Below are 57,671 nucleotides of genomic sequence, written 5' to 3' on the forward strand. Positions count from 1 at the left end.
GACTTCTCTTTATTTATCTTTAAAACAAAATATAAAGTTGATTCATATAATCCCATTAAATATGTATCTACTTTGCAATTGCTTTTACTAAATAAAAAAGCGAGCTGTATTCATATACAGCTCGCTTTTCGCATTATATTTATTTCACTATTCTCTAAATATAATTTCCATATAAAATTTATTTATTTTTAATAAAGTTATTATTTTACGTAATTAAATTAAATTCCTTCCATTTCCTCATGATAACCTACAACTAAATCATAGTTTTGAAAGTACCAAAGATCATCAACATCTACAAAAAATAGAATGCCTTCCTTCTCAACTGACACGATTTCCCCATCTGGTTGCTCTGCAACAATCTCTAAAGATATACGTAATTCTTCTTTAAACCATTGTAGAGCTTTATCATCAATTGAAATTTTCATCTTTGTTCCTCCAGTTTACGCAAATTCTTTTTTACTTAATCGTTGTTTTACAAGAACGACAAAAATAATTAAAGCAATTAACCCTGAAATTGCACTACCCGCAAATAAAATACGGTAACCAAACATTTGCGAAACAACTCCAAGTAAAATCGCACCCAATCCAATTCCTAAATCAAATGCAGTAAAAAATGAAGCGTTAGCAACTCCTCTTTTACTCGGGTCAACAATTGTAAGCATCGCCGCTTGCAAAGCTGGTTGTGCTGAGCCAAATCCAATACCGTATAATATTGCTGCAATCATTACACCCGTCAAACCATTTGAAAGAGTTAATACAACGATAGCTAAAATAGTAATGCATAATGCTGGGAGTATGATGAATACTTCTCCAAATTTATCTAATAGTTTCCCTGAAATTGGCCTTACAATTGTTAAAGCAATTGCATACACAAGAAAGAATGTCCCAGGATTCACATCAATTGACGATGCAAATAGCGGTAAAAACGTCGTAATCCCTCCATATGCAAATGATAAAAAAAATACAACTATCGTAATGGATAGTACGGATTTTTCAAACAGTTGCATTTTCCCTTTTTCTTTTTGTGGTGTGAATGGCATTTTCGTCATTAATGATAATAAGACTGCCATAATGGATAAAAGAGTTGCTAATAAGAAAAGGCCGTGAAATGAATAATTTTGTACAACCAATAATCCAATCATTGGGCCGATTGCCATTGCAATCGTCATAGCCATCCCATACCAACCCATACCTTCGCCACGGCGTGAATCTGGAATAATATCAGTTATCGCTGTTCCAATAGCTGTTGTAGAAACAGCCCATGTTACTCCGTGAATAACACGTAAAATAGCTAAAAGGATAATAGTCGTCGCTAAATTATAAGAGTACATCGTTAACCCAAAAAAGATGAGCCCGAAAATAGTAAAGGATCTTCTACCATATTGATCCAACATCCCTCCAATAATTGGTCGTATTACAACCGCCGCTATTGTAAACATTCCCATCATAAGTCCGACTTGTGATTCATTGCCACCTATCTCTTTAATAAAAAGTGGGAGCGTTGGAACAAGTAAATAAAATCCTGTAAATAAAAATAACATTGCGAAAGTCATTTGAATAAATGATTTCGTCCATAATCGTTCCATTCATATTCCTCCATAAACACGTAAGTTATTGCAATTAACACCTCCATTTTACAGTTTCTTCGTTCCTTTTCCGTCCGTAAATAGACGTATCTTTTTATAATAAATGGTCCAAAATCAATTTAAATTGGTCTTACAACTTTATACGTATGTTTTAGCCTAAAGTCCCATTTATTTGTACCTTTATATGTGTGAAAAGAATATACTACTTTATTATCGCAATTTAGGAGTGATTATGTTATGTGGATCTCTTCAAGAGTAACAGCCGTCGTTCCCTCGACTCCTGGGATACACGTTCCAGCCATTCATACAGCTAGTTCCGATGTAGGAATTGAACTTCCTGCAACTTGGCAACAATATCAAATTCCAGGTCAAATTACTCCCTCATTTTGGCATCATGGCGCACATCCAAGTAGTACCACCTTTCAAAGCCACGCTTATCCTCCGTTACCCCAGTCTCAAATTTTTTATCATTTTCCTTCAATTTATTTTCAAAACTTCTATGGTACTTTTAATATTTAAAATACATTGTCTCATAGCTACTGCATTTAAAAGAAAAAAGCACTTAAGATTGTAATTTTTACAAATCTTAAGTGCTTTTTAATATTTTTTATAAAATTTTCTTATTGTCCATTATTAGCAGGGGCCTCTCCTGCATTACCGCCAGTCTCTGGTTGTGTGGTCGCTGGTGGAGTCGTATTTCCTTGACCTCCTCCGTTATTTGCTGGAGGGGTCGTATTTCCTTGACCTCCCCCGTTATTTGCTGGAGGGGTCGTATTTCCTTGACCTCCCCCGTTATTTGCTGGAGGGGTTGTATTTCCTTGGCCTCCTCCGTTATTTGCTGGAGGGGTCGTATTTCCTTGACCTCCTCCGTTATTTGCTGGAGGGGTCGTTCCTTGACCATTACCATTATTTTGTTCATTTTGTTTCTTTTCTTCTTCTTGTTTCTTTTGCTCTTCTAGTTTCTTTTGTTCTTCTTGCTTCTTAAGTTCCTCTTGTTGCTTTTGTTCTTCTTGTTTTTTCAGTTCTTCCTGTTTCTTTAATTCTTCTTGCTTTTTCTCTTCTTCAGTCTTTTGCTGCTGATCTTGTTTTGGTTGTTCCGTTGTATCAGGTACGCTCGTATTTGGAGAAGAATCACGTTTTTCCCCTTTTATACGTAGCTCACTACCTTCTTGAATAACACTACTTGGCATTTTAAAGCTTGATTTGTCAGTAGCAAACTTACTCATCATTTCTTTAAAGATCAACTGTGCAATTTTCGTATTTTTACTACTAATATACTCGTCTTTACCATCTTTCATATATCCAGTCCATACCGCCATCGTATATTGCGGCGTATAACCTGCAAACCAACTATCCCGGGTTGCACTTTCTGGAATGTTATATTTCGCTAGTTGTTTTGAATCATAGTTTGTTGTACCTGTTTTACCAGCTACATCTAAAGAACTTATATTTGCCGCTGTACCAGTACCAGATGTTACTACTGAACGAAGCATATCAGTAATCATATATGCTGTAGAGTCAGCTATAACTTGTTTTGGTTTTTGCTCAAAACTTTGTGACTTACCGTCTGGATAAACTACTTTCTTAACAAAATGCGGTTTTGCATACTTTCCACCATTACCAAATGTCGCATAAGCACCTGCTATTTCAGTTGGTGATACTTCGTTTGTACCAATCGCTGTAGATTCTGCCGGCGGTTTATTAAATGTAATACCTAATTTCTCAGAGAATTCCTTTGATTTATTCAGTCCTACTTCTTTTGCAGTTTTAACTGCTGGAACGTTACGTGACATTTTTAGCGCTTCACGCATAGTAATTGGGCCTAAGTGACTTCTATCCGCATTTCGAAGTTCTTGTCCAGTTGAATATTTAAATGGAGAATCATCAATTTGATGATACGTAGCCCATTTTAAGTATTCAATTGCAGGACCGTAATCAAAGATTGGCTTCATAGTTGAACCAGCTGCACGATCTAATTCAATTGCCATATTATGCCCTTTAAATACTGCTTTATTTTCACCGCGTCCACTACCTATAGCACGAACTTCTCCTGTTTTCGTATCCATAAATGTGAAAGCACCTTGGAACTTATCATTTGGATAATTAATAATATTGTCATTTAAAATCTTATCAGCAAATTCTTGTGCTTTCGGGTCTAATGTTGTATAAATTTCTAAGCCATCAGATCCAATATTAACATCTGGTATTTCTTTTTCTACTTCTTTCACTACGGCATCCATAAATGCAGTATGCGGCATTGTTTGAAGTTCCGTTGCTGTCTTAAGTCCCTTTGTCACTTCAACTTTTGAAGCTTCTTCCATTTCTGCCTTCGTAATATAGCCATGTCGATTCATTAATCCTAGTACAACATTTCTTCTTTCTGTTGCCCTTTGAATATTTTCCGTTTTCGTTGGATCATAGTTATTCGGTGCTTTCGGTAAACCTGCAAGCATCGCAACTTCTGGTAATGTTAAATCTTTCAATTCTTTACCATAGTAGTTTTGTGCTGCTGTTGCGATACCATATGAACGGTTTCCTAAGTTAATTTTATTTAAATACATTTCTAAAATTTCATGTTTTGAATATTGTTGTTCTAGTTTATACGCTAAATATATTTCCTGGACCTTACGTTTTGATGTTTTTTCCATCGATAAGAAGTAGTTTTTAATAACCTGTTGCGTTATTGTACTTCCACCTTGTGAACCGTAATCTCCTTTAAGACTCACCAAGACAGCACGGGCAGTACCTTTAAAGTCTACTCCACTATGCTCATAAAAACGTGAATCTTCTGTTGCTAAAAATGCATTTTCTACTAATTTAGGAATTTGATCATACGTAACATTCGTCCGCTTTTCTTTCCCGTATTCATATACCAAATCGCCATTTTTATCATAAATTTTTGAGGATAACGGATTAACAAGTTTTGCTTTCTCAAGTTTCGGTGCATCCTTAATCATTACGAAGAAGGTAGCAACTCCCCCCACTAAACCAACAATACCAAGTAATAAACAAGTAATTAAAAACTTGCGAAAAAATGATGTTTTACCTTTTGGTTTTTGTGTTTTAGAAGCTGGCTGTTTTTTCTTTTTAACTTGTCGTCGCTCCTCTCGAGAACGATAATTTTCTGACATGTTACTTTCTCCTGCCTTTCAATTCTCCCGTTGATTTACTTAAAAATATTGAGGTCACTTTCTAAAATAAATTTAATTAAGAAAGTATATTGACCTGGAGCATTCAATATTTTCCTAATTCACAGATTATAAATTTTAGAATGCTTGTTACACAAAGTATTTTCACTTCTATTTTTCTAATAATGCTGCCCCTTTAAGCATAGAATGTAAAAAGTGAATTTTTAATACCTCGTATAAATAATATACCTTTTTTTCAAATGGTCAATATTTTCTTATTTATAAATCAAAGGTGAAATAAAAATAGCACAACGATATGTACTTCGTGTGAACTTCCTTATAATTACGTATAACGAACATTTAATATATTGCATATAAGTATAATACCTCTTTAATTATAAAAATTTCAACATCACAACCTCAACAGCTATAAGAAATTATTAAAAATGAAAAGTGAGGAGTTGCGTAATGATGGAGTTATCTCCCGTGATTTCCAAAACTATAGTTGCTGTTGGATATAATCCTTTTTCTATGATTTTACGCATTCAATTAAAGAATGGACTGTATGATTTCTTTAACGTTCCTGAAAACATTTACACCGGTTTACTAAACGCACACTCAAAAACGAATTATCACAATACTTATATTAAAAATTCTTACCGCTACACCAAAATATAAACTTAACCAGAATAAAAAAAGAAAGGAGGTGGTCCCCCCTTTCTTTTTAAAATCGTTTCACAACTCAGCTATCTTCTGTTCTTTTTATTTATTTCATCATATGCTTGAATTTGTTTTTTTAAACGCCGATCTGCTTTTTTATCATGTACAACTAATATCGCATGAATAACGCCTGGAACCCAAAATATTAATGTTAATATGAAATTAATTATTGCTTGAAATGGTTTTCCACAAAATAATACGGCTACAGGTGGAAGAAGAATTGCCAACAAATACATCATTTCTTGAAAACTCCTTATTTTGTATTTTTCTCTCTCCATACGCTATACAAACCAATGACTTTTGCATTTCTAATATTTTTATTAACCACTAATAACTGTTCTACTGTTATATATTCTCTTTCAATGTCAAAAAACCTACCACTTCAACTTTTCTACTTATGTAAAATTGAAATTTTACATACAATCTTTCCATGAACAATTTCATATGATTATTTTTTCTAATCTTTCTTCTTTCTCTATTATAGTTAATCCAATTGCAGAAATAACAGTTCCTATCGCTTGTATCCAAACACCAATGAGTGCTATTATTCTCTCATCTTTCTGATCAACTATACTGTCTTCATTTTCGATTCTATTCTTCATCACATTAATAATGCCTTGATACGCTTGAAGTCCAGCCCCTAAACTTTGCAGAGAATTGCCTAGTATTATTATTTTCTGTACCGTTTTCATCTGAAGCAAAGCCGCTTCTACTCCTAAAAAAGCTCCAATCGATTGTAAGCTATTCCCTATAATTATAAGATAATCATTCTCTTTCAATTGTTCCTTTATATTAAAATATATTCCTATTACATTTGATATATTTCCTAACGCTAATAACTCAATGCCCATTTTATCGAGCATTTCACTTTTATTCTCCAAACACATACTTTGATTTTCTCTTTCACCTTCATCTTCGGTTTCATTACTCGCTATAATTTGCAATATATACCCGAGGGCTTGTAATGAGCTTCCTACAATTACAATTTTCGATTCAGCTTTCTCCTCCCCGATAAATCCTCTTGTCGTCCCAATTGCCGCTGTAAGATTTCCTCCTACTTGAAACCATGCTCCTGTCACTTTTAAACCGCTTAGATTCATTCTTATCACCTATTTAGAAGTTTTCTAGTACTTTCGAAATACATAAATGGCCTCCTTTAACTCATATTTATTTTCTACATTTAATTTTGTGCATTCTATAGTGTGTTAAAAATACAAAAAAAGAGTAACCCATAACAGTTACTCTTTCCTATATATCAAAAAAATCATTATTTATTTCGTTATTGCTTTTAAATTTCAACTTCTCTTTCCCGCACTTCTCACACCTATACACATAAGCTACACCTAGCTTACCACTTTTGAAATCTTCATTATCCTGCATCTTAATAAAACTATATTTATGTTTACAGTGAGATTCGTCTAAAAAATTTTCAAACCATTTTTTCAACATAGAACTGTTCACCTCTATGAAAGAATCTTCATCTTGTCTTATTACATACTTTTACTCAAATACTCAATCTCATGTTGTAACTTTTTAAATTGTTCAAAATGCATAGTGATAGATTGACTGTTTCCATACTCAGCACTATGCTTCACCAATAAAACACCCGTATCATGAAAAAACGCGTCAAGCTCTTTTCTAATGGATACTTTCATTATATGCGCCGTTTTAATAGCCGATAAAATTGCAATTTCATTAAACTTTAATTTTATTTCATTTGGACAAAATGCTTCTTCAATCAATATAACTTCATTGCTATAAATAAGTGCAACAAGATTACTTGACTTTGCATCTGTTAAATCTACTTTTTTTATAACATTATTCATTACATTTTGCCTCCTTTGTTTTCGTATATGATAATTATACAATTTTCATTTTTAATTACGTAACCTTACATTCAGTTTAACACACTTTTATTATGGGATTAAGCTACACTTCAAACGTTTTACTATTCCGCAATTTTTGTTAGATGAACCATTTGGACTATAAGACCATATAGTAGTGTTAACAAATGATTGTAAAGTGGGTGAAAACTATGCCCTCAGTTGTAGGGAATTTAGTTGTACAAAATAGTAACGGTTCATTTAACTTAGGTGATTTCTACAACGTTTCTCCAAAAGAAAATACGAAGGCTTATAATGGATCTGGCGCTTCCAACGTTGGTTTTGTTGTTAATACTTTTAATGGTGTGAGTGCGACTAATACGTTTGATTCTGACCTTGCGGATCAAAACCAAGTCGGTACAGCTTAACCCTATTTTTTCATCGTTCTGTTTAAGAATTTTAAATTTGTCCATACTATAATCAGGCTGTTATACAGCTATTGTTGATTTTTGGAGTACCCTATCTTTTTCTCCCTTTCCCTGGGGCTTAGCAGCTAGTATGAAGCTAGCTGCTTTTCCGTTTCATTTTTTCTATTCCACATCTTACATAACGTAAAGTAAGCTAAAAGTTAAATTTTAGCTTACTTTACGTTATTTCAATAATATCCGTAGTATTAAATACGTAAGTTTTATAAAACGCGTCAGTACACATTACAATGCGCTTTAGCGGATTTATATGTACAACTGTCATATAGCTTGTAAGTATGTACCCATCTTCAAAATATGTCACCAATATTTCTTTCTCAGACAATAATGACATTAATAATTTATCAGAAATTCCCTCTTTTGCTTCTTTTGTTAAAAATGGTTTTTGTACTTTAAATTTCTCCCCAATAACCTTTCGCATACTTAATAACTGTTCCGACATTACTGTAAATGGAACCCATTCTCTTTTTGCTCTTTGCATCTTTACATCATTCATTTCTCTATCTCCTCGATTATTTATCCATTCTATTTCAAACATATTGCGCTTCGATTATTCTTTAATAATTGCTCGGCTCATATTTCTCCCGCATGAACAGGTAAGAAATCTCCCACCTCAAAATTCAAGACATACAAGGAAAGTAAGTCGAAGATCAACTCCCCTTAAACACCCGCTAATTACAGTTTCACTTTATTTCTAAATCTTATACTATCTACACTTACAAGAACATTCGTTCTAATTATACACGAACTTACGTTCTTTTGAGAAGAGATTTATTTTTTCTTCATCAAATGATCTTTTCACTTCCTATTAAATGGGAGGTGAAAAGATCAACTAAAAAGTTTTAATTTTTTCGAGTTTATTAACCATCTATAAATGAAAGCATATATTATAAAGAACGAACTCACAAAATTTAAGGGATTTATAATGGACCTCCATTCGTTCCTTATGAATTTCTATGAAAAGAGAGCAATTTAAACACTCTCTTTTCGTACATACTACATAAAACTATTCATTAATAATTCACTCTAATTATTAAATATATTTTGGTTGTACTATTATATGTAACTCCCTCTCTGTTACTGCTTTTTTCGGGTTTCGAAAATACTCTAATTCGTATTTTAATACCTCATATTCAACCATCCCGATTTTAATCCCTTTCGTTTCTTTTAAAATAGCTAATAGGTTATTTATATCTTCATCATACGATTCAAAAATTTTCCCTCCGTCTTCTCTTTGAAAAATTACTTTCACATTTTCTCCCCCTACATCATTTATTTATCTATCCAATAATTCATTCTTCACCTTAAAATTTCATACGAAAAAGAACATCCATCTTAATAGAATGCTCTGCTTTTCACTTCATTTAACGTCAATATATTTCAATCTTATTGTATGTTTCATTCTGCAAATTATGTTTATCCACTTCTATAAAGTGAAACTTTAATCAGTGGGGGTTTTCTTCATCCCCCACTGATTATTAGTTGAACCAATCGGACTTTTATGGGCAGTTGATCCCCACCTAACTTCTTTGCTTTCGCTGAATTTTGAGATGGGGGTCTTACTGCCCATTAAAGTGGGGTAAAGTGAAACTTTAATCCACTCAAGCTTTGTTCATTCCTGACTAATAATTAGCCTACGCAAATCTTACTGCCTACAAATAATGGGATAAAATTAATTAATTCGTTTTATATTTAATGAGATGAAACAAAACATTATAATATAAACATTCTATGAAGTGATGATTAACCTACTTCAAGACAATTACATAAATTTCCATTGTAATTCTTAATATTTATATGTAATATTGTATTGTCTTACTATCTATTTATAACTCACACACTAACTAGAAAAGGGAACCTTTAAAGGTTCCCTTTTCTAATTACAGTCATTATTTCTTTTCTAGAAATTCAAATGTATTTTTAAACTCTTTATCATTCACCTTAATATCAGCATCTTTCAATAATTCATTGACTACTTGTTGTTTCCATTTACCTGTCGTGTCTTGTAGTCTTTGCTGTTCTATATCTTTACGAATTGAATCTTTTACTTCATCAAATGGCTTTAATTCTTTTTTATCTGTCACTTTAATAATATGGTAACCGTAAGTTGTTTTTACTGGTTCACTTACTTGTCCTGCATCTAATTTATATGCAGCTTCCTCAAATTCTTTTACCGTTTGCCCTGGAGCAAAACCAGTTATTTCCCCGCCCTGTTCTTTTGAACCAGTATCCTCTGAGTATTGCTTCGCTAAAGCCGCAAAATCTTCTCCGTTATTTACTTTCTCTTTCACTTCTTTAGCAGTCTTTTCATCTTTTACTAAAATGTGACTTACCTTCATTTCTGGTTTATAGTTATCTTTTACATCTTTTTCTGTAACAGTCGCTTTAATCGCTTTCTCAAATGCAATTTCTGGCTTCATTTTTTCTTTTAATTCATCTTCATTTTTCAATCCAAGTTGCTCTAGAGTCGATTTGAAATTGTCGCCCATTTTATCTTTTGCTTCTTCAACTTGTTTTTTCGCTTCCTCATCTGAAACTTTATATTTATCTAGCAACGCCTTACTTAACACCATTTGGTATAAAGTACTTTCCCCATATTTTTGTCTTAATTCTTTACTTAACTCTTTCTCTGTAACATTTCCTACTTTTGATGTTACTACGTTGTCTGAGGAACCACATGCAGATAATGCCAGTACTACACATGAAATAATTGTTCCTAAAAATAACTTTTTCTTTTTCAATTCAAAATACCTCACTTTTATTATTATATAAGAATAACTATACAATAGACTTGTGTAAACAATGTGTTTTCTACATGTAATTCATTTCATGTAAAAAAACTATGTATCAGTAGATAACATTAGTTAATCAATCTATCTTTTGCGCTAATATTAGAACCATTTTCTCTATTACTAATCTTCGTTTTTTGTAATTAATCTTCTTTATACTATGAAACATATGTATGAAAGTTAATTTACTGTATTTTTTGTGATTATTCTATATTAACGAAAACAATTTATCTCTCATTTTTTTTATATTTCAATTCAAAAATACTATCTTTACACTCTATATAAGATTCAGTAACAATTTTATCAGTGGAAGCCTCGTTTATCGTCCGCAATAACTCTACAAAATAACGTTAATGCATACGAAAAAGACATTTTCTATTAATGAAAATGTCTTCTCACAATTTAATAAAACAGTTTTGGTGTTAAATCTGTATTTTGTAATTGTGCACTTTCACTGCTCGGAACACAGCTTGTGGAGAATAATATTGGGATACCACAAACATCATCGTTCATTACATCATGAAATACATCTGCAGCAACACCAGTAAATGTTTGACATAAATTTGAAATATCATCATTAAAAAATTGAATTACTTGTGCAGCAAAAACAGGAAAGACAACATTTGCCCCACCAGGGAGTTGAGGCTGTACAACAACTTGTTCGAAATAAGGATTATTTTCTAGCGCCACTTGAAATAAATGGGCAATTTCAAATGCATCTAGTGGACATGGCAGTGGATTTACAATGTCATTTTCATTATTAGTTACAATAACTGTTACACTTACATTCCCAAATTCTACAAAAGATTTTAGGAGCGTTGCTAACGCTCTCGCTTTTTCATCACTTAACGCGTGCACTAAAATAATATAATTCCCGCCAACTGGAATTAGCGGACCAACTGTAACTGTTGGATCAGCACCAATTGAATTTTTTAACTCATTGAAATATGTGATCCATGGTGGTGAAAGCTGAGGTTGAGCTTGTACATTTTCTTGCAATCTTTCATTACCTCCTAATACAATTCTTACTACTATAATATGTAGCAAGAAAAAAAGCGTATTAGATAAATTACTTATTTTTTAATTTTACCTATTATATTGATTATACATTGTATAGAACATTCTCAGTTTTTACTGTATTTTCCACATTTTCACCATGCCATAGAACTCCATATCATTATCAACTCAACTAAAATTTCATATTATATTAGTACGTCTTTATAATATGAACGAAAAAACGCAGTATACAATACTGCATCATAGGAGCTGATTTCATGGAGAAAAAACCTATTGTTTTCAAAGTTCCACCAAATTCAAAATTAAAAGTTACATTTTTCGGTCCTTGTAACGAAGTAATTACAAATGTTTCTATAATTAATCAACTTTCCACACCTAAATGTCAAACTATTACACAATATCCAAACTATACGAAATATGAAACTGAAGTACGATCATTATCGAGTTGTTAATCCATTCTATACAAAATCCTTACAATTTGGTTAACTACAAAACCTTATTAATAGACTAATATTACTCATTTCATGATATTTCATTGATAATTTATTGATTTTTCACACATTTACATCAACCGAACATATATTATCGTATGGAGATTATCCACTCATAAAACCTATCTTTCTTTAGAGCGTACTTTTTATGTATGCTCTTTTTTTATTTATCCCTTATTCTGTACATATAAATCTGATCACCTTTTTATTTCACGTCGGGTAAATCGACCTGCCCTTTATAAATAATCTAGTCAAGGTGTCCCCCATAATACTTCTTTATTTATTAGACATTCACTACTCTATTAAATTCGTGTATCCATTCAAGCACCATTCATCTAATATATTTTCCTTCTAAATTCACCAAAGATGTATTAAAATTCTTTATATACTCCAGGAGGTCAAATATGTTCAAGTTGCATCCCATACTACTCATCTTAGGATTTATTTTATTTTTATATAGTGTACTTGCCTTCATGTTATTCCTTTCCATACAATAGTAATACCTGCACAAACCGATGTTAAATATGTAATTTCTATATAGTAATGAAAAAATCTTTAATTATACGGACATAAATTAAGATGTCTTTTTATACCGTTAGGCAACTAGCAAATGTAATGCCAAAGAACTTTTACACCCTTGTTACTTACTCTTTTTATTACCTGCAGAAAATCTAATACTTAAAATAAGATAGCCCTTTCAACATCAAAACTGTAAAAAATAATTTTAAAACTTTACCTTTCATCATTACATCTTTAGCATGTGAAATTCTCATGAAACAAACTCTATTTAACCAATTTACTTATAAAAAAATAACAATAATAATCCCCCACCATTCGGTACAGGGGATTAACTAAACCTACTGAAAAGTATTTTATTCTCTTCGTTATTTAATTGGAGAAGGAAATCTTGCAGCTTCAAAATGTGAGCCGTCTTCCGAAGTACTTAAAACTCCGTCTATGCTACTTTGTGCATAAACCTCAACTTGATCTCCTGCATGCAATTGAATAATCGTCGAAACACTTACTACATTTCCAAAACCGATTGGACCAAAAAAGTCATTATCTATAGCTATTGCCGCGTTTCCATTCACACGAATTTCTACACGAGCTCTATAATTTAAGCTAGGATCGTTTGGAAAAAAACCAATCGTTCCAATAACAGAGTATACTCCTTTAGTCTTCGGAATAAAAATAGACGTTGCTGGATTATACTCATTCGCTAAATCAAATTGTTCATTTTGGAATAACACTTTCACAAAAGTATTAGCAGGAACAGGTTGATTCACCGTATTTCTAGCTCTAAATGCTGATGCCCTAACAAGACTATCCTTGTTGTCATTACACTTACTATCGTTCTTACAACAGTTATGCTGTTTCTTTTTATATTCTTTACAATACTTACAGTAGTAATAGCAAGACATACTCGTTCCCCTTTCATGCTTATTACTTCAGATTATGTAAAAAAGATTCGCAATGTTTGGACGAACTATTGTTTTCCCCCTATACTTGTCGCCTATTTATATACACGTAAGCGGAAGACATTTCAATAACACAACAACCTAGTAGTATAATAATCTCTATTCAAATTTGATAAATCCCTTTACTTTCTATTTTACTTTTTATGCATAAAAAAGAACGAACTTACATTCGTCCTTTCACACATTTTTATGGTCCAAAGCTTATCATCCAACCTAACATAAATCCAAATATAGAAAACAGTAGCACAAAAAGATATAAACTACATGCCCACAATGCATATTTCCGACTTTTTCTTTTTGTGATCATTCCTATAACTGAGCATACCAATCCAATACCAACTATTTGCAGAAAACCTTTACCTATAAATGTTTCTTGTATAAGCAATATAATGTTCAAATACAATAACGCCAGAAAGGCAATAATTAATGAAATAGTCCCCATCCACGTTTCCTGTTTATAAATATGATTCTTTCTTTTTTTTAAGAATGCCAATTCCATAATCTCGCTTCACCTACTTTCAATTTTCTAACTTTTTCGTGACTCATTAATTTTTCAACTTCTGCTTTAGGTCCAGTTACAACTGCCCCATATGTTTTTACCCCATTTTTTTCAAGGAAAGAAATACGTTTTGACAACTCTAATACTTTCGCTCTAGATAGCTTCACTGCTAAATTTTCATGCTTCTGTAATGACTTTAACACATCAATAAATTGTTCCTCATGAGGTGAATCACTCACAAAAGCACCACTTGGTCTTGAAATCATATCTGCTGGAAAGCCAATCGGAGCAACATACATACCCTCGTCATTCGTTTGCTTCTCCTCTAACCCTGTATTAACGGCATACCAGACGATATCAATAGTGGGAAACATATTCGTTACCTCTTGTACACTCAACAATTCTCTAAAAGATATAAATGCTTCTACAACAGATTCTTGCGGAAGACCCTTTAATACTTGCGCTTCTTCACTACTATTATAGGATGAATTATAATTATTAGGATGAGACAATACCTCGTTATCTATATATGGGACTTCCGGAATTTTTTCATCTGTTGTATATTCACGGCTAACTTTCGTTGCTCTACTAAATATATAATCTGTTTTCTCTTCCCCTATTCGAATATCTTTCTTCCCTACCCTTTTATACAAATCAAAATGCAATTGTAAACTAAGCGGTAACAATGTTTGCTCCATGTCCCTATCTTTCAAAAATACATTTGGTTCTGTTACACTTAATGTTTGATTTACTACATTCCGTATCTCCATTGCGTTGGTAGGTGCCGATGTATAATATATAAGTGTAGATATATATAAAATAGGTTGAATAAGTAATAAAAAAGTAAATACAATTAAAACATTCGTAATACGCGCTCTTTTTTTTCCTATTTTCATCACTTGTTCCTGTTTTCCATTAGAAAGTGCATCCGGCCTTTGATGAAGAGCTTCTTGTAACATTTCTTTATAATCATCTTGTTCAGAATGAGGTTTATCATTTGTCATTTTGACTCTTTTCCTCCTTTAACAATTCTTTTAATCTCTTTCTCCCGCGAAATATGTGACTTTTATACGTGTTTAACTTTAAATCTAATACAGAAGCACCTTCTTCGTACGTTAATTGATGTACGTCACATAATAAAATAGCTTGCGCCTCTACCACTGGCAAAGTATGAATAATCTGAATAAATTTTTCATAACTATTTTTTGCGACTACATACTCTTCTGTAGATTCACCTGCTTGAATTGTTTCTAATTCCTCCGTTCCTACAAAAGCTACTTTTTTCTCTTTCCTAACAAAATCAATAAAGGTATGATATGCCACTTTAAAAAGCCATGATTTCACCTTTTGGTTTTCATAGTCTTCTAGATAAAGAAACGCCCGATAAAAAGTCTCCTGCATCAAGTCCTCCGCTACATGATGGCTACGAGAAAGGGAAAATAAATATCGGTACACATCGTTTATATAAACTTTATATATTTCTTCAATCTCCATCCCCCTCCTCCTTTCATATATAACACGAATAAACAAATTAAAAAGTTGCATTATTTTTCCTTTTTATTCATAAAAAATATTTATACATTTCAATAAATATTTACAATTATAAACAAAACATAAGATGTTATGGCTATAAATATACTTCAAAATGGGGAAAAACGGTTCGGATGTTCTCCTGCTCTTGTAAATTGATAGTCATAGGACAATCTTCCTGTACGATATAACCACAGATAGGATTTCGTTGCTACCTCTCGTCCTGGTTCGCGTTAGTAAATGTTCATGTATCTTTTCATATAGTGCCACTATCCATCATTTGTCATGATAAGATAATTCTCATTCTTTCTTCGATCGACGATATTTTCTTATCAAAAAACAACTTGTAGAGTATGTACAAAGATTATCTCATCAGCTATTTACAAATTGTAGATGGAACTATTTGACGCTTACATATACACTCATCCCCCTCAATTATTTCCGCTATTTGCGGATACCTCAAAATTCGGCATCTGTGATAAAGGTAGGTGGGAGCTGGGTTTCCCGTATATATCCAATTGGTAATGGTTAGGTTAATAATCGGTTTGGGATACCTGCTCCTATTCATAAAATTTTCAGCTTATAGATTGAAGACAGTTCCATATGGAATCGTAAGAAAAGAACTTCCATACGGTGTGATTTGATGCACTGGATAAAAATACTCCATAGATGAATAATACGGCTGGATACCTTGTTGTTGCAGTTGCATTTGTTGTTGCATTTGTAACGCTTGTTGAACAGCTTGAACTGTACTTTGTGCTCCGCTAAACGTTATTGATGTACCATATGCTGGCCGCATACCCGCTTGAGAATAAAAATACGAATAAAACATTTTTTTCAGCTCACTTTCATATAAGTTATTACAAATTATGTTATGATTCTTTATTTCAGTGGGTGCTGAAAGTTAATCTATTAGCTTTGATTAGGTTTAAAAATTTCTATTCTCTCTTACACTTTCATATTTCATTTACAAGAGTAGCTAATGTTTGACCCGCTAACGGCCCAACCAAATCTTCTTGAGTAATTATTCCCGTAAGCGTTGCACACTCTATTGAAACCGGATTTGTTATAGGTCCAAATAAAAAAGCTACAACAGGACCATTAGTTCCTTTTGCTCCAATATGCAGATGGGCAACTACTACATCCTTCTATATCAAATAAATCTAACTTAAATTTTAGGCTAAGCTCGTCCTGGCTTAATTTAAAGAAAGCCTCCCCTCGAGCGTCTGTTTCTACTGGTGGAACTTCATTTCTACCACGTAGCTTTGTAAAAAACATATCTATCACTCCTATGCTTTTATATACTACTAATATATTCATACCCTTTATATAAGGTGATAAAGAAGCAGTTGTTAGACCAATGAAAATTCATTTTATATGATAGATTAATTTATCAATTTTATAAAATTCATTAATTTAACTATAAAGTTATTTAAATTTAATTCATATATTGTAGTAGATTACCAGAAGGGAGGTGTAAATATGGAAAGTTGTGTTTTGTTCGTTAATGGACAACCTCTTTTAGTGGTATCAGTTGCTGGAATCGAAATTGCTAGATTAGAACTTTCTCTTCAAGTAGCATTGACTTTAATAGCATTAGGAATTCCAATCTGTGCATAAAAGTTAGGCATTTATAAAAAGAGGGCTTAAGCTCTCTTTTTTATTTATTCCTTAACAAAAAAAAGATACCACTTAAATTGTGGTATCCACCTCAATAATTATCTTAAGTTTCATCACTACTAAACTAGTAATCCTAATTTGCGTACAATTCCTGAAAATGAATAACTATATGCAAAACCTACAATACGAATTCTTGGATTCCATTTATGTTCTAGATCTTCATTGTACGTTTTCTTGTAATACGCTAGTTTAGAATCTATGTTATATTTGTCGTTAACAATTACTTCATCGCTAGAAAGTCCATCTATTTTAATCTGAACAGCTACATACTCTGCTCCTTCATTTAAGGCTTCATTATAACACCTTCCTAATTCTTCTAATGTCTTCCTCACCATTAACCTCCTCCTATTCAAATGGGCGTTTTGTTCAATAAAAAAGCATTTAAATCAGTAGTTGCAAGCAACGATCTCATAGATTACTCTTTTTATGTTTTAAGCTAATAAAAATATACTTCCATTTTGTTTTGTAGTCTTACTTACACTTCCTGTTAATAACCAAGTATTGATTATACATCCCATAAGAACGTCTCGATTTTCTAAACATATACTTAGAAGAAAAATATTCCTGAACATTTTACATTACACATACACTTACCAATAATTCACATTCAGTAGAGGATACAAATTTTCAAGACATACTTAACATGTAAATTTTTTAAAAGGAGGTAATTATGAAGCATAATCAAAACTCAAACGATCCGTGCGAAAAGTTTCAATTCCCCTGTTTTATTTCTATTTCCTCTTGTAATCAAACTAATTGTTGTACACCTGTTTTTTTCTCATTTTCTCAGCAACAAGAATTATTGTCCCTAATTAACCAATTAAACCAAGCTATCTTTTCTTTTTTCACAACACCAAATCCAACAACTATACAAATACTCCAATCATCATTACAAGCGTTAAATGATTTATTAATTGCAGTACAACCAAATACTCCAAATAAAAATTTAGTTATACGAACTATAAATCAATTAATCAATTCCTTACCTACCGCATCTCTTACTCAAATTTCAGCATTATTCCAATTTCTATTCCAAAACTTATCTTCACTTATTAGCTGTTCAAATATATCGGACCCATTATTGCAGCAAATATTCAACTTAATTTTACAAGGAATCTTGAATAGTTCGTTATTAAGTAACATCGGAACACCAGGTCCGACTGGAGCCACTGGACCTAGAGGATTTCGTGGACCTAGAGGATTCCCTGGACCTAGAGGTATCCAGGGTTCTCAAGGAATTCAGGGGCCTGAAGGACCGGAAGGACCTCAAGGTGTGCCAGGGATCCAGGGATCGGAAGGACCAGCAGGGCCTCAAGGAGCTCAGGGTTCTCAAGGAATTCAAGGACCGGAAGGACCGGCAGGGCCTCAAGGACCTCAAGGCGTACAAGGGATTCAAGGACCACCAGGACCACCGGGGCCGACTGGTTCAGGGACCGGAATGGGAATACCAGGACCACCGGGACCTACTGGACCTCAGGGTATACAAGGGATTCAAGGACCGGAGGGACCGGCAGGGCTCACTGGACCTCAGGGTATACAAGGAATTCAAGGGCTTGAAGGACCAGGAGGACCCACTGGACCTCAGGGTGTGCAAGGAATTCAAGGACCCACTGGACCTCAAGGTGCGCAAGGAATTCAAGGGCCAGAAGGGCCACCAGGACCTACTGGGGAATGTGAATGTCCAACTGGACCTGCATGTAATTTCCTTGTTTATGTTACAAACGCAGGAGTCATAGATGATCCTACCGATGATACAGTATCTGTAATCAACACCGGAACAAATACAGTTGTAGCTACAATTACTGTAGATAATGCACCTCTCGAAGTAACAGTTTCACCAAATGGAACTCGCGCTTATGTTACTAATATTTTTTCTGATATTGTCTCTGTTATTGATACCTCTACAAATTCCGTTATCGCTACCATTCCTGTTGGAAGCGACCCGATTGGTGTAGCTGTTTCTCCAAATAACACAACTGTTTATGTTGGAAATCACGGTAATAATACGGTTTCTGTTATTAATGCTGCTACTAACACTGTCATTGATACAATTCCTGTTGGTAACGCTCCGCAAGGAATCACTGTTTCTCCAAATGGAGCCTTTGCATATGTTGCAAATGAATTAAGCAACAATATTTCTGTTATTAATACTGCTACGAATACCGTTAGCGCTACGATTCCTGTTGGTATTCGTCCTAGAATAATCGTCTTCACACTAGATGGTACTCGTGCTTATGTAACAAATCAAAACAGCAATACTGTTTCTGTTATTAACACCGCTACCAATGCAGTTATTAATACAATTAACGTAGGTACAGAACCTGTTGGTATAGATATTACACCGGGTGGAAATCTTATTTACGTTGTAAATAAAGTGAGCAATAATGTATCAGTTATAAATGTAGCAACAAATACTGTGATTGATACAATTTCTGTTGGCTTATCCCCTGATCAAGTAACCATCATACCTGATGGCACTCTTGCATATGTTACAAATCAAGCTAGTAATACTGTTTCCGTTATTGATATTGCTACGAATACTGTTATCACTAATGTCCCAGTAGGTGTCGCTCCAACTGGTATAGCAACCGGAACTATTTGTGAATAAAACAAAAAAACAGAGAGACCAAAAATATGTCTCTCTGTTTTTTATTTTCTTGTGCTCCTTAAAAACTTCATATTTATAGCAGTCCCCTACGTGCTTCGTGTTAATCATAATATACATAGAGAAATATTATTCGACTTATTTCATTTTTTCTTATGTATACTTCTATACATTTGTTTGTAAAAGCCATTGTATTAAAAGAAGTAACCGAGTATCTTTATGAGCTTAAATACAGTCACAAATTATCTATATCACGCTTTAATCTTATTTTCTTAACCTCATTAAATTCCTTTACAAATTAAAAAAGCAGCTGTTACGCTACTTTACATTCATTTTATCCCCAAGAGAAATGATAAATATATTCTCCCGTTACATTTTGATTAATCCCAGTAATTCTAGCAAATCTCATTAAGTCTGCCCCTTGAAGAAAATACATTGCAAGCATTACTGGTACTTGCGACCACATAAATTGATAAAAATCCTCGACTCTTTGGTTTGTTGAAACAATTAAATCATTTACAGGCCCTTGATTCCATACAGAAGTACTAACTGAACGAAACGGAAGATCTTTCCCATTCACCACTATTCTTGCCATGCTTTGAGTTATGTCCACATCAATTCCCTCCATCATTACAAAAATCGGACCTGTGTATTTACTCCTATGGTTATAAATATTCTTGACTTTCATAAATGACTAAGGCAAACCTCTATTTTTCACTTCTATTCAAATGAATTTATTACAGTAAAAAAACAAATGAAATTTTAGTATTACTCTCCCTCAACTTCCGTATTATTTAGATCATTTATACCCTTGTTCGCTTTTACAATCCGGTATGCAAAATTACATATCTTATTATCTCAATATCACTTTATTAACTACAATTTGATAGAAATTCATTTGTATCACCTGATAAATCAGCGTTTGTAATTTAATTCCTTATTTAAAATTCCACCCTTTTATTTTTAAACACTATATTCGAATAATTATATTGGAATTTCTTGTTGTATACACATCTATCTTTTTCATGTATTATATACGAGAAGAGTAAGGTAAGAGTTACTCTTTGCCATTTTAGGAAAGGTCCTGTTGGAAACAACAGGACCTTTTTTCGTATTAGTAAAAGCAATCTTGATTTACTCATTTAACCCACTCATTACTTCCCCAAATATAGTTTCAACCATTTTGCTTTAAGCTCTCTGACCTGAAATGCTATACGTTCTCTTCTAAGTAATCGACTACTCGTACTATGCGTGCTTCTCTTTACATACCTAACTTTCCGTACAGCTTGTTTCCCTTTAAAGTATTTCACATAATACAAACAAAAGAGCCGTTCTTGTTCCATCAACTCTTCATCATCTAGCATTTCTTTCACCGCCTTCAAAATGCAGGATTTCCCTTTCCGCTATCGAATTAATAATGTTCGGAAAGGGGGTGTAACATGGCGGAAATTAAAGTGGGACTTACACAATTTTTAGACTTCACACTGAAAAGTAGTGCTGCTAAAACAAATTTTGTAAAGAATTTAAAATCTCAACCTGAATATCACCCGGTTTTTGATTACTGGAAACAATTACGAGAAACTGTTATTAAATTTCATAAAAACGAACTACCTTTTGACTGTTTTGAGACATTAGTACAGACTGTTGACCAGAAGAAAAAGCAAAACTACATTGATGTTATAAAGCAGTACAAAAAATTTATTAAAAACAAAGACGTCTCTTGGTTTGATCCAGGTAAATCGCATTGGTTATCAAATAATTTAATCGTCCGCTCATCGCCTGAACTCGGTTTGCTCATTAATGATGAGCCGCATCTTATTAAACTGTTTTTCAAAGGAAAAAAAGAGCGAATTGATAAATATAACATCAACTCAACACTAACATTATTAAACGAATCAACATTTTCAAATGAACATAACGATGTGAATTATACGGTCCTTAATATCCAAAAGAACAAAATGTATACGAATAACTCTATTAATAATGATCATGTAATAGCTCTTGAATCAGAAGCTCACCAGCTTTGTTATTTATGGAATAAGATGTAAAGGTTTTAGGAATCTCTTTCTATGTCTTGTTCATACGTAATTTGGTCACATTTTTTACAAATTACATTCTTTTCGTTTAATGGAAGCTCACCTTCTTGTTTCTCACAAACAATGCAGGGTGGGCATTTTAAAAAATAGTTTCTTTACCCATTTCATCATCCTAATTACCCCCTTTGAAAGAATAATGTAATACTGTCTTTCTATCACATCTACATTCCCCCTGACTTCTACCGCTAAATACTTCCTAACATGTTCTTACGATTTCTTTCGCGCTCCACATCATGTTTTTCTTTCACTCTATACAGTGCCGCAATTCCCCCTTCTAGTTAGCCTTGCTTCTTTTACATGGATTACTTTATTTGGGTGTAATTGTTGCTGGAACTCCGCTTAATCTCTTCTCTCACACCACCTCATAAAAATATCTGAGGAAAAGAACGTTTTAGCAATGGCTATCATGAATACAATTTACCTTACTAATAAATAGTAGCCTTACAATTTCAGAAGTTTGACACAGCTCACGAAAAAGCTTATAAAGAAAAGTGAGGTTCCTAATATTTATTTCTAGATTTAAGATGCATATAAGACTAGGACATAAAAAGTAGAATCACACTGGATATCTACTCACATGTTATGCTAGGACTTCAATAAACTGCGGTGGATGAATTTGCTAACGAATTATTCGAAAAGAAAGGCTCTCGTTGTAAGTTTTCCTTTCACAGCAAATACACCAACTAAATAACCAAAAATATTGATAGTGAAAAAGGAGAAACTAACATGAAAGAAATCAAATCTGAACAGGAATTCAAAGACATCATCGCAAGCGAGGAGCCAGTAGTTGTTAAGTTCTTTACTACATGGTGCCCAGATTGCGTGCGTATGGACAACTTTATCGGAGATGTGATGGAAGAGTTCAATAAGTTTGAATGGTATTCTATTAATAAAGATGAGTTCCCAAGTATCGCTGAAGAGTATCAAGTAATGGGTATTCCAAGTTTACTTGTATATCAAAATGGCGAGAAGCTAGGCCACTTACATAGTGCTAATGCAAAAACTGAAGAGCAAGTTACTGAGTTTTTAGAAGCATACTAAGATGAAAACCCTCTGAAAAATATTTTCTAGAGGGTTTTTTATTTTTTCCAAATCAGCTGTCAGAAGTGTACATATTTAAACTCCCTTCTCCTCCCCCCTATACATAGATCCAAATCGCGTTCATATTCTAACTTTGCACTTTACAACATATTTTTCCTTCATGAAACTTTGTTATCCACTTCTTAAAAAGCTATAAAACGTCAACAATGTTTGTATAGACCCACACGACTTTCGTTTGATACTCTATTTATAGAAAGAAATTCCTTGTAGAAAGGTGAGTGATTAAAATGGATACTCTTTCTCATAAAGAAGCTGATAAAGGTGCTATTGTCAGCATTTTGGCCTACATATTTTTATCCTCTATGAAAATCATCATCAGTTATATTACCCTCTCTAGCGCATTACGTGCTGACGGTTTAAATAACTTAACAGATATCGGTGCTTCTTTAGCGATATTAATTGGTCTAAAAATCTCTCGAAAACCTCGTGATCCAGATCATCCATATGGGCATTCGCGTGCAGAACAAATTGCATCACTTGTTGCTTCTTTTATTATGGCAACGGTCGGATTAGAAGTTGTTATTAGTGCCATTCAATCTTTTTTAAATCCGAAACAAGCAGCACCTAATGTACTTGCTGCATGGGTAGCTTTATTTTCTGCTGTCGTTATGTACTGTGTGTATTTGTATACGAAAAAGATTGCAGCACGAACAAGAAGTAAATCATTAGAAGCAGCTGCAAAGGATAATTTATCAGATGCCCTCGTAAGTATCGGTACAGTAGTAGGCATTGTCGGTTCACAGTTCCAAATGCCTATTTTAGATCCTATTGCTGCTTTAATTGTCGGTCTTATTATTTGTAAAACTGCATGGGAGATTTTCGTAGAAGCTTCTCATATGTTAACGGATGGAATCGATCCAGATAAGATGGAAGAGTATGCTGATGCGATTGAACATATTGGTGGCGTGGAAAACATCGTAGATATTCGTGCTCGTATGTACGGGAATCAAACGTACGTTGATATTACAATCGAGGTAGATGCTCGTATGGATGTTGGAGAAAGTCATTGTATCACTGACAACATCGAGGCTATGCTTCGGAAAAAGTTTGGCATTTATCATGCGCACATTCATGTTGAGCCAATGGAAAAAGAACCTATTATGACATAGGTTCTTTTTTAATGAACGTTTTATGAAATATTACGCATAAAACGAGCCAGCTACCGCCAGCTGCCCATCCTGCTAATATGTCAGATGGATAGTGAACGCCAAGATATATTCGGCTAACTGAAATAGATAATACAACAAAGCTCGCTATAAAAATAATCAACAATTTTTTATGCAATGTAATACGTTCTTCTGTAATCGTGACGTATGCAATAAATCCTAAAAAAGCAGTAGCATTCATCGTATGACCGCTCGGAAAACTATATCCAGTTGCAGTAACAAGCTGTGTTACATCAGGTCTTGCTCGCTCGTACCATAGTTTAAGCATACTGTTTAAATAACGAGATCCATAATAATTAATTGTTAGAAGTAATGCACTAAGCAACTTTTTTCTAACGAGAAAATACATTACAAGAATAATGAGTAACGGAAAATATATTCTTTTGGAACCGATAAAAGACACCCAAGTAAAGTAGGCTGTCAAATAATCGTTTCGAAAACTTTGAATAAAATGCGCGACTATATTGTCAAATTTCTCAATACAAGCGGTATGATACGAAAGTGATAATACGACAAAACAAATGAGTAGCGTTGAACTTAACAAGTATAAATGTCGATATCGTTTCACATACATAACCTCACTATGCAAAAAAATGGAGCGGTTGTTTTAGTTTTCCTCTCCATTTCTTTTTTATGCATAGTTTATTAAAAAATATAATTGTTAATTGTTTCTTTCATCGTTGGAATATCTTCATTCGTTACTGTAAAGCGAATCACTTTCTCATCAAGATCAAGTGCTTCTGCAAATAAACCTGCTAATCCACGAGATTTTCTGTCTACTTCCATAATAATCTCTAAGCGATCGTAAGTATTTGGCAAAATCAACAATTCTAGTTCATCTAATTTTCCATAATACTCTCCGGAAACAGGAACAAACTCAAATTCTTGTGCGAATGGAATTTGCTTACGTAATCGATACGGTAATTCTTCACATTCTATATGACGCGCTTTAAAACCTAATACCAACGCTTGCTAAAAACTTTTGAAACATGGATCCTCCATCCTTTCTAAAGCAAAAGCTACATCTTTTTTTAAATCTTGTACATTCTCATAGTACGGCGTTTTTATTTGTAACATACGCATCAACATTTCACGGTTGTAATTTTCCAAAGTTAATTCGTCATACCATGGCTTTTCATGTTTTTCATTAGATTCATAGCCTGCATATAATAAAAATAATGAGAAATGACCAAGCGCATAAAAATCGCTACGAAAGTGAACTTCTCGCATCAAAGCTTGTTCACCCTCATAAGTTGTAGCTCGTTCATCCCCCTCGCCTTTCAATTTCGCCAATCCAAAATCAATAATACTAATTTCGTTTTCTTTCATTAATATGTTTGGAATGCGTAAATCTCGGTGAATAATACCTTTACTATGAAAAACTGATACAATTTCTAATATTTCATATAAAATTTTAAAAACTTCACGTTCTGTATATACATGCCCATCCGAGAAAATATAATCCTCGAAATTTTTACCAGGCATATATTCCATCACAAAAAAGCTTTTTTTCTCCCATACGAAATGATCATATAAACTAGGAATTGCATGATGGTTTAATGTTTGTAAAATCATTTTCTCATGCTCAAATGATTTTCTACCGGACTCATATCTTTGTTTACTTTGTCTTAATTGTTTTAAGACTTTATATCTATTTATTTGTAAATCATTAACGACATATGTAACCCCATAACTGCCCATTCCAATTACTGATTCAATTTTATAACGTTCTGCGACAATTGTGTTTTTTCGTAGTGGTCTATCTAATAAAGCTAGTATACGACGCCATTTCATTAGCTACTTGAAAAGAAGCTACGGCTTTTACGTTTTCTTTTATAATGATGATGCCCATAACCAGATGAACGTCGTTTATAATCACTACTTGAATAAGAGCGACCTCTATGGCGATAATCACTACTAGAATACGAACGATATTTTTTCTTTCCTAATAAAGAATCAATAATTTTTTTGAACATCCCTTCACCTCTTGAGTAAAATTTTCTTTTAATTATACCAACTATTGCTGGCTACATTTGTGACAAGTTTGTAAAGAGTAAAAAACGACGAGTTAGGCCCGTCGTTACTTTCACTCATCCTCTTCATCAAAAACTTCATCAATCATACATTTCTCTAATAAGTACTCGAATGTAATATCTGCAAGATCTTCAATTTCTTCTCGTTTTGGGACGTATCCTCTTTCAATTAGTTGCTCATAAAAAAACTCCGCAATCTCTTCCGTATCAATTACGACTTCAATTTCCTTCATGAGCATCACTCCTTTATTTCTGTTTTATGAAAAAATCTCAAAATTATGTATATGAGATTAGAAAAATAGTTTTTCTTTTTTTATAGGTCATATCCTTTGGACGAGATGCATACGATGGTAGTACAAGCTATCAAAAGGGGGAAATAATTATGGAATATCAATACGAGGTAACGCAAGAAGTAGGGCAAACAAAAGAAGAGTTCATGCATGAAGATCAATGGGCAGACTCTCTTATTAAATGGCTTTTTATTTTTTTAATAGTTGTAGGCATACCTTATACTGCATATGTTGTTGTTCAATTCATTCTCTCTTTCTAGTTAACTATTTTTTCTCTGTCAATTTAACTAAATAATTATGAACAACATCCATAACAATTTTGTATTCTTCATCTTTAAATGTATCAAATAACAATTGGTAATCGTTATAAATATCAAGTAATCCATCAATGATTTCTTGACGATTTGTCTTAACACTCACTTTTTTTGAGTTGTTAATTGACTTTAATTTTCCTAAATCTAATTTATTCATACCTGCTTTATCTTGTTTCATTTTCTTCAAAATTGCATTTGCCGTTTGAGCATTAGCAAGTAACGTTAAATCTGACTCATCCGCTTCTAACCATTCACCATCCGTAATTCGTGATAGTTCATATATTGTATCTTCCCATGCGTCATTTTTATATCTCCATACTTCTGTACGAAAACCAACAATTCGAAACACATCTTTATCGTATCCTGTTACTTGCACGAGATCACCAAATGTGAAATTATAGTTTAATTCAATCCACTCAGTTTCACCTTTTTTCATATCTTGCTCAGTAACATGCTGCAATGTTTGCTCTACGTAAAATCCATCATGATTATTGACTTCGTATACGTAAACTCCATCTAAAACCTTCATATTTGTGATTTTACCAACGGTTCCATATAGCGTAATCACGACTATGTCCCCTACGTTATATTTAGGTTGCTTTTTCCTTGCCATCTATATCTCTCCTTTTTTTGACGTCGTGATTTTGATAACAGTATATGCAACCTACATAAAAACGCTTATCACAGAAGCGTATATTCATAAATTTTTTCAATAAAAAATATCACTATATGAAAATTTATTTACAACGTAAAAAAAGCTAGCAAATAGACTAGCTTCACGTCAAAAAAGTTCATATAGTTTTTATCTATCTTGTATGTATAACTCCCACGCTTCATCAAATATAGACATACTTGCTAGCATTCCACTTAGCTCTAAGTATGAACTAATTTCATCGTAATCTTCAGATTGCTTCGGAAAACTTAAATCATCGTACATTGCCTCTGCTAAATTCGATATTTCATTACTAAATAAAGCTGCACGATGCTTCATCATATAGTGGTAAAATGTCTTTTTCAAAAATATTCCCTACCTTTCTAACTTGGGTACATTATACAAGGCAAAAAAGAAAAAAACCAGCAGAAAAGCTGGTTAAAAGTCAAAATAATTTCTTTTTAATAGACGGGGTCTTCCCATTAATTCTTCATATGTTAGTTGTTTTGGTAAATCTTTCGTATAAATTAAAAACAATTGATCTTCTATTTCTTTCACTGTTTGATCTGATTGATAGTCCATACCACATGAGGAACAAGAAATGCATGGTGTCTCTTGGATTTCAATGGCTTTCGTACCATCTGGCAATTCCCAATATACAGTATTTAAGCTTTCTTTTGCTTCTGTACTGTCACACCACATACAATTCATACTGCATCACCCTCGGTTTTTTTGTCGTTTTCTTCTAATTTAGCCATTTGTGCTTGATATTTTTTATCTTTCAATTGGTCCCGCTTATCACGTTTATCTTTTAATGTTGCATGCGTTTCATTCTCTTCATAGTCTTTACGACGGTTCATACGCTGTAAGTCGTCTGGAACAAGGTTGAATTTCTTATCACTCATAAGGCCTGCGATACCAACATCTGAACGTTTTTCTTCGTAGTTTGGATAAATTTCTTTAAAGTACCCTTCTGCTCTTCCTGGAATGTAGCTTTCTGGCTCTGGATACGTTGTAATAACACCTTCAAAGTTACGAAGTACAACTTTATCTGCACTTTGCGAGATTAAATAGTTTGGTTGAAGCGCAATTTTACCGCCCCCTCCTGGTGCATCAACAACGAATGTTGGTACTGCATAACCAGACGTATGTCCGCGTAAACCTTCAATAATTTCAAGACCTTTAGAAACTGGTGCACGGAAATGACCAATACCTTCAGATAAGTCACATTGATAAATATAATATGGACGTACACGGATTTTTACTAAGTCATGCATTAGTTTTTTCATAATTGGAACGCTGTCATTAATACCAGCTAAAATTACTGCTTGGTTTCCGACTGGAACACCAGCATTCGCTAACATTTCACATGCTTTTTTCGATTCTTCAGTAATTTCAATAGATGTATTGAAATGTGTATTTAACCATACTGGATGATATTTTTTAATAATGTTACATAAGTTTTCTGTAATACGCTGCGGGAATACTACCGGCGCTCTCGTTCCGATACGAATAATCTCAACGTGCGGAATCTCTCGTAAATTTTTTAATACATATTCTAAAATTTTATCGTTAATAAGAAGACCATCACCACCAGAGATTAATACATCTCGTACTTGTGGTGTTTCACGAATGTAAGCAATTGCATCATCTAATTGTTTCTTCGGCACACCCATTCCAATTTGTCCACTAAAACGACGGCGTGTACAGTAACGACAATACATAGAACATTGATTCGTTACTAAGAATAGTACGCGGTCAGGATAACGATGTGTTAACCCTGGAACTGGTGAATCTTCATCTTCATGAAGCGGATCTTCTAAATCATATTTTGTTTTATATAACTCTTCCGAGATCGGTACAGATTGCATCCGAATCGGACAGCGTGGGTCATCAGGATTCATTAACCAAGCATAGTACGGTGTAATATTTAACGGGATCGTTTTCGTTGAAATTTTAACGCCCTCTTCTTCATCAGGTGTTAAGTTAATCACTTTCTTTAAGTCATCTAACGTTTTGATCGTATTCGTTAATTGCCAAACCCAATCATTCCATTGCTCTTCAGTAACATCTTTCCATAATTCGATATCCTTCCAGTGACGATTTGGTTTGTATACATCATGTAACATTGCTATTCCCCCTTTTTATACGCTCATCCTTTATATAAGCAATAGTTATGCCAACTTTACTTTATTGATAAGTAAATGTACGGATAACCCTATTATATAAGCGAAAAAAATATTTTTAAGCACTGTATGAAATCCATACATACTATCATATTCATTACTTTTTATATATGTAAACGCTCTTTTATTGGTGCAAACACACAAAAACCGCCAATTATTCGGCGGTTTTGTCGTACTTACTCAGTTTATATTGAAGCGTCTGACGAGGGATACCTAACATTTTTGCAGCTTGTAATATATTCCCTTCTGTTTCAATTAACGCTTGATCTATTAATTCTTTTTCCGTTTGATGAAGTGCTTCTCTAAGAGGCAATATGCCCTTCTTCTTTGGAAAACTCTCTTTCCGAAATGTACGTGGTAAACAATTAGCTGTTAATGTATTCCCTTCTGCAATAATGACAGCATGTTCAATCGTATGTTTTAACTCCCGAACATTTCCAGGCCATTGGTAAGCTTGTAGTCTTTCTTTCGCTTCCTTATCCATTTGAAGTACACCTTTTTTATAACTTTTATTATATTCTTTCAAAAAATAAGACGCTAACAATAATACATCCTCCGTTCTTTCACGGAGCGGCGGAATATATAATGAAAAGACATTTAATCGATAGTATAAATCAGTGCGAATTTTATTCTCTTTTAAACATATTTCTGGTGGCTGATTCATTGCGGTAATAACGCGAACATCTACTTTTCTCGTCTTATTATCACCAATACGACGAATAACACCATCTTCTAATACACGTAGCATTTTCGCTTGTAAATCGAGTGGCATTGAATTCAGTTCATCTAAAAACAATGTCCCTCCATCTACAAGTTCAAATAATCCCGCTCGTTCAATTGCCCCCGTATAACTACCTTTCGTCGTTCCAAACAATAAACTTTCTAATAGAGACTCTGGCAAAGCTGCACAGTTTTGTGCAATAAACGGCTTGTTCTTTCGCTTAGAGGCTTCATGAATCGCTTGTACAAATAACTCTTTCCCTGTTCCTGTTTCCCCATATATTAAAACATTCGCATCGGTTGGGGCTACTTTTTGTGCTAATTCTTTCGTCTGTTTAAACCGAGCATCATTCGTCACGATCGTTTCAAATGCAACATCCTTTTTGACCGCTTTTTTTCTAGATGACCGCTTTATTTTCGACTGCAAATCGACTATTGTATCGGTAAGTTTTTGTACTGTGGAATAATCTTTTGCAATTTCAACAGCTCCAGCAATATTTCCATCTATGAAAATAGGTAACGTCGTATTTACTGTACAAATGTCTTCCCCATTTAAGTTTTGATAATGCTGCACTTGATGAACGATTGGTTTTTTTGTATCTAATACTTTCATCAACGTACTTGTTTCCCTAGATAAAGAAGGAAACGCTTCTAACAAATGTTTACCTAACACTTTTTCAATTTTTGATCCATCGTGTTTTGCAGCTACAGTATTATAGAAAATTGTAATACCATTTTCATCTACTGCGTGTATAGCCTCATCAATACTGCCCAAAATCGCCTCAATGACTTCTTGTGTCGAAACTGCTAGCAATGTCATCCCCCCTCTTGCCGAAAATCCAGCAAATACTATGCCGAATTTCCGGCACACCTATGTGCGATTATAAGCATGACGATTCCGTTCTATTTTTATAACGTACTATTTAGACAAATCTTTTACCCATATATTCATATCTTCTAGCTTATCAAAAATGTAGCAATTGTTCGCCAATCTTCCTGTATACGTATAGCCTAACTGATGAAAGGCTGCATTCATTCCGAAAGAAAGCGATCGAGCAATTGTATAAGAACAGAAAATCGATTTTTCTTGAAGTTCTTCTTCTAACTTAATTAATAAACTTTTCATAAACCCATGTTTACGATATTCGGGTAAGGTCGCACAATTCGTTAATTCTGCATTTCCTTCTTTTATATTCATTTCTGCAGACGCTGTACTAATTATTTTCCCCTCGAATTCATACACATAGTAAATTGTATCGTCTTCTTTCATCGTTTGTTTTACATAACTCGCTTCGTTTAAAGGAGTCGGATACACTTCAAATACTTCTCCAAAGACAGCTGCTAATTCTTCTGCGTCCTCTTCTGTCGCTTTTCTTAATAGGAATTTTTCCGGAACTATTTTTTCCTTTACTTCTTTTGCTTTTACACCGCTTAAAATGGTATCTTCCTCAGCCCAATGAATACTATTTCGTCTTTCATCATTATTAAATTTCACGAAGAAGTATGCATCGTGACCTTGAAAATAATGTGGTATTGTTGCTTCTAATAAAAAACCGAAAGAGAGCCATGTTGAAACATGCTCTCCCTTTCCTTTAACAATACATTTAGTGAAAGAATGTTTCTCTGCTAATTCGTCAATTGTTTGGATGATTCTCTCAATATTTCCTGTGTAGTGGTCTACTCGAATACGTTTATTAAAATAGTCCAAAACGCCTTCTACTGTATGGCCATTCGTCTGTTCTCTAAAAGATTCATAGTATTTCATTTTTTCACCTCACACCAATCTAGTAATGTACATGCAATAATTTTTGCGGCAGCTATCATTTTATCAACTTCTATATATTCGTTTGGATAATGCGCTACTTTCGTTTCTCCTGGGCCAAATACTATCGTTGGTACACCGGCGATTTGTGTAAATAAGCCTCCATCAGTCCCCCACGGAGATGCTTCAACAATCGGTTTGTTCCCTTCGATTTCAACGAAGTTATGCTCGAGCGTTGTAATTAACTCATGATTTTCTTCTAGTTCACCTGGAACCCATCTTGCTCCAAACCATTCCACTTCTACAGGATTTTCAACAAACCAATTGTCCACATCATTTAATTCAGCGATCCAATTCTCGAACTCTTCTTTTGCTGCCTCTATAGTCTCATTCGGCGCAATACCGCATCTTCCTTCTAAAATTAACGAATCAGGAACAGAACTTGGCCAGCTACCGCCTTCAATTTTCCCAATATTAATTGGAATTGGGATCGGGATTCCTTTAAATAATGGATCTGTAATTCGGTCATTTCTCTTCTCTTCCAGCTTTCTCAAATGATCTACAACAAACATACTTTTTTCAATTGCACTTACTCCTTCATAACGCGTCCCACCGTGTGCTGCTTTCCCTTTCACATGTAGACGAAACCACATGGATCCTTGTTGTTTCGGGAAAAACTTCATATTTGTTGGCTCCGGAATAATAACACCATCTGCTTTATATCCTCGTAATATAGTTGCTAATGTTCCTGCTCCGCCGCTTTCTTCTTCTATTACACTTTGAAAATAAATATCTCCTTTTAATTCAATACGAGATTCAATAATTGCTTCCATCGCAAGCATTAATGCGACATTGCCGCCCTTCATATCTGTTGTTCCACGACCATATATACGATTTCCTATTTTCTCACCACTATAAGGATGATGATCCCACTGATTCACATCTCCTTCTGGTACGACATCAATATGCCCATTTAATATCATAGATTTCCCGTCGCCGCTTCCTTTAAGGGTTGCCACAATGTTCGGGCTATCTGAAAAACTTGTACGCGGTGATACAAAATAAGGATGATCTTTCATTTTAGAAAATGATGGCTCCCATATATCAAGATCTAAACCTAGCTCACGTAATTTTTCAATTACAATTGCCTGCGCACCACTTTCCTCACCAGATACGCTCTTTTCTTGAATTAATCGTTTTAAAAATTTTACGCTTTCTTCTTCATGACTCTCAATATAATCACAAACTTGTTTTTTTAATTGCTCCATATATTACATCTCCCCTCATTCAATTACTAGTAAATTAGAACCAATTTTAAAATTTGCTTCTGTATGTTGTTTTATATCTTCTACTGTGTATGGGCTCATTAATTCTTGCAAAATAAGTCCATCCTGCGTCACTTCCATTACTGCCATATCCGTAATAATTAAATCTACGCATTTTTTTGAAGTTAATGGTAATGTACACTCCGAAACAATTTTTGCATTTCCATATTTATCGACATGATTCATCACAACAACGACCCGCTTCGCTTTTTGAGCTAAATCCATTGCTCCTCCAATACCTGGAACGCGTTTCCCTGGAACAATCCAGTTTGCTAAATCACCATTCTCACTTACTTGTAATGAACCAAGAATCGTTATATCTAGTAAACCTTTTCGAATCATCCCAAACGCTGTGCAACTATCAAAATAACTTGCTCCTGTAATAAGAGAAGTTGGCAAACCTGCTGCGTTACATAAATTTTCGTCTTCATTTCCTTTACTTGGCGTAGGTCCCATACCTACAATTCCATTTTCTGCATGAAACATAACGTTTATATCGTCAGGCAAATGATTCGGTACAAGCGATGGTATACCAATTCCCAAATTTACAATCATACCATTTTGTATTTCTTTCGCCGCACGTTTAGCAATCTTATCTCTCACTTCTACGCCCATACCCATTTCCAATTCACTCCTTCCGACGGTACGATATAATTTACAAATACTCCTGGGACAACAATTTCTTCTGGATCTAAACTTCCAAGTGGAACAATTTCTTCTGCTTCTACAATCGTTATATCCCCGGCCATAGCTACGTGAGGGTTCATGTTACGAGCGCTCTTATCAAACACAAGGTTACCGAATGGATCCGCCTTTTTCGCGTATACAATCGCAACCTCAGCAGTTAATGCTGTTTCAACTAAATATGTTTTACCATTCATTTCAACAGTACGTTTTCCTTCTTCTACAATCGTATCAACACCTACATCAACTAATACGCCACCAAGTCCTACACCACCAGCGCGAATACGCTCTGCTAATGTTCCTTGAGGAGAAAACTCAATTTGTAACCTTCCTTCGTTTAACTGTCTTCCTGCATTTGGATTTGATCCAATATGAGAAGTAATTAATGATTTTACTCTTTCATTCGTAACGAGACGACCGATTCCTACATCAGGAAATCCTGTATCATTTCCAATTAAATTTAAATTTGTAACTCCTTTTTCTAAAATCGCCTGTATTAAAGATGGAGGGGATCCAATCCCCCCAAATCCCCCAAACATTAATGTCATATCATCGTGGAATAAAGAAATTACTTCCTCTATCTCTTTTAATTTACTGAATGTATTCGTAATAGTTGTCATGCGATACTATGCCCTCCTTTTTGCATCATTTCTTCAACACTTTTTGCAAAAATTGAAAGTAATTCATCTAACTCGGAATATGTAGTTGTCATTGGCGGTGCTACAAGCAGTGCACTATCTTCTTTTCCTGCTTGCCCTGAAACAGCTTGGTATAAAAGAAGACCATTTTTAGCTGCAACCGAAATAAGTTCCGACGCTTTTGTAAACGGTTGCAATTCTACTCCAATTAGCAACCCTTTTCCGCGCACATCAGCAATGATTGTCGATTGTTGCTGAACTTTCTGTAATCCCTTTATTAAATACTCTCCCTTTTCAGCTGTTTTTTCAGGTAGATTATGTTTCTCCATATATTCAATAACAGCTAGAGCTGTTGCTGCAGATAATGGATTTGCACTTAACGTATGCCCACTCATAACAGAACGCGATCCTCGTAAAATTGGCTCCATTACACGGTCACTTACAACCGTCGCTGCCATCGGTGTGTATCCAGCTCCTAAACCTTTACCAAGGGTCATAATATCCGGTTCTACACCCCAATGCTCCATCGCAAACCATGCGCCAGTACGACCAAGCCCAGTCATTACTTCATCAGCAATAAATAAAATATCGTAATGACTACAAATATCTTTAATAACTTTATAATATTCTTTCGGCGGAACGACTGCGCCTCCAGCTGCTCCGATAATCGGTTCAGCGATAAAAGCTGCGATATGTTCTGCACCAATTCTTTCGATTGATCTTTCTAGTTCAGTCGCACAAGCAAGCTGACAAGTTGGATATACTTTTTGCACCGGACATCTAAAACAATATGGAGCTGGAATAGTTGGATAATCTTCTAAAATTGACACGAAACGTTGTCTACGCAGTGGATGCCCAGACATTGATAAGGCGCCCATCGTAATACCGTGATAACTCATCCATCGTGACAAAATTTTATGTTTCCCTTGAATACCTCGCTCTTGAAAATGTTGAATTGCAATTTTCATAGCTGTTTCATTTGCTTCCGTACCACTATTTACAAAAAAGCTCCAGTTCAAATCTCCTACACTTAAATCGCTTAATTTCTTAGCTAATTTTTCAGCTGGTTCACTCGTAAACTGTGATCTATAAACGAAAGCAATCTCCTCTGCTTGCTTTTTGATAACGTCCGCAATCTCCTTTACGCCATGCCCAATACCTGCCGTAATTGCTCCTGACGAGCCATCAAAATATTTATTTCCGTTTTGATCATACAAATACACACCTTTTCCATGTGAAATCATTGGATACGGCTGACCAACAAGTGGTTTAATTAAGTAATCGCGCATAGCGCTCCCCCATTTCTCCAATTTGTATATATATATGAAGAAAATTGACGTTTCTTTCATAAAAAAGAACCCTCTGCGAAAGCAGTGAATTTATCAAAAAACTATTATAAAATATACAAATGAGTGCTAAATATCAATTTAAAAACAGAAAATTCAGAACTTAAATTAAAGACCAACCCTTATCTATACGCCCAAATAACCCTCCCTTATATAAAATTAACGCTTCACTAAATATTTTTCCAACATAATGTCAGCTTCCCTCAAATGCCGACATTGTGTAAACTTCGACGAAACTCCCTTTAAACTCCTTCCTGTTCTCCTACTTTATATTGCATATTTTCAAACAAATCTCGACAATTAATCCTACTAAATGCATAGCAATTATTTTTATAGAACCCAATATTTCACATACATTCTCCTCCATTTATACAATAAAGTGAATCTTTAATCAGCCCTCACCAATCGGACTTTTATGGGCAGCCCGACCCCCACCTAACTTCTTTGTTTTCGCTGAATTTTGAGATGTGGGTCTTACTGCCCATTAAAATCGGATAAAAAAAGAACCGATTAACCACATTAATCAGTTCGGCACGACGCTCTTTTATCAGTTAATACCGTCACTTGCTAACGTAAATAGAAACAATAGTATTACAAAATCACAATTCATCCTACAGTATAAAGCACAACACCGTCCATAACTCCATTCACAATTCCTTGCGGGATATCCCCATCCCAAGGTTTCATTCCTTTCCTTAATTTCAAACTACCTTTCCTTTATAATTTATGTAGGACAATTATTACTTTGTATGTGTATTTGCCCATAATTTAAAAAATCCCTAGTTTCCTAAGGGTTTCAGGACATGGTTTCGACATGTCACGTGTTATGCTCTCAAATTTTTCATTTCGAAATATACACTTCCTCAGCCAATATGGATGATATATTTTTGTATCCTCTAGAAAATTATAACTCTCGTTCACCTAAACTTAACGTATCCTTAAAAAATACTTATTATTAATTTTCAACCTTTCTCCTTTAAAAAACAATTTTTTTCGCATAACCTCATTCTTGCTAAGCATATAGTTTTAATGATGACAAAGGAGGAATGTTCATGTCTCAATCTGAAATCGAAAAATATGGACAAGAAGCTGCACGTTACGAACAGCTCGCTCGTTACTATCAATTTCATAATCCAAAAAAATATGCAGAACTATATATGAAATATTATGATGCGCTTACGAATCTTGTACAGGCATACGAAAAAAGAGATTCACAAGAAGCTGCTTTACCATCGCACATAAGATTTTTTCACTCTGCTTCAAATACACCTGCCGTTGACATTTTAGTAAATGGGCAAAAGGTAATTAAAAATATTTCATTTAAACAATTTAGTCCCTATTTAACATTAGTACAAGGTAAGTACCGAATAGATATTGTTCCTGTCGGAAATGAAACGCCCATCTTTTCAGCTTTAGTACCAATAATGGGAAATCACACTTATACTTTTGCTGCAATAAATAGTGATAATCATCTACAATTACAACCTATGCTTGATAATACTCATTTACCAGCAGGCCAGGCAAAAATACGCTTTGCGCACTTTTCTCCCGATACCCCTGTTGTAAATGTAAGTTTAAAAGGTGGCGATCATTTATTTGAAAATGTACTCTTTAAACAAATAACAGATTTTTTAGAAGTTAGCCCTGGTACAGCGGATATAGAAGTTTCACTCGCAGATAATCAAAGTGTCTTGCTAACTATACCGGATTTCAAAGTCGAACCGAACATTATTTATACAATTTCAATTTTAGGTTATTCAACGAAAGATCCTAAATTAGAAGCCGTTATACTTACGAATTAAAACAGTCTACACCATTCATTTGGTGTAGACTGTTTATTTTTGAAATGCAATTTGAAATTCTGTCCAATCATTATCTGAACGACACATGATGGACCCATTATGCTTTTCTACAATTTGTTTACATACAAATAACCCAATACCAGTTCCTAACTTTTTAGTAGTTACAAATGGTTCAAAAATCGTTTCTACATTTTCAGCTGGAATCATTGGCCCGTTATTTTTTATTACAATCCGAATCGATTGATCTTCTTCAAATACATCAATGATAATTTTTCGTTCTTCTTTCATTGATTCAAGAGCGTCAATTGAGTTCATTAATATATTTAAAAATACTTGTCTCACTTCACTCCGATAACCAGTAAGCGGAATTGGATATGGCAAATTCTTTTCAATAGAAACATTTGCATTGACCAAACTTGGATATAAGAACTGTATAATGTCTTGAAACAAATCATTTAGCCAAAACCGTTCAGATTCAGTCCACATTTCTTTTTTCGATACGAGTAAAAATTGCGAAATGCGAAAATTTAATTGGTCTAATTCATGAGAAATAATATCTAAATACGATAAACTAGGATGGTCTGCCTTTAATAATTTGACAAACCCCATAATGGAAGTAAGTGGATTACGAAATTCATGTACAAAACTAGCTGACATTTGCCCTAAAATCGTCAGCCTTTCTTTATGTGTTTCGTTAATATATTGCTGTTTTTCCTCTAAATTTCTTGATATAATTTCCGAGTATTTTAAAACAGTGTAATAAATTAATTTGTCAAAACAAGTATGTATTTGGGCCATAATTGGTTTCAATTCACGTGCACTAACATCTAATTCACACATCGCTTCGAAAAGCTCATTTCTTCCCACATTTGCATTATAAACAAAATCACCTATATTCGCATCTGCTCCTGCACGTTCAATAGCAATTTTCTCGCATAATGGCTGAAGATAATTTATATCTTTTTCTTCCATAGTAAGTTCAATAATAAACTCTAATAAATCCTCTCCATTTTGAACTGCTTCTAGTCTAAATGGATCTTTATCGGAAATTATCATTTTGTTTTTCCAGTTCTCAACGAATTGGTGCCTGTTGTTTTTCAAGTGCGAACAAAATACTTCTTTAATATCCTTATCGATTGGAAAAACCTCCATTCCTCCATTTCTATGCGACGAACACCCTTTATATTTTGAATATTAACACAAAAAACATGATTCGTTAATAGATTATTGTCACATTTTGTTAATATGTGTTGATAAAATTTTTATAACTTTATTAATTGTTTAGATTGTTACATTCCATTTTCCTTCCTTTCATTCAAATTTTTTATATTCGATGCGACTTTTTTTGCATCCTGCTTCATTCTTTCGTACAATAGAAAAGGAAAGGTGTGAAAAATATGGTAAATAAAAATGTGGAAGATTATCTCCAAGAAGGCATTTACGGCCAAAAGCAAAACAAACCAGAAGAACGTAATATGTATTTAACTACATTACGTGAGCGTGTAGAAATCGCTTTAACTATCGGTCAAGTAATGCAAAGTAATGTATATTCTGAAGTAGCTAGTAGCATGCGCTCTTCTCAATCATTACAAATATTCCTAAATGGTGGCATTGCTTACCCACATTTATCAAAATACATTAAATTAGCGAATGAAAAAAATGTTCCTTTTACAATTGTTCAAAATAAAGGTATAGAAACACCAATCGGTTTAGTATTATCTCATAGCACTGCTGTCGACAAAGAACAAATTTATGTAGAAGATGCTATTTTCAAACAAGAAATGAAGTAAAAGGTACACTTGATTAAATGAAATCATTCTAAGAAACGCCAAATAAACAAAAAAACGAGTATGGAATCGTAAACATTTCCTACTCGTTTTTTTGCGATGTTTAAGTTCTAGTTACTTTATTTTTTAATACACACTAATTTCATTTCTGTCATTTCTTCGATTGCATATTTAATTCCTTCACGCCCCGTACCACTTTCTTTCACACCACCGTAAGGCATATGGTCTACTCTGAACGTTGGAATATCATTTATCATGACACCACCAACTTCTAATTCATCAATTGCACGCATTGCTTTAAACAAATTATTTGTAAATACGCCTGCTTGTAGACCGTAACGCGAATGATTTACTTGCTCTATGGCCTCATCAAATTCTTTAAATGTATTTACTGTCATAAGTGGACCGAATACTTCTTGGCACTGTACAGATACATGCTCTGGAACATTCGTTAATACAGTTGGTTTAAAAATCCTTTCATCACGTTTGTTACCACCATACAAAACGCTCGCTCCTTCTTTAACTGCTTCTTGCACCCAGTTATCGATACGCTCGACATCTTTTTTCGAAATTAAAGCTGATACATCCGTTTCCTCAAGCAACGGATCACCAACAACAACTGTTTCCATCGCTTTCTGTAACTTAGATAAAAATTCATCCATTCTCTCTTCATGTACAAAAACACGTTGTACCGAAATACAAACTTGTCCATTATTAACAAATGCTCCCCATTTTACTCGTTCAATTAATTCATCTGTTAATTCAACATCTTCATCAATAATAACAGCAGCATTCGATCCTAGTTCTAACGTAACTCGCTTTAACCCAGCCTTTGCCTTAATTCCAAGTCCAACTTTCGGACTTCCCGTAAAAGTAATGGAAGCAACATCATCATTTGTAACTATTGCTTCTCCTACAGTTGAACCAGGACCAGTAATAATATTTAAAGTCCCTTTTGGCAATCCTGCTTCTTCAAATAGTTCAACTAATGCATAAGATGATAGAGGCGTTTGATCAGCTGGTTTTAACACAACTGTATTTCCAGCAGCAATTGCAGGGCCCACTTTATGTGCCACTAAATTTAATGGAAAATTAAATGGTGTAATAGCTCCTATAACCCCAATCGGTTTTCGTATTGTGTATGCAATGCGCCCATCTGCACCAGGTGCTGCATCAAGTGGCAGTGTCTCACCGTATATACGCTTCGCTTCTTCAGCTGCAAATTTGTATGTCTGAACGGTACGATCTACTTCTCCCCTTGCAGCACGTATTGGTTTTGCAGCCTCTTTTGCAATAATCTCTGCAAATTCTTCTCTTCTTTCATCCATTTTTTGTGCGACTTTCTCTAAAATAGTCGCACGATCATATGCAGATAATCTATTCATTTCTTTCATTGCATTCTTTGCAGCAATAACAGCCTCTTTTACATCTTCTTCCGTTCCTTGCGCGATTTCCGCTAATGTTTCTTCAGAATATGGTGCATATAATGGTTTATACGTATTTACAGACTTCCAATCTCCATTTATATATAAATGCTTTTTCATAATTCTTCCCCTTTCAAATATATGTATACAACAATACTTCACCTAGTGAAAGGTCTGACTTATGTCATTGTAACATAGCCCTTATTCTGCAAAAAACATTATGCTCAAAAAAACTCTGCCATCTAGCAGAGTCTACGAACTAATTTGTTCTTGCAATGAAATTTGTTTTTCATCTTCTAAAATAACAATTGATTCTACAGTTTTTGTAACTTCTAGTCTCTTTATATAGTGTCCATCTAATTCTTTTACGCAAAACTTATAATTTTCGATTTCAATGAAATCCTCTTCAGCAATTTCTATATTCTTCGTTAAAATCCATCCACCTATTGTGTCAACACCATTATCATCAATCGTTAAACCTAATAACGTATTTACTTCACTAACAAGTACTTTTCCCTCTAGTATTGTTTTCGTTTCACTAACTTGTTGGATTTCTGGCTGTTCATCTGTATCAAACTCATCTTGAATATCTCCAACTATTTCTTCTAAAATGTCTTCAACAGTAACAAGTCCAGACGTACCACCATATTCATCTATCAATATAGCAATATGTGTTCTTTCTTTTTGCATTTTTAAAAATAAGTCGTGTATTGGGATGGAGTCGATAACTAAAATAATCGGCCTAATATATTGCTCTACTTTCTTATTACTAACCGCATTATGCTGCACAAAATCTGTGAAAATATCTTTAAAATTCACAAAGCCTATTACGTGATCTTTGTCGCCATCAACAACTGGATATCTCGTATATTTTTCCCGAGACATTTTTTGCAACGCTTCTTCAGCAGGCATTTCTTTACTTATAATATGCATCTCAGTTCGGGGTACCATTATCTCTTTTGCTATACGATCATCAAATTCAAAGATTTTATTTACATATTTATATTCAGACTGATTAATCTCTCCGTTTTTGTAACTTTCTGAAACTAATAACCGTAATTCTTCTTCTGAATGAACTTCATCGTGCCCTTTCGGTGGTTTCAGCCCTAGCAATTTCGTAATTATTCGGGCTGATCCATTTAATAGCCAAATAAAAGGAAACGCCATACGATAAAAGAAAGTTAACGGTTTAGCAACAAATAAACTCACCTGTTCAGCTTTTTGAATCGCAAATGTTTTTGGAGCCAATTCCCCTATTACAACATGTAAAAATGTAATAAACAAAAACACTAAAATTACAGCAAAAATATCTGCTAGTTGAGTAGAAATGTTCAAATTCACAAAAAATGTGTCAAACATTTGCTTTAACGCAGGTTTACCGAACCACCCAATTCCCAGTGCTGTAACTGTTATTCCTAGCTGACAAGCAGATAAATATTCGTCTAAGTTTGTAATGACTGTTTTGACAGATGTTGCGCGATTATTTCCTTCTGCAATTAAATAGTCAATTCTTGAACTTCGCACTTTAACAATTGCAAATTCTGCTGCAACGAAAAATGCCGTTAAGGCAATTAAAACAATCACTATACTTATACTATATATGTCCAAATACTTTTCCTTACTTACATTGTAAGCAAGGAAGCCACCTCCTACTTAATTTTATTCAAGTGAAGTAAGCATTCTAATACTCTAACAAAATTCTACATTAGCAACCACCTTTTTATATATTATATGCATACATAAAAAAGATATTTATCATTATGATAATCTAATTCATTTCCCTCAGTCAAATGATTCTAAATTTTAAGATAAAAACTTTTATATTCACGATATATTCTTCCTAACTTCATTTCGTGAAAAAACACTTTCTTTGCCGATTCCACACTTCTTTTGTCACACTGGAAGGGAACTTACTTCATAGATCGAAATCATTCAACAGGATATATATAGGAGGGATTATTTTGGAATATAAAACACCATTTATCGCAAAAAAATTAGGTGTTAGCCCAAAGGCTGTTGTCCGGATTGCACAACAATTAAATCTTACTATAGAAAAAAATAAATATGGTCACTTTATTTTTACACAAGATGATTTAGACCAAATGTTAGAATACCATCTTTCACAAATAGAGAAGTCCCAAAACACTCACCCTACTCAAAAAACATCATCAAATGATGTTGAAGAATTGAAAACTCAAGTAAATACAATTGTTCAAAACATATCATCACATGATTTTGAGCAATTAACCGCTCAATTAAACACAATTACGAGAAGACTAGATCGAATGGAAGAACAAATGCAAGATAAGGCAAATGATGTTGTTACGTACCAACTTTTACAACATCGCCGTGAAATGGAGGAAATGTTAGAGCGAATTCAAAAACTAGAAGCTACCCTCAAGAAAGAAGAACCAATCTATATTACTCCCGATACAAAGCCAATATATGAACGTGAAAAGAAACCGAAGCGCCGTAAAATGATTTTTAGTATATTTGGATTATAATTTTTAGACCCTTATTAAAAAATAAGGGTCTTTTTCATGAAGAATGATTTCATTTTAAAATCGCATTCTCTTTATTATACATATTCATTTCGTTTTATTTGGTTAACATAATATTCTTACTGTATTCTGCGATTAATGCCTGTGCATGGGCATTTCCTTGAATTACATCTCGAAATTCTTTTAAAGAATACAAATGCGTAGCCCCTTTTCGGGCATGAATTCGTACTGGTACACCTTGTAAAGTATCATGAAATTGAAATGGCTTATCTATCGGTTCAATTGGGAAACCGAGTGTTAATAAATACATATACATTCTTTTTGTAACCGCTGCAATATACCATTCTGCTTTCGTTTCTAATGCATGCATAAATAAAATAGCTGTTAGTCTTTTGAAGTGTCCTCTCCCACGAGACGTTTTCGCGATACTTAACTTGCCTATTTCATATACATTTTGCAAATCTTTCACTAAATCATTTTTAGAAAACGGATAGAAAAACTCAGAATTTGATTGTTCTGGTACCGTATACTTAATACATTCTACTGTACCGATATGATGTTCATCTTCTATTAATAAAAATCGTGATGGATTTAAATTACGTTCTACGAACATTAAGTTTCTTTCTTCACAAAAATCTCCCCATAGTTGCTCGAACCAAAAATGTTCTTCCTTTGTTTGAACACGCTGGAACATATTTCCCCGCCTTTCCCATCGCCGCTCTGTTTTTGATAACGCTTTCACTATCTATCATATAAGAACAAATCTTCGTATGCAACTAAAAACATTTACGCCTTATTATATTCTGCAAAATAAATTAAATTCCATCATATTCGCCTTTTATCCCTCATGTACCATTCTTCTCAAAATATATTTCTATCACTTGCAAATTCATATCATATGAAGCTGTCTCCCATACTGCATATAATTCTTCTTAATCTAAAAAAATCCTTTATAAAAAAGGATTTCTTTTACTTCTTCATGCTTTTTAACCACTTCTCAAAAATTTGTACCATTCCATGTTTTCCCGCTAATTTCTCTTCTCCTTGTTTCGTTTTATATGGATATAATTGCAAGAAAACACCGCATCCAGACTCAATTTTTTTACTATGCATATGACTTCCTGGGTATACACAAATGACTTCATAAATGGCCCTTCGATGATAGATTCGCTTTCCATCCTGTTCTTCTACAAATTTTATAGACCAGTACTTATACATTTGCTCAGTTGCTTTCGTATTCCCAACGTGCTGAAAAATATTGTACATTGGGCTATACTTCACTTCAATAATAATAGAAGATTGATATACGTATTTCTCTTCCTCCTTTACATAACAGTCTAATCGAATATCTGGCTTCTTCGTGTCTTCTCCATTATAAAAATTACTCCCTTTACTTAATGCAATAAGAGGATGTGTTTCAATTAAATCATTAAATGCGACATGGACTTTCATATCATCTCGATGTAAAACTACTGTCGTTCCATCTTGTAATCCATCTACATAAAAATGTTCTTGTATTTGTTCACGAATGGAATTTCTAGCTTCAAAACCAATTTGCTCTAACATGGAAATAACGATAAAGAAAGCGTAATATTCATACACTAAAAAAGTTGGTTTATAAACAAATAATAAAGATGGAGATTGATCTGTATATTGTGGAAGTAAATCTAAATGCTGTAGTAATTGTTGATGTGGTATCGGTAAATTATGTGAGTTCATCTTACCCGTTTCAGAAACTTCTCTCCAAAATGGAGAATACATTAAAGTTTGAAAGTATTGTACACTATCATGTACAAAATGCGCTAAAATTTTATATTCTTGTATCTTCATAGAACTTTTTCGTAAATCCGCCTCTTTTAGTAAATGTATATTTTTATATTTTTGTTTCTCTCTATCGGTCACTGATCCATTACGCTCAATTGTTTGTATAATCGTTTTTACAGCTTGAAATTCTTCTGATTTCTTCTTTTTTTCTCTTTCTAATATTTCAATTGTTTGACGCAAAAAATTTTCCGCTTCAAGTAAATAAAGATAAAATTGCATCGCTTTAAATTTAAGAAATGCATTTTCCATACTATTTTTTTGTTCGATAAACTTACGATTATAATATTTTGCATACGGTTTTCTTTCCGCCACTACCGCTCCTTTCCTCGTTGCTTTCCGCTCCTTTTCTTCCCATTTATATTCATGTATAAATTTTGAACTCGATTCTATTTTCTTAAAAATTTGCTTTATCTTTTTCATTTTTTGCGGCAACTTTCTAAGTAACACTAAATAAGAAGAATCTTCAATATCGCTAAGTGCAGAGAAAGTCTTTTTATAATAACCTCTATCTAAAATCAACTCATTTAAAATCGACTTCACATAGTTTTGAATCATTTCAAATTGATCATCAAAAAAATTTTTGGGGACGACTTGAAAAGCGCCATAATACGTTCGATCTTCTATATTCACTTCAAAATGATATAAACCACAACGCCATGGATAAAAGAATTCCGTTTTTCCATGTTCATATATTAATACCTTTTGTTTTTGGTCATTTATTTCATATTTTGTCTCTTTTATATTCTTCTGTCCCTCATAGACTTTATTCCATATAAAAGTAATATTCATTGGATTTTCATAATGGTATTGCAATCTAATTGGTTTTAATTCTTGCACTTTATAAATACATTGAGCTAATGCTGTTGCAGAGGTACAAAGACGATTTAATAAAATATATTCTCCTTTTGACTCCGTTCCAATAATTAACTTTAATACAAAAGGAAGCGTTTCTTTCGTATCAACGATTTCTGTTTCGTATCGTCCATCATTTTGCATAACCATACAACTCCAGTTCTCTACGCTTTTCTCTTATATATGCTAAAGAGTGTTCAAATGTAGATACTCTGTTTGCAAGTGGAGATTGCAAAAGAGGTACTAATGTTGCCCCCCTTTTTACTTCCTCTGAAAGTAAAGACCCAACCATCATTTCAGTCCCTCTTATTTTCGTCAATACACGTTGCTTTATTTGTAAATCAAATCCTTCCTCTCTACTAATCATATAAGAATGATTATTTTGGAACGGTATATTTTGCAAATAAGTAGCAATTGCATTTGCACATCGAAAAGAAATTCCCTTTGACGTATCGTGTGATGACAATACACCATGTAACTTATCTAATAGCTCTAACTCTTCTTCAGAAAACACCTCAATCATCGTTTTATTCCTGACCCAATTTATGCGAAATTCTCCTGCAGTTACTTTCAGAGGTGGTTGTAATACAACTTTCTCTTGCTCCATACACATCTCACAAAACGGAATCTTTCGTAAAGTTATTACATTCGTCCGATCTAATAATCGATCTGAGAGCTCCTTCGTCGTTTCATCAAAATTCACAGTACCAACAAATATAATATTTTCTCCAATTTCAATTGTTGGCGGAATTGGATTTTCTTTTTCTTGCACACCTTCATATAAATTTAAAATACGATTTTGCTTTTCAAGTTGAAGAACAGATAGAAATGGAGTAAACCAATGCTCAATATGTGACATATTCATTTCATCAAAAACGATTATATACAGCTGATTTTGATTTTCTTTTGCCTTCATTAACGCCCTAACTAATTTTGTTTCACTTTCAATAAAAGTACCATTTGGGTGAAGGTAACCAAGTAAATCATGTGGTTCTTGATATGATGGTGAAATCGGGATCCAAACCAATTCTTTCCCGTATTGTAATCCAAGTGCTTCTGCATAAGCTTGCACAAAACGGGATTTTCCAGCGCCTGGTATACCACCCAGAATCGTCAACATATTTGTTTTTGTACTTATATGAAAGTTATAAATATCTGTTTCATCCAAATATAGCCCTTTATTACGTACAAAACTTTTCACATACTGTAAAAAGACGGATTCACGCTCATCCCATTCCCATTCATCCTTTTGCACTTTTATTTCCTCTACCTCTACAAGCTTACCTTCTTCAGTTATTCGTTTTTTTAATTGCTCATACACATGATTGCTTACAAAATATAATTGATCTTCTACCGCTATTTCTACATACTTCATCCAGTCATTAAGTTCTATATACTTACATTCCCGCTGCTGTTCAAAATATGCGATTGAACTAATTGACGATGACTTTAAAGATATATTTCCATATAACCTTCCCTCATGCCACAATAACTCAGGAGGCTCAAAGTCTTTCGGATATTTTGGCATTAGAAATGACAAATAACCATTACTAAGTTTTCTTTCTAAAGACTCTCCCTTTTTATAATCGGAAACTTTAGGTACTGGAATCATTTTATAACCGTTTGCTATTTCTCGCGCTTCTTCTGTACAAATTAACTCCACGTATATATGTCCTCTTTCATAATAGAGACGAAACATAATCAATTGCTTTTCTAGTTTTCTTTTCTTTAATTCCGAAAAGACTTTTTCATTCTTTTTATTGCTACATAAACCTTCAAATACATATGGTTCATTTTTCAATTGCTCTTGCAATGTGAATGGTATTGGCGATAGGCATTGTACAAAGAAATTCTCTCCACTCTTCTCACTCTCTGCTTTTGTAAACTTCCCAATAAACCTCATATAGTACATTCGTTTTATAAAACTTGGCTGAAGAGCTTTATGTAATTTCACCTTCGTCACCTTCTTTTTTTCATACTATTCTTAGTGTATGAAAGAAACGCAAAACTAGAAACAAAAAACCTGACGTTATCCGCCAGGTTCAAAATGAAATCGTATATTAATGAGATGGAAATGCGTTTTTCTCTTGTAAGATGGCATTATGAGCAATTTTCATTTTAGCAAGTACATATCGTAAACGATCTTCAGCGTTTTCATCTTTATGTTGCTGTAATTCCGCCAAATTCTCTACCGCACTCGCTAAATTTTCAATCACTCCTCGCAGTTCAGGATGATGATTAAAAAAAGATTCTTGCACTAATACTTTCCTTACTTCACTCGCTAAATCAACAATTCTGTTCAACTGTTCTTTTTCTTCCATTTTCATCCCTCCTGAATATCTTATGTATTAAATATTCTATAGACAAAGAAAAAAGCCCTTTAAATGAAAAGGACTTTTACATTTTTATATTTCCAGTCAATAACATATAAAGAGATGTAACAGCTGCTACGACAATTGCACACATTACATATCTCTCTATACGAGTAAAACAACGATTTCCTTTTTCTTTTCTTGCATACACATAAACAATGATCCCAATCCCGTATACGATTGAAACGAGCAATAAATTCTTCAAACCAGCTGCATAAATAAGCCATATAGAGTAAAGTGAAGCAATTAAAGCTAGCGAACCATTTTTCACTTTTGCACCTTTTAGTTCATTTGTAATTACTAATTTGAATTGGAATAACGCTGATAATAAATATGGTACTAAAATTGATGTTGACGCTATGAAATACATAATTTGATATGTTGACTCTGAAAACAGAACGATTATAAATATAACTTGGGCAACGCCATTTGAGATCCATAATGCCATATGCGGCGTTTGTTTTTTATTTGTTTTCGTAAAGACTTTCGGAAACACGCCATCTTTTCCTGCTACATGGGAAATTTCAGAAACAAGTAAAAACCAACCTATTAATGTACCTACAAGTGAAGCAACTAACCCGATGTTAATCGCTACTGCGCCCCACGTCCCAACAACATGTTCTAATACATGTCCCATTGACGGCGTTTCTAAAACAGAAAGCTCTCCTCTTGTCATCGCTCCCATTGACAAGACAGAAATTAAAATATAAATAGACATTACTAAAATAAGTCCTAATACTGTCGCTTTACCGACGTCTCGACTATTTTTCGCTCTTCCAGATAATACTACCGCTCCTTCAACCCCGATGAAAACCCAAAGAGTTACAAGCATTGTATTCTTCACTTGACCAAGTATAGAGGAAACTGAAATAGTTCCTTCTCCCCAAAAATCATGTGTAAATGTATCCCAGCGAAACGCTGTTACCATTACAACAATAAATAATACGATTGGTACCAATTTCCCTATTGTTGCAATCACATTCATAATAGATGCTTCACGAATTCCAAATAAAATTAGAAAATGAAGTGTCCATAATAAAAGTGATGCTCCTACGATAGACGCAACACTATTTCCACCTTTAAAAATTGGGAAAAAATAGCCTAATGTACTAAACAGTAACATGATTGTTGCAACGTTTCCTAAAATTCCTGCTAGCCAGTATCCCCAAGCACTGTTAAATCCAATATATTCACCGAAACCAGCACGTGCATAACTATAAATTCCGCCCTCAAGCTCTGGTTTTTTTCTTGCTAACGTTTGATATACGAGCGCGAGTGGAATCATTCCCATCGCTGTAATACACCAGCCAATTATTATAGAGCCACTATTTGCTCCTACTGCTAAATCATGCGGTAAACTAAAAACACCGCCACCAACCATTGTTCCAACTACTAATGCAATTAATGGTAAAAAACCTAACTTCTTTTCTATTTGTACCACCCCATCTGTCATTCTAGGTGTTATGTTCGTTCAACTATTAAAGTCACCTTTTTCTCTAATAGACGCTTCTCTTATATTTTTTCAGGAAAACATTACTTATTCTAAAAGAAAATGAAGAAAAATGGAATACTTTTTTGAAAAAATGTATAAGTATGCACAAAAAAACCGTTCATTTTGTAATGAACGGTCATTTCATACATATAAATTTGTATATTTCTTGTAAATTTAACGAAGTAAGTTCTCTTTTTGTAAAAATTGTTTCGCTACTTCTTCACTACTTTTACCATTTACATTTACTTCATAATTCATTTTTCGCATTTCTTCATCTGTAATCTTTCCAGATAATTTATTTAATACTTTTTCAAGTTCAGGATATTTTTGTAACGTCTCTTTTCTTAATAAAGGTGCACCTTGGTATGGTGGAAATAATCCTTTATCATCTTTTAGCACTTTAAGTCCATATTGTTCCAATTCACTATCTGTTGAGTATGCATCAATTACATTCACATCCCCTGATTGAATTGCACTGTAACGTAATTTTGGTTCCATCGTTTTCACATTTGAAAACTTATAGTTATATAATTTTTGCATTCCTTTATAACCATCTTCACGATCAGCAAATTCTAATGTGAATCCTACTTTCGCATTCTGTGCAATTTTTCCTAAATCAGAAATTGTACTTATATTATTTTGATCTGCTATTTTTTTCGGCATAGCTAGTGCATATGTATTGTTATACTCCATCGGCTTCAACATAACCATATTATATTTCTGTTCCATTCCAACGCGAGCCTGTTCATATACTTCATCCCGATTTGTACTTTTTGGCTCTTCTTTCACAAAAGTAGATAAAGCTGTTCCCGAAAACTCAGGGTATATATCTACTTCTCCTGATTTTAACGCTTCAAATACAAATGCTGTTTTTCCAAGACCTGGTTTTAATTGTACGTGTAAATCGGTATCTTGTTCGATAAGTTGCTTATACATTTGAATTAAAATTTCAGGTTCTGATCCAAGTTTGCCCGCAATAACAATATCTTTCTTTTCTGTATTCCAAAGAAATGGAGAAGCAACCATTATACAAACAATACATATCGTCAATATAACACGCTTAGACGAGCGTTTTGGCCTCTCAAGCACTCGAAGTACTACATCAAAGAATAAAGCGAGTAACGCGGCTGGTACGGCCCCTAAAATGATAAGTGCATGATCATTCCGATCGATACCGAGTAATATGAGTTTACCGAGCCCACCAGCACCTATAAGTGCTGCTAATGTAGTCGTTCCAACAATTAATACCATTGCCGTACGAATACCGGCCATAATAATTGGTAAAGCAAGAGGAAGCTCTACCTTCCACAGTCTTCTCCAGCTATTCATCCCCATAGCTTTCGCTGCTTCGATTAAAGATTCATCTAACTCCCGTATTCCTGTATATGTATTGCGTAAAATAGGTAATAGTGCATACACAACTAATGCAATAATGGCTGGCAATTTTCCGATTCCTACTAACGGAATTAATAATCCGAGTAATGCAAGTGATGGCACCGTCTGCATAACTGCAGAAGTTCCTATAATAAACTCAGCCATTCGTTCTTTTCTCGTTAATAAAATGCCAAGCGGTACCGCAATAATTACTGCAAAAAATAATGAAATAAGCGATATTTGTAAATGCTCACTTAATGCAGTTAGTAATTCTATTTTTCGTTCTTGAAACGTTTGTATAAAATCAGTCACTGTTTAGCCTCTTTCCTTCATTTGTTCAACAATATAATTGACAATATGACGACTTGTTAAAGCTCCAACATATCGACCATTTTCTTCAACTGGAACGACTTCATCAGCTCGCAGGCGAACTAATGCTTCTTGTAAAGAAGAATGTAATGATAGTGCTTCCCCTTCTATCCGCATACTTTCATCAAGTGGCAATACATCTTCTATACTTTTCCCCTCATACCAAGGTCGCCCACGATTTCCAATGAACTCTTCTACAAATTCATTTTTTGGGTTATGTATAATTTCTTCTGGCGTATCTAATTGAACAATTTTTCCCTCTTTCATAATACAAATGCGATCTCCAAGTGATAATGCTTCTTGCATATCATGTGTTACGAATACAATTGTTTTTTGAATCTTCTTTTGCAATTGTACGATATCCTTCTGAAGCTGTTCTCTACTTAATGGATCTAGCGCACTAAATGGTTCATCCATAAGAACGATTTTCGGATTTGCGGCTAATGCCCGTACAACACCAATACGCTGCTTTTGCCCACCTGATAATTCATCAGGCATGCGATCGCGATATACGTCTGGATCTAGCCCGACCATCTGGAGCAACTCATCGACACGAGCTTTTATTTTTTCTTTGCTCCACTTTCTCATTTCAGGAACAACTGCAATATTTTCAGCAATTGTCATATGCGGAAACAAAGCGATTTGCTGCAACACGTACCCTATATCCCAGCGTAATTCATTAATATTGTATTCTTGAATATCTTTTCCATCGATTAAGATTGAGCCTTCTGTCGTTTCAATTAAACGATTAATCATTTTCATTGTCGTTGTTTTCCCACAACCACTCGGACCAATAAGGACAAAAAATTCTCCCTTTTTAATTTCTAAATGCAATGAATCCACTGCTTTTGTGCCACCTTCATATGATTTTGACACTTGATTAAACTGAATCACAAATACAACTCCTTTATCGTTGTTTCCTTTATTTTGATGGAATATGGAATTCATTTCAAATGATACGCATTATTCAACAAAAAAAGAGCTCACACTTGAGCTCTAACGGTCTAACAATATTGTTTTCATTATAGCGGCATATTCACGGACATACATTTTTCTCTTAGAGCGCATTGGCGTTTCAGCAGCTAGTGCCTCCATCCTCATGCCTAAACGCTTCGCAATTATTTTCGTTCTATATAAATGATACGTATTGCTTACAACTACCGCATGTTTCACATCATATAAATCTATACTAAACTTTAAATTCTCATACGTATTTGTAGATTGATCTTCTATTAAAATACGACTCTCATCTATACCATGTACCATTAAATAGTTCCTCATACTATGAGCTTCCGGTATATCTTCATCTTCTCCTTGACCACCTGAAACAATTACTTTCGCTTCAGGATGAGAAACTAAATATTCCAATGCTACATCCAAACGGTTTTGAAGAGATAAAGACGGTCTATCTCCAAATAACTTTGCACCTAATATAAGAACGTACGGAGAGTGATGGCTCAACTTTTCACGAGCAACTTTCTTCATTCGAAAGGTCATATAAAGAATGTATAGTGGTGGTAATAATAAGATTATAAGTAATATCCATTTGTTCATATATACGTTTGCACTCCCTTTCTTTTTAATTATATAGAAAAAGATAGGAAGGCAGAAGTATTTTTTATATGATTGATTTATTAGAAATGTTCGTTCTTACTTTACGTTGTGATAGTACATAATAAATAGCGATACCTAATGAGAAGATTAATATGCAGCTTAATACGTAAAACGGCAGCATTACCCCAGCTTTAGATACACCAGCTGTAAACAGCATTAATAATACAATTCTTATTCCTGTACCAATTAATCGAAATAAGCTGTCAACACGTCCCATTACTTCGTTTGGGATTTCCTCCATCATCAATACATTTCTCGCCACTCTTGTCCCCGCATTTCCAATCGCATGAAAAATCGCTAGTCCATATACCTTCATTACATAATAATAAAGATTTTCTTGAAAAACGATCAATACTTTGTCCGATAAACGGAGTTAACAAAAACATAATCAGTGTTGAGATGATGGAAACATAACCAAACGTTGTCTCTCCTCCACTCTCTTTAATTAACAACCATGGAATCGTTATCATTACAATACCGGAACCAATAGCTGATAGACTATTGGCCCCTAGAATGAAATACAAGCGTGAATCTTTATAAAGAGATGACATATCACTCAACCCCTAGTTGCTTTTTCACCTCTTTATATACACCCATATATGCTTTTAATTCTTTAACTAAATCATGAATTAATGGTTTTGCATCTTCTCCCAGTTCACCGTCTTGTACATGAAGTCCATCAAGCACAACTTGTTTTGGAATAGCATTGGCGTATACCCCTCTAGCAACAGTACGCATACTGTTTAATGCGTTAATTCCACCTTTACCGCCTCCTGCAACTGCAAGTAATGCGACAGGTTTATGAACAAATTCACTACTACTTAAGTAATCTAGCGAATTTTTCAACGCCCCACTCATTGCATTATGATATTCAGGTGTACATAGCACTACGCCGTCTGCATTTTTCACTAACGCCTTTAATTTTTTTACCGCTTCTAATTCACGTTGTGATTCTTCCCCATTATATAAAGGTAGTTCTTCTACTGCTAAATCGAATAACTCCCCTTCAAATTGGTCAGCAATATATTTTGCCACCACACGAGTTCTACCGAATTTTCTTGGTGTACCGTTAATAACAACTAGTTTCATCATCATTTCTCCCCTTTGTTTTCAAGTTATACTTATATATTATCAGAAATTTCTATACAAAACACAATATAAAGAGGGAACTAGCTTAATAAAATAGTATGATAGACGAAAAAAGAACTCATACGAAAGTATGAGTTTTTCACATTTACTTTTCTTTCTCTTTATTGCTCAGTATGCCATTGCTTCTTTTAGCTTCAAAATGGTTATACGCTTTTTCTGCTAATTTGATACGTTCTTCTGGCAATTCTACATATTTCATAATATTTTCTATTATTTTTTCATACGGAGTAAATACAATTCCCGGCCAATCTATTTCGTCCTCTGGGTTGCTATTTTCCGAAATAATAAATTTCTTATTTGCCACTGCATAAGAAACTCGAGGAGTTTCAAGAATACCAGATAAGTAAAAGTGGATATTTAATATAATTTTAGATCTGGCAATTAACTCATTTCTAACAATTCCCCACGCATTATTTTTAAAAACAATATTTAAATTCGGGGCAACGACTTTTAATTGATCCAATATAGCTTGCCGTCTTGGGTTAAGAGCACCTATAAACAGTATATCAATGTCTTCAGTTAATTCTTCATCAAATGCATCTTTTTTTATTTCTAAAGTTGGTGCATAGTTCATGCCTACATGTTTTATTTCTTTTCCTACTCCTCTTTGTTTTAACCATTCTATATTTTGTTTACTATAATCCCAAATTTCCCTATCTTTTAATAACATTAAATAAAGAGGATGCGCATAAGGGCTTCCTTCATATAGCTGTTCTAAATTATAAATAATTGCATTTTTCGGAAGGAGATGTGGGCTATGTGCATATGTATGCGCTCCAAAAACAATTGTATTCCCCACATTTTCGAGTATTGTTTCTGATATGATTGCTGTATTTCCCTCTTGCTCCAATCGCCATTTCAAAGCTCGCGCAACATCTATAAAACTACCATACGTCTTTGGGCATATAAACAAACAATAATCATATTCTTTATTCAAATAAGCTTCCATTAGCCTTAAATTATTCTTATATAAATCCACATCCGGATATTTCAGTAAAAGATCCTTCGCATGTTTTTTTGCTACTTTATATAGTCCAGCATAATAAGCAGCAATGCACCTTCTTAATTCGATTCTTTGCTGATGTTCATCTGATACGTCCATGTTTAACAGAAGATTTGCGATACAATACGCTTTTAAATGATCACGATCATAATAATAATCTAGTAGTGGCAACAATTCTTCATACGTATTTCCATGCACAGATTCTCCTAGCTCTAGCGCCCATCGTATTAATTCCATTATTACTCCACTACTCCTTTAACCGAAATTGTATTCAATAAAATTTCGCATTACTTTCTACCATATTTGCTATATGCAACGGTAGCTCTTCTTTTTTCGATTCCAAAAATTTTTGTGATACTGCACCTAAATGTTTTTTATGTGGTATATAAAATGCACTTATAGAAATTTCATAGTCAAATAAGTAATCATACACATGATAATCTACAAATAGAAGATCATCTTTTGGAAAAGGAATTTCCTTCCCTTGCAGGGCATACATCAAAGCAATATTATTTTGAGATTTTAATCGATACATTCTTGCAAGTTGGTATAATGGCTCAGCCCGAGTTGGTCTATATTCCCACGCTTTTTGAAAATAAAAAATAGCTAGCGCTGAATATTGCTCTTCTTGCGTCTTAGCATTTTCCATTTCATCTGCTTCTGTTACTTCATGTTGTTTATTTGCTGCACGGTTTGCTAATTGTTCATAACAAAACCCTATTCGCAACAACGAATAGAACACCTCTTCAACCCATCCTCCTGCTTCCACTCGTTTTTTATACCATTTAATCGAATCTTCAAATTGGCTTAAATGAAAATAAGTTTGGGCTAAATAAAATAAATATCTTATATGCAAATCTGGCGTAGTTTCTGGATCACTCAACCCTTGTAACAACAGCCTCTCATCTCTTTCAAATTTATCCGCTTTACTCCCACCATCACCAGGGTCATTAACGACAAGCGTCTCCAGTCTAGCTACTCTCGTATTGTAATTCTCTCCAACTTTGGAACGATCTATATCCCAATACTCATGAGTAACACCGACTGATTTCCATGGTAAAGAAGCTTTTAACAGACGTGTAAGCCAATATTTAATATGAACATCATATTGCAATGTAAGATAATGATCTTCCGTTAAGCTCGTTTTATCGAAATTCGGATCAACCTCTAAAATCATATCCGCATCTAATATTAATAAATAATCTGCTTCTGGATATGTTTTTTGTGCCAACGAAACAGCTAAACTTCTGTTATAACCGAAGTTTTTAAACGGCTCATGATGAACCGTCCCAGGTATCTCATTTTCCTTACACCAATTTTCAATAATTTCAGGCGTATTATCCGTCGATCCAGTATCACAAATAGAAACAAAATCTACAATTGATTTCGTAGCATTTAAACACCTTTCCATAATCCTAGACTCGTTTTTAACAATCATACAAAGACATAACTTTTTTTCTTCCCCTGCATTCTTCACTTGCTCATTTCCCATTTAACCACCTCATATTTTATTAACACGCTCTTTTCATATGTAACATCATTTCTTAGCTACACTGATGACATAACCATCCTTTTACTATTTATGAAAACTTCATTTTATTTATTCTTATTTTTATGTTGGGACATATTTCATGCAGCGCTTTATACTTGATACAATCAATACAAAAAACATAATGCGGGAATCCGTACATTTCAAAGTCTAAGAGGAGGTTTTATTTTGTTGGATTACATTTGGCTAGATGACAAATCACCCATTTTAGTACAACTACCAAGCAACTTTAAGTCTGCTGCTATATTACTTCATCCTTTTGTCCAAATGCCTTTAGGGTGGGAAAACTCAGTAAGAAAAAGACCTTACGAGCACATATATCCAAGTGCTGAAGAAATCATTCAAAATGGGAAATCCGTTTCTTGGAAGGAAATAATGTCTTATAGTGGACTAAATTCATACACAGAACTAGCAA

At 33.9% G+C, this 57,671-nt stretch carries 60 protein-coding genes and 4 pseudogenes (1 of these 64 cut by a window edge); 14 read left to right on the forward strand and 50 right to left on the reverse strand.

From position 1 onward, the window contains the following. Positions 1–218: 218 nt before the first annotated feature. Both LMD38_RS15065 and LMD38_RS15070 read right to left on the reverse strand, forming a co-directional pair. Positions 219–425, reverse strand: coding sequence for a hypothetical protein (locus LMD38_RS15065; RefSeq protein ID WP_000703223.1), 207 nt, complete (start codon positions 423–425; stop codon positions 219–221). Between the two features lie 15 nt (positions 426–440). After that, the gene (locus LMD38_RS15070; protein ID WP_000440678.1) at positions 441–1,586 is read right to left on the reverse strand and encodes an MFS transporter; all 1,146 of its coding nucleotides are present in this window, start codon (positions 1,584–1,586) and stop codon (positions 441–443) included. 237 nt (positions 1,587–1,823) lie between these two features. Here LMD38_RS15070 and LMD38_RS15075 point away from each other — a divergent pair, with 237 nt between their 5' ends. Beyond that, on the forward strand, positions 1,824–2,105 hold the full coding sequence (locus LMD38_RS15075) for a hypothetical protein (RefSeq protein ID WP_000265000.1): 282 nt from the start codon (positions 1,824–1,826) through the stop codon (positions 2,103–2,105). Positions 2,106–2,206: 101 nt separating this feature from the next. On the opposite strand, the gene LMD38_RS15080 is transcribed toward LMD38_RS15075, so the two are convergent. Next, entirely contained in the window at positions 2,207–4,717 is a 2,511-nt protein-coding gene (locus LMD38_RS15080) for a PBP1A family penicillin-binding protein (RefSeq protein ID WP_228919794.1), read from the reverse strand. A gap of 465 nt (positions 4,718–5,182) precedes the next feature. On the opposite strand from LMD38_RS15080, the gene LMD38_RS15085 reads away from it, so the two are divergent. Next, entirely contained in the window at positions 5,183–5,392 is a 210-nt protein-coding gene (locus tag LMD38_RS15085) for a KTSC domain-containing protein (protein WP_000970366.1), read from the forward strand. Between the two features lie 68 nt (positions 5,393–5,460). Here the strand turns inward: LMD38_RS15085 and LMD38_RS15090 are convergent, their stop codons facing one another. From LMD38_RS15090 to LMD38_RS15105, 4 genes are all read right to left on the reverse strand, one after another. Further along, positions 5,461–5,673: a YqaE/Pmp3 family membrane protein gene (locus LMD38_RS15090; protein ID WP_000990223.1), complete on the reverse strand. Its 213-nt coding sequence runs from the start codon at positions 5,671–5,673 to the stop codon at positions 5,461–5,463. A 201-nt stretch (positions 5,674–5,874) separates the two neighbouring features. Further along, complete coding sequence (locus LMD38_RS15095) at positions 5,875–6,534, reverse strand: DUF6944 family repetitive protein (protein WP_016717423.1); 660 nt, start codon at positions 6,532–6,534, stop codon at positions 5,875–5,877. Between the two features lie 148 nt (positions 6,535–6,682). Next, positions 6,683–6,883: a hypothetical protein gene (locus LMD38_RS15100; RefSeq protein ID WP_000915130.1), complete on the reverse strand. Its 201-nt coding sequence runs from the start codon at positions 6,881–6,883 to the stop codon at positions 6,683–6,685. 41 nt (positions 6,884–6,924) lie between these two features. Further along, the gene (locus LMD38_RS15105) at positions 6,925–7,260 is read right to left on the reverse strand and encodes a hypothetical protein (protein WP_001066864.1); all 336 of its coding nucleotides are present in this window, start codon (positions 7,258–7,260) and stop codon (positions 6,925–6,927) included. A 209-nt stretch (positions 7,261–7,469) separates the two neighbouring features. On the opposite strand from LMD38_RS15105, the gene gerPF reads away from it, so the two are divergent. Further along, positions 7,470–7,685, forward strand: a complete 216-nt coding sequence (gene gerPF, locus LMD38_RS15110; RefSeq protein WP_001141565.1) for a spore germination protein GerPF — start codon at positions 7,470–7,472, stop codon at positions 7,683–7,685. Positions 7,686–7,902: 217 nt separating this feature from the next. Here gerPF and LMD38_RS15115 read toward each other — a convergent pair whose 3' ends face one another. From LMD38_RS15115 to LMD38_RS15130, 4 genes are all read right to left on the reverse strand, one after another. Next, positions 7,903–8,238, reverse strand: coding sequence for a YolD-like family protein (locus tag LMD38_RS15115; protein ID WP_001000621.1), 336 nt, complete (start codon positions 8,236–8,238; stop codon positions 7,903–7,905). Between the two features lie 537 nt (positions 8,239–8,775). Then, entirely contained in the window at positions 8,776–8,994 is a 219-nt protein-coding gene (locus LMD38_RS15120) for a hypothetical protein (protein WP_000864286.1), read from the reverse strand. Between the two features lie 637 nt (positions 8,995–9,631). Continuing rightward, positions 9,632–10,483: a peptidylprolyl isomerase PrsA gene (locus LMD38_RS15125; protein ID WP_061184273.1), complete on the reverse strand. Its 852-nt coding sequence runs from the start codon at positions 10,481–10,483 to the stop codon at positions 9,632–9,634. Between the two features lie 450 nt (positions 10,484–10,933). Further along, positions 10,934–11,530, reverse strand: coding sequence for a hypothetical protein (locus LMD38_RS15130; protein ID WP_001157704.1), 597 nt, complete (start codon positions 11,528–11,530; stop codon positions 10,934–10,936). Between the two features lie 275 nt (positions 11,531–11,805). On the opposite strand from LMD38_RS15130, the gene LMD38_RS15135 reads away from it, so the two are divergent. Then, on the forward strand, positions 11,806–12,000 hold the full coding sequence (locus LMD38_RS15135) for a hypothetical protein (protein WP_000412568.1): 195 nt from the start codon (positions 11,806–11,808) through the stop codon (positions 11,998–12,000). Positions 12,001–12,923: 923 nt separating this feature from the next. Here the strand turns inward: LMD38_RS15135 and LMD38_RS15140 are convergent. The 6 genes and pseudogenes from LMD38_RS15140 to LMD38_RS15165 all read right to left on the reverse strand — a co-directional run. After that, complete coding sequence (locus LMD38_RS15140; protein WP_061183530.1) at positions 12,924–13,460, reverse strand: C1q-like domain-containing protein; 537 nt, start codon at positions 13,458–13,460, stop codon at positions 12,924–12,926. Between the two features lie 244 nt (positions 13,461–13,704). After that, the gene (locus LMD38_RS15145; protein WP_061183529.1) at positions 13,705–14,016 is read right to left on the reverse strand and encodes a hypothetical protein; all 312 of its coding nucleotides are present in this window, start codon (positions 14,014–14,016) and stop codon (positions 13,705–13,707) included. After that, positions 13,998–15,020: an anti-sigma factor gene (locus tag LMD38_RS15150; protein ID WP_061183528.1), complete on the reverse strand. Its 1,023-nt coding sequence runs from the start codon at positions 15,018–15,020 to the stop codon at positions 13,998–14,000. The genes LMD38_RS15145 and LMD38_RS15150 overlap by 19 nt, the downstream gene beginning before the upstream one ends. Then, positions 15,010–15,510, reverse strand: a complete 501-nt coding sequence (locus LMD38_RS15155; RefSeq protein ID WP_062822547.1) for a sigma-70 family RNA polymerase sigma factor — start codon at positions 15,508–15,510, stop codon at positions 15,010–15,012. Before LMD38_RS15155 ends, LMD38_RS15150 begins: the two co-directional genes overlap by 11 nt. A gap of 616 nt (positions 15,511–16,126) precedes the next feature. Then, positions 16,127–16,378 (reverse strand): DUF3947 family protein, encoded by a 252-nt coding sequence (locus LMD38_RS15160; protein WP_061183526.1) that lies wholly within the window; start codon positions 16,376–16,378, stop codon positions 16,127–16,129. Between the two features lie 127 nt (positions 16,379–16,505). Further along, a pseudogene (locus tag LMD38_RS15165) lies at positions 16,506–16,824 on the reverse strand (CHRD domain-containing protein); the annotation flags it as partial. A 204-nt stretch (positions 16,825–17,028) separates the two neighbouring features. Between LMD38_RS15165 and LMD38_RS15170 the strand changes: the two are divergent. Further along, positions 17,029–17,166, forward strand: a complete 138-nt coding sequence (locus tag LMD38_RS15170; RefSeq protein ID WP_000443219.1) for a DUF3956 family protein — start codon at positions 17,029–17,031, stop codon at positions 17,164–17,166. A 119-nt stretch (positions 17,167–17,285) separates the two neighbouring features. On the opposite strand, the gene LMD38_RS15175 is transcribed toward LMD38_RS15170, so the two are convergent. Beyond that, positions 17,286–17,558, reverse strand: a complete 273-nt coding sequence (locus LMD38_RS15175) for a hypothetical protein (RefSeq protein WP_153016944.1) — start codon at positions 17,556–17,558, stop codon at positions 17,286–17,288. A gap of 338 nt (positions 17,559–17,896) precedes the next feature. On the opposite strand from LMD38_RS15175, the gene LMD38_RS15180 reads away from it, so the two are divergent. Next, positions 17,897–19,834 carry a YVTN family beta-propeller repeat protein gene (locus LMD38_RS15180; RefSeq protein WP_062822548.1) on the forward strand — a complete coding sequence of 646 codons (1,938 nt, stop codon included), beginning with the start codon at positions 17,897–17,899 and terminating at the stop codon, positions 19,832–19,834. A gap of 331 nt (positions 19,835–20,165) precedes the next feature. Here LMD38_RS15180 and LMD38_RS15185 read toward each other — a convergent pair whose 3' ends face one another. Continuing rightward, positions 20,166–20,519 carry a hypothetical protein gene (locus LMD38_RS15185; protein ID WP_061183523.1) on the reverse strand — a complete coding sequence of 118 codons (354 nt, stop codon included), beginning with the start codon at positions 20,517–20,519 and terminating at the stop codon, positions 20,166–20,168. Positions 20,520–20,985: 466 nt separating this feature from the next. Further along, a complete protein-coding gene (locus LMD38_RS15190) occupies positions 20,986–21,195 on the reverse strand; it encodes a terminase small subunit (protein WP_227585420.1) in 210 nt (69 codons plus the stop codon). Positions 21,196–21,270: 75 nt separating this feature from the next. Here LMD38_RS15190 and LMD38_RS15195 point away from each other — a divergent pair, with 75 nt between their 5' ends. The 3 genes from LMD38_RS15195 to LMD38_RS15205 all read left to right on the forward strand — a co-directional run bounded on the left by LMD38_RS15195 (position 21,271) and on the right by LMD38_RS15205 (position 24,137). After that, on the forward strand, positions 21,271–21,879 hold the full coding sequence (locus LMD38_RS15195) for a hypothetical protein (RefSeq protein WP_062822549.1): 609 nt from the start codon (positions 21,271–21,273) through the stop codon (positions 21,877–21,879). A gap of 774 nt (positions 21,880–22,653) precedes the next feature. Further along, positions 22,654–22,968 (forward strand): thioredoxin family protein, encoded by a 315-nt coding sequence (locus tag LMD38_RS15200; RefSeq protein ID WP_000658777.1) that lies wholly within the window; start codon positions 22,654–22,656, stop codon positions 22,966–22,968. A 287-nt stretch (positions 22,969–23,255) separates the two neighbouring features. Next, positions 23,256–24,137 carry a cation diffusion facilitator family transporter gene (locus tag LMD38_RS15205; protein WP_000380376.1) on the forward strand — a complete coding sequence of 294 codons (882 nt, stop codon included), beginning with the start codon at positions 23,256–23,258 and terminating at the stop codon, positions 24,135–24,137. On the opposite strand, the gene LMD38_RS15210 is transcribed toward LMD38_RS15205, so the two are convergent. The 5 genes and pseudogenes from LMD38_RS15210 to LMD38_RS15230 form a co-directional block, all read right to left on the reverse strand. Next, positions 24,127–24,762 carry a phosphatase PAP2 family protein gene (locus LMD38_RS15210; protein WP_000833372.1) on the reverse strand — a complete coding sequence of 212 codons (636 nt, stop codon included), beginning with the start codon at positions 24,760–24,762 and terminating at the stop codon, positions 24,127–24,129. The two genes, LMD38_RS15205 and LMD38_RS15210, sit on opposite strands and share 11 nt — an antisense overlap. Positions 24,763–24,839: 77 nt before the next feature. Beyond that, positions 24,840–25,154, reverse strand: a pseudogene (locus LMD38_RS15215) (sporulation protein); the annotation flags it as partial. A 12-nt stretch (positions 25,155–25,166) separates the two neighbouring features. Further along, complete coding sequence (locus LMD38_RS15220; RefSeq protein WP_000872048.1) at positions 25,167–25,988, reverse strand: serine/threonine protein kinase; 822 nt, start codon at positions 25,986–25,988, stop codon at positions 25,167–25,169. Beyond that, complete coding sequence (locus LMD38_RS15225; RefSeq protein WP_000473370.1) at positions 25,988–26,170, reverse strand: hypothetical protein; 183 nt, start codon at positions 26,168–26,170, stop codon at positions 25,988–25,990. Before LMD38_RS15225 ends, LMD38_RS15220 begins: the two co-directional genes overlap by 1 nt. 110 nt (positions 26,171–26,280) lie before the next feature. Beyond that, positions 26,281–26,460 carry a YozD family protein gene (locus LMD38_RS15230; protein ID WP_000658451.1) on the reverse strand — a complete coding sequence of 60 codons (180 nt, stop codon included), beginning with the start codon at positions 26,458–26,460 and terminating at the stop codon, positions 26,281–26,283. Between the two features lie 149 nt (positions 26,461–26,609). Between LMD38_RS15230 and LMD38_RS15235 the strand changes: the two genes are divergently transcribed. Next, the gene (locus LMD38_RS15235; protein WP_011040294.1) at positions 26,610–26,777 is read left to right on the forward strand and encodes a DUF3930 family protein; all 168 of its coding nucleotides are present in this window, start codon (positions 26,610–26,612) and stop codon (positions 26,775–26,777) included. A gap of 4 nt (positions 26,778–26,781) precedes the next feature. On the opposite strand, the gene LMD38_RS15240 is transcribed toward LMD38_RS15235, so the two are convergent. The 10 genes from LMD38_RS15240 to LMD38_RS15285 all read right to left on the reverse strand — a co-directional run bounded on the left by LMD38_RS15240 (position 26,782) and on the right by LMD38_RS15285 (position 36,087). Continuing rightward, positions 26,782–27,444 carry a hypothetical protein gene (locus LMD38_RS15240; protein WP_000101501.1) on the reverse strand — a complete coding sequence of 221 codons (663 nt, stop codon included), beginning with the start codon at positions 27,442–27,444 and terminating at the stop codon, positions 26,782–26,784. A gap of 189 nt (positions 27,445–27,633) precedes the next feature. Next, complete coding sequence (locus tag LMD38_RS15245) at positions 27,634–27,849, reverse strand: YozE family protein (RefSeq protein WP_000750723.1); 216 nt, start codon at positions 27,847–27,849, stop codon at positions 27,634–27,636. 72 nt (positions 27,850–27,921) lie between these two features. Beyond that, positions 27,922–28,194 (reverse strand): YokU family protein, encoded by a 273-nt coding sequence (locus LMD38_RS15250; RefSeq protein WP_000995764.1) that lies wholly within the window; start codon positions 28,192–28,194, stop codon positions 27,922–27,924. Continuing rightward, positions 28,191–29,612 (reverse strand): lysine 2,3-aminomutase, encoded by a 1,422-nt coding sequence (gene kamA / locus LMD38_RS15255; protein ID WP_000902137.1) that lies wholly within the window; start codon positions 29,610–29,612, stop codon positions 28,191–28,193. The genes LMD38_RS15250 and kamA overlap by 4 nt, the downstream gene beginning before the upstream one ends. A gap of 211 nt (positions 29,613–29,823) precedes the next feature. Next, the gene (gene rocR, locus LMD38_RS15260) at positions 29,824–31,209 is read right to left on the reverse strand and encodes an arginine utilization transcriptional regulator RocR (RefSeq protein WP_011040293.1); all 1,386 of its coding nucleotides are present in this window, start codon (positions 31,207–31,209) and stop codon (positions 29,824–29,826) included. Between the two features lie 99 nt (positions 31,210–31,308). Beyond that, complete coding sequence (gene ablB, locus LMD38_RS15265; RefSeq protein WP_000878610.1) at positions 31,309–32,154, reverse strand: putative beta-lysine N-acetyltransferase; 846 nt, start codon at positions 32,152–32,154, stop codon at positions 31,309–31,311. Then, positions 32,151–33,419: a peptidase gene (locus tag LMD38_RS15270; RefSeq protein WP_062822550.1), complete on the reverse strand. Its 1,269-nt coding sequence runs from the start codon at positions 33,417–33,419 to the stop codon at positions 32,151–32,153. The genes ablB and LMD38_RS15270 overlap by 4 nt, the downstream gene beginning before the upstream one ends. Before the next feature lie 15 nt (positions 33,420–33,434). Next, complete coding sequence (locus tag LMD38_RS15275) at positions 33,435–34,097, reverse strand: CoA transferase subunit B (protein WP_062822551.1); 663 nt, start codon at positions 34,095–34,097, stop codon at positions 33,435–33,437. Next, positions 34,082–34,780 carry an acetate CoA-transferase subunit alpha gene (atoD, locus tag LMD38_RS15280; RefSeq protein WP_000208119.1) on the reverse strand — a complete coding sequence of 233 codons (699 nt, stop codon included), beginning with the start codon at positions 34,778–34,780 and terminating at the stop codon, positions 34,082–34,084. Before atoD ends, LMD38_RS15275 begins: the two co-directional genes overlap by 16 nt. Next, positions 34,777–36,087: an aspartate aminotransferase family protein gene (locus LMD38_RS15285; RefSeq protein ID WP_001205894.1), complete on the reverse strand. Its 1,311-nt coding sequence runs from the start codon at positions 36,085–36,087 to the stop codon at positions 34,777–34,779. The genes atoD and LMD38_RS15285 overlap by 4 nt, the downstream gene beginning before the upstream one ends. 1,109 nt (positions 36,088–37,196) lie before the next feature. On the opposite strand from LMD38_RS15285, the gene LMD38_RS15290 reads away from it, so the two are divergent. After that, positions 37,197–37,946, forward strand: a complete 750-nt coding sequence (locus tag LMD38_RS15290) for a DUF4397 domain-containing protein (protein WP_062821120.1) — start codon at positions 37,197–37,199, stop codon at positions 37,944–37,946. Between the two features lie 33 nt (positions 37,947–37,979). Here LMD38_RS15290 and LMD38_RS15295 read toward each other — a convergent pair whose 3' ends face one another. Continuing rightward, positions 37,980–39,098 carry a BA2291 family sporulation histidine kinase gene (locus tag LMD38_RS15295; protein ID WP_000451748.1) on the reverse strand — a complete coding sequence of 373 codons (1,119 nt, stop codon included), beginning with the start codon at positions 39,096–39,098 and terminating at the stop codon, positions 37,980–37,982. Between the two features lie 245 nt (positions 39,099–39,343). On the opposite strand from LMD38_RS15295, the gene LMD38_RS15300 reads away from it, so the two are divergent. After that, positions 39,344–39,736 carry a YueI family protein gene (locus tag LMD38_RS15300; protein WP_000247570.1) on the forward strand — a complete coding sequence of 131 codons (393 nt, stop codon included), beginning with the start codon at positions 39,344–39,346 and terminating at the stop codon, positions 39,734–39,736. 116 nt (positions 39,737–39,852) lie between these two features. Here LMD38_RS15300 and LMD38_RS15305 read toward each other — a convergent pair whose 3' ends face one another. Together LMD38_RS15305 and LMD38_RS15310 are read right to left on the reverse strand one after the other, a co-directional pair. Beyond that, positions 39,853–41,277: an aldehyde dehydrogenase family protein gene (locus tag LMD38_RS15305; protein WP_061183518.1), complete on the reverse strand. Its 1,425-nt coding sequence runs from the start codon at positions 41,275–41,277 to the stop codon at positions 39,853–39,855. A 132-nt stretch (positions 41,278–41,409) separates the two neighbouring features. Next, a complete protein-coding gene (locus tag LMD38_RS15310; protein ID WP_002163665.1) occupies positions 41,410–42,765 on the reverse strand; it encodes a hemolysin family protein in 1,356 nt (451 codons plus the stop codon). A 353-nt stretch (positions 42,766–43,118) separates the two neighbouring features. Between LMD38_RS15310 and racA the strand changes: the two genes are divergently transcribed. Continuing rightward, the gene (racA, locus tag LMD38_RS15315) at positions 43,119–43,661 is read left to right on the forward strand and encodes a chromosome-anchoring protein RacA (protein ID WP_000456007.1); all 543 of its coding nucleotides are present in this window, start codon (positions 43,119–43,121) and stop codon (positions 43,659–43,661) included. Positions 43,662–43,755: 94 nt separating this feature from the next. On the opposite strand, the gene LMD38_RS15320 is transcribed toward racA, so the two are convergent. From LMD38_RS15320 to LMD38_RS15375, 12 genes and pseudogenes are all read right to left on the reverse strand, one after another. Beyond that, the gene (locus LMD38_RS15320) at positions 43,756–44,352 is read right to left on the reverse strand and encodes a hypothetical protein (protein WP_000487803.1); all 597 of its coding nucleotides are present in this window, start codon (positions 44,350–44,352) and stop codon (positions 43,756–43,758) included. A 275-nt stretch (positions 44,353–44,627) separates the two neighbouring features. After that, a complete protein-coding gene (locus LMD38_RS15325; RefSeq protein ID WP_014893777.1) occupies positions 44,628–46,478 on the reverse strand; it encodes a hypothetical protein in 1,851 nt (616 codons plus the stop codon). Next, entirely contained in the window at positions 46,468–48,288 is a 1,821-nt protein-coding gene (locus LMD38_RS15330) for an AAA family ATPase (protein ID WP_016717396.1), read from the reverse strand. Before LMD38_RS15330 ends, LMD38_RS15325 begins: the two co-directional genes overlap by 11 nt. 106 nt (positions 48,289–48,394) lie before the next feature. Beyond that, on the reverse strand, positions 48,395–48,655 hold the full coding sequence (locus LMD38_RS15335) for a hypothetical protein (RefSeq protein ID WP_000391444.1): 261 nt from the start codon (positions 48,653–48,655) through the stop codon (positions 48,395–48,397). Positions 48,656–48,731: 76 nt separating this feature from the next. Beyond that, a complete protein-coding gene (gene arcD, locus LMD38_RS15340) occupies positions 48,732–50,159 on the reverse strand; it encodes an arginine-ornithine antiporter (RefSeq protein ID WP_228919796.1) in 1,428 nt (475 codons plus the stop codon). A 213-nt stretch (positions 50,160–50,372) separates the two neighbouring features. Beyond that, positions 50,373–51,884: an ABC transporter permease/substrate-binding protein gene (locus LMD38_RS15345; RefSeq protein WP_016717394.1), complete on the reverse strand. Its 1,512-nt coding sequence runs from the start codon at positions 51,882–51,884 to the stop codon at positions 50,373–50,375. Between the two features lie 3 nt (positions 51,885–51,887). Beyond that, the gene (locus LMD38_RS15350; RefSeq protein WP_061183513.1) at positions 51,888–52,835 is read right to left on the reverse strand and encodes an ABC transporter ATP-binding protein; all 948 of its coding nucleotides are present in this window, start codon (positions 52,833–52,835) and stop codon (positions 51,888–51,890) included. Positions 52,836–52,937: 102 nt separating this feature from the next. Then, positions 52,938–53,495 (reverse strand): YdcF family protein, encoded by a 558-nt coding sequence (locus LMD38_RS15355; protein WP_001045793.1) that lies wholly within the window; start codon positions 53,493–53,495, stop codon positions 52,938–52,940. A 64-nt stretch (positions 53,496–53,559) separates the two neighbouring features. Further along, positions 53,560–54,106: pseudogene (locus tag LMD38_RS15360) on the reverse strand (macrolide transporter). 1 nt (position 54,107) lies between these two features. Further along, the gene (locus tag LMD38_RS15365) at positions 54,108–54,644 is read right to left on the reverse strand and encodes an NADPH-dependent FMN reductase (protein ID WP_014893779.1); all 537 of its coding nucleotides are present in this window, start codon (positions 54,642–54,644) and stop codon (positions 54,108–54,110) included. 145 nt (positions 54,645–54,789) lie between these two features. After that, complete coding sequence (locus tag LMD38_RS15370; protein ID WP_016717392.1) at positions 54,790–55,944, reverse strand: CgeB family protein; 1,155 nt, start codon at positions 55,942–55,944, stop codon at positions 54,790–54,792. A gap of 34 nt (positions 55,945–55,978) precedes the next feature. Beyond that, positions 55,979–57,199 carry a tetratricopeptide repeat-containing glycosyltransferase gene (locus tag LMD38_RS15375; RefSeq protein WP_016717391.1) on the reverse strand — a complete coding sequence of 407 codons (1,221 nt, stop codon included), beginning with the start codon at positions 57,197–57,199 and terminating at the stop codon, positions 55,979–55,981. Between the two features lie 139 nt (positions 57,200–57,338). Here LMD38_RS15375 and LMD38_RS15380 point away from each other — a divergent pair. Next, positions 57,339–57,671: pseudogene (locus tag LMD38_RS15380) on the forward strand (DUF2711 family protein) (it continues 431 nt past the right edge of the window).

The sequence above is a fragment of the Bacillus pacificus genome (assembly GCF_020861345.1).
Taxonomy (GTDB): domain Bacteria; phylum Bacillota; class Bacilli; order Bacillales; family Bacillaceae_G; genus Bacillus_A; species Bacillus_A pacificus.

What these genes read in the sequence shown, in the direction of transcription:
- kamA (WP_000902137.1), bottom strand. Translation starts at nt 29,612, where the DNA reads ATGTTACATGATGTATACAAACCAAATCGTCACTGGAAGGATATCGAA.
- LMD38_RS15145 (WP_061183529.1), bottom strand. Translation starts at nt 14,016, where the DNA reads ATGGAATTGGCATTCTTAAAAAAAAGAAAGAATCATATTTATAAACAG.
- LMD38_RS15160 (WP_061183526.1), bottom strand. Translation starts at nt 16,378, where the DNA reads ATGTTTTATTCGTATTTTTATTCTCAAGCGGGTATGCGGCCAGCATAT.
- rocR (WP_011040293.1), bottom strand. Translation starts at nt 31,209, where the DNA reads ATGACATTGCTAGCAGTTTCGACACAAGAAGTCATTGAGGCGATTTTG.
- LMD38_RS15095 (WP_016717423.1), bottom strand. Translation starts at nt 6,534, where the DNA reads ATGAATCTAAGCGGTTTAAAAGTGACAGGAGCATGGTTTCAAGTAGGA.
- LMD38_RS15320 (WP_000487803.1), bottom strand. Translation starts at nt 44,352, where the DNA reads ATGTTCCAGCGTGTTCAAACAAAGGAAGAACATTTTTGGTTCGAGCAA.
- LMD38_RS15270 (WP_062822550.1), bottom strand. Translation starts at nt 33,419, where the DNA reads ATGGAGCAATTAAAAAAACAAGTTTGTGATTATATTGAGAGTCATGAA.
- LMD38_RS15170 (WP_000443219.1), top strand. Translation starts at nt 17,029, where the DNA reads ATGGAAAGTTGTGTTTTGTTCGTTAATGGACAACCTCTTTTAGTGGTA.
- gerPF (WP_001141565.1), top strand. Translation starts at nt 7,470, where the DNA reads ATGCCCTCAGTTGTAGGGAATTTAGTTGTACAAAATAGTAACGGTTCA.
- LMD38_RS15335 (WP_000391444.1), bottom strand. Translation starts at nt 48,655, where the DNA reads ATGGAAGAAAAAGAACAGTTGAACAGAATTGTTGATTTAGCGAGTGAA.
- LMD38_RS15065 (WP_000703223.1), bottom strand. Translation starts at nt 425, where the DNA reads ATGAAAATTTCAATTGATGATAAAGCTCTACAATGGTTTAAAGAAGAA.
- LMD38_RS15180 (WP_062822548.1), top strand. Translation starts at nt 17,897, where the DNA reads ATGAAGCATAATCAAAACTCAAACGATCCGTGCGAAAAGTTTCAATTC.
- LMD38_RS15225 (WP_000473370.1), bottom strand. Translation starts at nt 26,170, where the DNA reads ATGTTCAAAAAAATTATTGATTCTTTATTAGGAAAGAAAAAATATCGT.
- arcD (WP_228919796.1), bottom strand. Translation starts at nt 50,159, where the DNA reads ATGACAGATGGGGTGGTACAAATAGAAAAGAAGTTAGGTTTTTTACCA.
- LMD38_RS15100 (WP_000915130.1), bottom strand. Translation starts at nt 6,883, where the DNA reads ATGTTGAAAAAATGGTTTGAAAATTTTTTAGACGAATCTCACTGTAAA.
- LMD38_RS15090 (WP_000990223.1), bottom strand. Translation starts at nt 5,673, where the DNA reads ATGATGTATTTGTTGGCAATTCTTCTTCCACCTGTAGCCGTATTATTT.
- LMD38_RS15325 (WP_014893777.1), bottom strand. Translation starts at nt 46,478, where the DNA reads ATGCAAAATGATGGACGATACGAAACAGAAATCGTTGATACGAAAGAA.
- LMD38_RS15140 (WP_061183530.1), bottom strand. Translation starts at nt 13,460, where the DNA reads ATGTCTTGCTATTACTACTGTAAGTATTGTAAAGAATATAAAAAGAAA.
- LMD38_RS15115 (WP_001000621.1), bottom strand. Translation starts at nt 8,238, where the DNA reads ATGAATGATGTAAAGATGCAAAGAGCAAAAAGAGAATGGGTTCCATTT.
- LMD38_RS15070 (WP_000440678.1), bottom strand. Translation starts at nt 1,586, where the DNA reads ATGGAACGATTATGGACGAAATCATTTATTCAAATGACTTTCGCAATG.
- LMD38_RS15250 (WP_000995764.1), bottom strand. Translation starts at nt 28,194, where the DNA reads ATGAATTGTATGTGGTGTGACAGTACAGAAGCAAAAGAAAGCTTAAAT.
- LMD38_RS15370 (WP_016717392.1), bottom strand. Translation starts at nt 55,944, where the DNA reads ATGGAATTAATACGATGGGCGCTAGAGCTAGGAGAATCTGTGCATGGA.
- LMD38_RS15230 (WP_000658451.1), bottom strand. Translation starts at nt 26,460, where the DNA reads ATGAAGGAAATTGAAGTCGTAATTGATACGGAAGAGATTGCGGAGTTT.
- LMD38_RS15150 (WP_061183528.1), bottom strand. Translation starts at nt 15,020, where the DNA reads ATGACAAATGATAAACCTCATTCTGAACAAGATGATTATAAAGAAATG.
- LMD38_RS15105 (WP_001066864.1), bottom strand. Translation starts at nt 7,260, where the DNA reads ATGAATAATGTTATAAAAAAAGTAGATTTAACAGATGCAAAGTCAAGT.
- LMD38_RS15155 (WP_062822547.1), bottom strand. Translation starts at nt 15,510, where the DNA reads ATGGAGATTGAAGAAATATATAAAGTTTATATAAACGATGTGTACCGA.
- LMD38_RS15275 (WP_062822551.1), bottom strand. Translation starts at nt 34,097, where the DNA reads ATGGGTATGGGCGTAGAAGTGAGAGATAAGATTGCTAAACGTGCGGCG.
- LMD38_RS15205 (WP_000380376.1), top strand. Translation starts at nt 23,256, where the DNA reads ATGGATACTCTTTCTCATAAAGAAGCTGATAAAGGTGCTATTGTCAGC.
- LMD38_RS15290 (WP_062821120.1), top strand. Translation starts at nt 37,197, where the DNA reads ATGTCTCAATCTGAAATCGAAAAATATGGACAAGAAGCTGCACGTTAC.
- LMD38_RS15085 (WP_000970366.1), top strand. Translation starts at nt 5,183, where the DNA reads ATGATGGAGTTATCTCCCGTGATTTCCAAAACTATAGTTGCTGTTGGA.
- LMD38_RS15305 (WP_061183518.1), bottom strand. Translation starts at nt 41,277, where the DNA reads ATGAAAAAGCATTTATATATAAATGGAGATTGGAAGTCTGTAAATACG.
- LMD38_RS15220 (WP_000872048.1), bottom strand. Translation starts at nt 25,988, where the DNA reads ATGAAATGGCGTCGTATACTAGCTTTATTAGATAGACCACTACGAAAA.
- LMD38_RS15295 (WP_000451748.1), bottom strand. Translation starts at nt 39,098, where the DNA reads ATGGAGGTTTTTCCAATCGATAAGGATATTAAAGAAGTATTTTGTTCG.
- LMD38_RS15285 (WP_001205894.1), bottom strand. Translation starts at nt 36,087, where the DNA reads ATGCGCGATTACTTAATTAAACCACTTGTTGGTCAGCCGTATCCAATG.
- LMD38_RS15075 (WP_000265000.1), top strand. Translation starts at nt 1,824, where the DNA reads ATGTGGATCTCTTCAAGAGTAACAGCCGTCGTTCCCTCGACTCCTGGG.
- LMD38_RS15240 (WP_000101501.1), bottom strand. Translation starts at nt 27,444, where the DNA reads ATGGCAAGGAAAAAGCAACCTAAATATAACGTAGGGGACATAGTCGTG.
- LMD38_RS15185 (WP_061183523.1), bottom strand. Translation starts at nt 20,519, where the DNA reads ATGAAAGTCAAGAATATTTATAACCATAGGAGTAAATACACAGGTCCG.
- LMD38_RS15200 (WP_000658777.1), top strand. Translation starts at nt 22,654, where the DNA reads ATGAAAGAAATCAAATCTGAACAGGAATTCAAAGACATCATCGCAAGC.
- ablB (WP_000878610.1), bottom strand. Translation starts at nt 32,154, where the DNA reads ATGAAATACTATGAATCTTTTAGAGAACAGACGAATGGCCATACAGTA.
- LMD38_RS15355 (WP_001045793.1), bottom strand. Translation starts at nt 53,495, where the DNA reads ATGAACAAATGGATATTACTTATAATCTTATTATTACCACCACTATAC.
- LMD38_RS15365 (WP_014893779.1), bottom strand. Translation starts at nt 54,644, where the DNA reads ATGAAACTAGTTGTTATTAACGGTACACCAAGAAAATTCGGTAGAACT.
- LMD38_RS15195 (WP_062822549.1), top strand. Translation starts at nt 21,271, where the DNA reads ATGGCGGAAATTAAAGTGGGACTTACACAATTTTTAGACTTCACACTG.
- LMD38_RS15080 (WP_228919794.1), bottom strand. Translation starts at nt 4,717, where the DNA reads ATGTCAGAAAATTATCGTTCTCGAGAGGAGCGACGACAAGTTAAAAAG.
- LMD38_RS15135 (WP_000412568.1), top strand. Translation starts at nt 11,806, where the DNA reads ATGGAGAAAAAACCTATTGTTTTCAAAGTTCCACCAAATTCAAAATTA.
- LMD38_RS15375 (WP_016717391.1), bottom strand. Translation starts at nt 57,199, where the DNA reads ATGGGAAATGAGCAAGTGAAGAATGCAGGGGAAGAAAAAAAGTTATGT.
- atoD (WP_000208119.1), bottom strand. Translation starts at nt 34,780, where the DNA reads ATGACAACTATTACGAATACATTCAGTAAATTAAAAGAGATAGAGGAA.
- LMD38_RS15190 (WP_227585420.1), bottom strand. Translation starts at nt 21,195, where the DNA reads ATGCTAGATGATGAAGAGTTGATGGAACAAGAACGGCTCTTTTGTTTG.
- LMD38_RS15235 (WP_011040294.1), top strand. Translation starts at nt 26,610, where the DNA reads ATGGAATATCAATACGAGGTAACGCAAGAAGTAGGGCAAACAAAAGAA.
- LMD38_RS15300 (WP_000247570.1), top strand. Translation starts at nt 39,344, where the DNA reads ATGGTAAATAAAAATGTGGAAGATTATCTCCAAGAAGGCATTTACGGC.